49 protein-coding genes and 1 pseudogene (2 of these 50 running past the window's edge) are annotated in these 57,671 nt (G+C 70.5%); 30 read left to right on the top strand and 20 right to left on the bottom strand.

The genetic code is table 11. The features are described from left to right. The 4 genes in view from L2Z93_RS18650 to L2Z93_RS18635 are tightly spaced (at most 5 nt apart) and all read left to right on the top strand, a layout consistent with a single transcriptional unit that may run on beyond the window. Positions 1-1,183, top strand: partial view of a hydroxyacid-oxoacid transhydrogenase gene (locus L2Z93_RS18650; protein ID WP_090587793.1) — the 3' portion only. The gene continues 116 nt to the left of window position 1, outside the view; 1,183 of the gene's 1,299 nt are visible here — the last part of the coding sequence; the start codon falls outside the window, past its left edge; its stop codon occupies positions 1,181-1,183. A 5-nt stretch (positions 1,184-1,188) separates the two neighbouring features. Continuing rightward, positions 1,189-1,614 carry an acyl-CoA thioesterase gene (locus tag L2Z93_RS18645; protein ID WP_090587919.1) on the top strand — a complete coding sequence of 142 codons (426 nt, stop codon included), beginning with the start codon at positions 1,189-1,191 and terminating at the stop codon, positions 1,612-1,614. Beyond that, positions 1,611-2,960, top strand: coding sequence for an FAD-linked oxidoreductase, L-gulonolactone oxidase family (locus L2Z93_RS18640; RefSeq protein ID WP_090587795.1), 1,350 nt, complete (start codon positions 1,611-1,613; stop codon positions 2,958-2,960). The genes L2Z93_RS18645 and L2Z93_RS18640 overlap by 4 nt, the downstream gene beginning before the upstream one ends. Beyond that, positions 2,957-4,150 (top strand): amino acid deaminase/aldolase, encoded by a 1,194-nt coding sequence (locus tag L2Z93_RS18635; RefSeq protein WP_090587798.1) that lies wholly within the window; start codon positions 2,957-2,959, stop codon positions 4,148-4,150. Before L2Z93_RS18640 ends, L2Z93_RS18635 begins: the two co-directional genes overlap by 4 nt. A 1-nt stretch (position 4,151) precedes the next feature. Here L2Z93_RS18635 and L2Z93_RS18630 read toward each other — a convergent pair whose 3' ends face one another. Together L2Z93_RS18630 and L2Z93_RS18625 are read right to left on the bottom strand one after the other, a co-directional pair. Continuing rightward, the gene (locus L2Z93_RS18630; protein WP_090587801.1) at positions 4,152-5,099 is read right to left on the bottom strand and encodes a carbohydrate kinase family protein; all 948 of its coding nucleotides are present in this window, start codon (positions 5,097-5,099) and stop codon (positions 4,152-4,154) included. Continuing rightward, complete coding sequence (locus L2Z93_RS18625) at positions 5,099-6,487, bottom strand: sugar porter family MFS transporter (protein WP_090587804.1); 1,389 nt, start codon at positions 6,485-6,487, stop codon at positions 5,099-5,101. The genes L2Z93_RS18630 and L2Z93_RS18625 overlap by 1 nt, the downstream gene beginning before the upstream one ends. 138 nt (positions 6,488-6,625) lie before the next feature. Between L2Z93_RS18625 and L2Z93_RS18620 the strand changes: the two genes are divergently transcribed. Genes L2Z93_RS18620 through hrpA form a run of 3 tightly spaced genes read left to right on the top strand, consistent with a single transcriptional unit; the run spans position 6,626 to position 14,919 of the window. Further along, complete coding sequence (locus L2Z93_RS18620; protein WP_090587922.1) at positions 6,626-9,184, top strand: ABC transporter ATP-binding protein/permease; 2,559 nt, start codon at positions 6,626-6,628, stop codon at positions 9,182-9,184. Then, complete coding sequence (locus L2Z93_RS18615; protein ID WP_090587807.1) at positions 9,181-10,908, top strand: ABC transporter ATP-binding protein; 1,728 nt, start codon at positions 9,181-9,183, stop codon at positions 10,906-10,908. The genes L2Z93_RS18620 and L2Z93_RS18615 overlap by 4 nt, the downstream gene beginning before the upstream one ends. Before the next feature lie 18 nt (positions 10,909-10,926). Continuing rightward, positions 10,927-14,919 carry an ATP-dependent RNA helicase HrpA gene (gene hrpA / locus L2Z93_RS18610; protein WP_090587810.1) on the top strand — a complete coding sequence of 1,331 codons (3,993 nt, stop codon included), beginning with the start codon at positions 10,927-10,929 and terminating at the stop codon, positions 14,917-14,919. Here the strand turns inward: hrpA and lipE are convergent. Next, positions 14,909-16,147, bottom strand: a complete 1,239-nt coding sequence (gene lipE / locus L2Z93_RS18605; RefSeq protein ID WP_090587812.1) for a lipase LipE — start codon at positions 16,145-16,147, stop codon at positions 14,909-14,911. The two genes, hrpA and lipE, sit on opposite strands and share 11 nt — an antisense overlap. Before the next feature lie 135 nt (positions 16,148-16,282). On the opposite strand from lipE, the gene L2Z93_RS18600 reads away from it, so the two are divergent. Then, a complete protein-coding gene (locus L2Z93_RS18600; RefSeq protein ID WP_090587814.1) occupies positions 16,283-17,131 on the top strand; it encodes a rhomboid family intramembrane serine protease in 849 nt (282 codons plus the stop codon). Between the two features lie 222 nt (positions 17,132-17,353). Here L2Z93_RS18600 and L2Z93_RS18595 read toward each other — a convergent pair whose 3' ends face one another. After that, positions 17,354-18,112 carry a L,D-transpeptidase gene (locus L2Z93_RS18595; RefSeq protein WP_090587816.1) on the bottom strand — a complete coding sequence of 253 codons (759 nt, stop codon included), beginning with the start codon at positions 18,110-18,112 and terminating at the stop codon, positions 17,354-17,356. A 541-nt stretch (positions 18,113-18,653) separates the two neighbouring features. Between L2Z93_RS18595 and L2Z93_RS18590 the strand changes: the two genes are divergently transcribed. The 7 genes from L2Z93_RS18590 (at position 18,654) to L2Z93_RS18560 (ending at position 26,616) form a co-directional block, all read left to right on the top strand. Continuing rightward, positions 18,654-19,634, top strand: a complete 981-nt coding sequence (locus L2Z93_RS18590; RefSeq protein WP_090587819.1) for an esterase family protein — start codon at positions 18,654-18,656, stop codon at positions 19,632-19,634. Positions 19,635-19,703: 69 nt separating this feature from the next. Then, positions 19,704-20,828: an ABC transporter substrate-binding protein gene (locus tag L2Z93_RS18585; RefSeq protein WP_090587822.1), complete on the top strand. Its 1,125-nt coding sequence runs from the start codon at positions 19,704-19,706 to the stop codon at positions 20,826-20,828. Next, positions 20,821-21,639, top strand: a complete 819-nt coding sequence (locus L2Z93_RS18580) for an ABC transporter permease (protein WP_275984826.1) — start codon at positions 20,821-20,823, stop codon at positions 21,637-21,639. The genes L2Z93_RS18585 and L2Z93_RS18580 overlap by 8 nt, the downstream gene beginning before the upstream one ends. After that, a complete protein-coding gene (locus tag L2Z93_RS18575) occupies positions 21,636-22,418 on the top strand; it encodes an ABC transporter permease (RefSeq protein WP_090587824.1) in 783 nt (260 codons plus the stop codon). Before L2Z93_RS18580 ends, L2Z93_RS18575 begins: the two co-directional genes overlap by 4 nt. Continuing rightward, entirely contained in the window at positions 22,415-23,464 is a 1,050-nt protein-coding gene (locus tag L2Z93_RS18570) for an ABC transporter ATP-binding protein (RefSeq protein WP_090587827.1), read from the top strand. Before L2Z93_RS18575 ends, L2Z93_RS18570 begins: the two co-directional genes overlap by 4 nt. Positions 23,465-23,515: 51 nt before the next feature. Beyond that, positions 23,516-25,288, top strand: coding sequence for a maltose alpha-D-glucosyltransferase (gene treS, locus L2Z93_RS18565; protein ID WP_090587830.1), 1,773 nt, complete (start codon positions 23,516-23,518; stop codon positions 25,286-25,288). Continuing rightward, complete coding sequence (locus L2Z93_RS18560; RefSeq protein WP_090587832.1) at positions 25,285-26,616, top strand: maltokinase N-terminal cap-like domain-containing protein; 1,332 nt, start codon at positions 25,285-25,287, stop codon at positions 26,614-26,616. Before treS ends, L2Z93_RS18560 begins: the two co-directional genes overlap by 4 nt. 18 nt (positions 26,617-26,634) lie before the next feature. Here L2Z93_RS18560 and L2Z93_RS18555 read toward each other — a convergent pair whose 3' ends face one another. Continuing rightward, on the bottom strand, positions 26,635-27,168 hold the full coding sequence (locus tag L2Z93_RS18555; RefSeq protein ID WP_090587835.1) for a hypothetical protein: 534 nt from the start codon (positions 27,166-27,168) through the stop codon (positions 26,635-26,637). Between the two features lie 117 nt (positions 27,169-27,285). Here L2Z93_RS18555 and L2Z93_RS18550 point away from each other — a divergent pair, with 117 nt between their 5' ends. From L2Z93_RS18550 to L2Z93_RS18525, 6 genes are all read left to right on the top strand, one after another. Further along, the gene (locus L2Z93_RS18550; protein ID WP_193438865.1) at positions 27,286-27,498 is read left to right on the top strand and encodes a hypothetical protein; all 213 of its coding nucleotides are present in this window, start codon (positions 27,286-27,288) and stop codon (positions 27,496-27,498) included. Between the two features lie 120 nt (positions 27,499-27,618). Continuing rightward, the gene (gene recC, locus L2Z93_RS18545) at positions 27,619-30,948 is read left to right on the top strand and encodes an exodeoxyribonuclease V subunit gamma (protein WP_090587837.1); all 3,330 of its coding nucleotides are present in this window, start codon (positions 27,619-27,621) and stop codon (positions 30,946-30,948) included. Between the two features lie 4 nt (positions 30,949-30,952). Further along, a complete protein-coding gene (locus L2Z93_RS18540) occupies positions 30,953-34,267 on the top strand; it encodes a UvrD-helicase domain-containing protein (RefSeq protein ID WP_090587840.1) in 3,315 nt (1,104 codons plus the stop codon). Between the two features lie 23 nt (positions 34,268-34,290). Further along, a complete protein-coding gene (gene recD / locus L2Z93_RS18535; RefSeq protein WP_090587927.1) occupies positions 34,291-36,075 on the top strand; it encodes an exodeoxyribonuclease V subunit alpha in 1,785 nt (594 codons plus the stop codon). Between the two features lie 24 nt (positions 36,076-36,099). Next, the gene (locus L2Z93_RS18530) at positions 36,100-36,726 is read left to right on the top strand and encodes a TetR/AcrR family transcriptional regulator (RefSeq protein ID WP_090587843.1); all 627 of its coding nucleotides are present in this window, start codon (positions 36,100-36,102) and stop codon (positions 36,724-36,726) included. A gap of 11 nt (positions 36,727-36,737) precedes the next feature. Continuing rightward, complete coding sequence (locus L2Z93_RS18525) at positions 36,738-37,097, top strand: DoxX family protein (RefSeq protein WP_090587845.1); 360 nt, start codon at positions 36,738-36,740, stop codon at positions 37,095-37,097. 71 nt (positions 37,098-37,168) lie between these two features. Here L2Z93_RS18525 and L2Z93_RS18520 read toward each other — a convergent pair whose 3' ends face one another. Beyond that, positions 37,169-38,110: an esterase family protein gene (locus tag L2Z93_RS18520; RefSeq protein ID WP_090587930.1), complete on the bottom strand. Its 942-nt coding sequence runs from the start codon at positions 38,108-38,110 to the stop codon at positions 37,169-37,171. A gap of 275 nt (positions 38,111-38,385) precedes the next feature. Between L2Z93_RS18520 and L2Z93_RS18515 the strand changes: the two genes are divergently transcribed. Further along, on the top strand, positions 38,386-39,093 hold the full coding sequence (locus tag L2Z93_RS18515; protein ID WP_162561887.1) for a sensor domain-containing protein: 708 nt from the start codon (positions 38,386-38,388) through the stop codon (positions 39,091-39,093). 8 nt (positions 39,094-39,101) lie between these two features. Here L2Z93_RS18515 and L2Z93_RS18510 read toward each other — a convergent pair whose 3' ends face one another. Beyond that, positions 39,102-39,917, bottom strand: coding sequence for an ABC transporter permease (locus L2Z93_RS18510; RefSeq protein WP_193438864.1), 816 nt, complete (start codon positions 39,915-39,917; stop codon positions 39,102-39,104). Beyond that, entirely contained in the window at positions 39,907-40,734 is an 828-nt protein-coding gene (locus L2Z93_RS18505; RefSeq protein ID WP_090587853.1) for an ATP-binding cassette domain-containing protein, read from the bottom strand. The genes L2Z93_RS18510 and L2Z93_RS18505 overlap by 11 nt, the downstream gene beginning before the upstream one ends. A gap of 162 nt (positions 40,735-40,896) precedes the next feature. On the opposite strand from L2Z93_RS18505, the gene L2Z93_RS18500 reads away from it, so the two are divergent. From L2Z93_RS18500 to L2Z93_RS18480, 3 genes are all read left to right on the top strand, one after another. After that, complete coding sequence (locus tag L2Z93_RS18500; protein WP_090587856.1) at positions 40,897-41,352, top strand: MaoC family dehydratase; 456 nt, start codon at positions 40,897-40,899, stop codon at positions 41,350-41,352. A 54-nt stretch (positions 41,353-41,406) separates the two neighbouring features. Continuing rightward, positions 41,407-41,988 (top strand): DivIVA domain-containing protein, encoded by a 582-nt coding sequence (locus L2Z93_RS19330; RefSeq protein WP_272938672.1) that lies wholly within the window; start codon positions 41,407-41,409, stop codon positions 41,986-41,988. A 100-nt stretch (positions 41,989-42,088) separates the two neighbouring features. After that, entirely contained in the window at positions 42,089-42,385 is a 297-nt protein-coding gene (locus L2Z93_RS18480) for a hypothetical protein (protein ID WP_370745922.1), read from the top strand. On the opposite strand, the gene L2Z93_RS18475 is transcribed toward L2Z93_RS18480, so the two are convergent. From L2Z93_RS18475 to L2Z93_RS18465, 3 genes are all read right to left on the bottom strand, one after another. Further along, entirely contained in the window at positions 42,382-42,741 is a 360-nt protein-coding gene (locus tag L2Z93_RS18475; protein WP_090587862.1) for a hypothetical protein, read from the bottom strand. The two genes, L2Z93_RS18480 and L2Z93_RS18475, sit on opposite strands and share 4 nt — an antisense overlap. Before the next feature lie 68 nt (positions 42,742-42,809). Continuing rightward, the gene (glgX, locus tag L2Z93_RS18470; protein ID WP_090587865.1) at positions 42,810-44,966 is read right to left on the bottom strand and encodes a glycogen debranching protein GlgX; all 2,157 of its coding nucleotides are present in this window, start codon (positions 44,964-44,966) and stop codon (positions 42,810-42,812) included. Between the two features lie 42 nt (positions 44,967-45,008). Then, a complete protein-coding gene (locus L2Z93_RS18465; RefSeq protein WP_090587868.1) occupies positions 45,009-45,596 on the bottom strand; it encodes a TetR/AcrR family transcriptional regulator in 588 nt (195 codons plus the stop codon). A 94-nt stretch (positions 45,597-45,690) separates the two neighbouring features. Between L2Z93_RS18465 and L2Z93_RS18460 the strand changes: the two genes are divergently transcribed. Next, positions 45,691-47,034: a cytochrome P450 gene (locus tag L2Z93_RS18460; RefSeq protein WP_090587870.1), complete on the top strand. Its 1,344-nt coding sequence runs from the start codon at positions 45,691-45,693 to the stop codon at positions 47,032-47,034. Beyond that, entirely contained in the window at positions 47,031-47,486 is a 456-nt protein-coding gene (locus tag L2Z93_RS18455) for a PaaI family thioesterase (RefSeq protein ID WP_090587872.1), read from the top strand. The genes L2Z93_RS18460 and L2Z93_RS18455 overlap by 4 nt, the downstream gene beginning before the upstream one ends. Here the strand turns inward: L2Z93_RS18455 and msrA are convergent. Genes msrA through L2Z93_RS18440 form a run of 3 tightly spaced genes read right to left on the bottom strand, consistent with a single transcriptional unit; the run spans position 47,483 to position 48,849 of the window. Beyond that, entirely contained in the window at positions 47,483-47,986 is a 504-nt protein-coding gene (gene msrA / locus L2Z93_RS18450) for a peptide-methionine (S)-S-oxide reductase MsrA (RefSeq protein ID WP_090587874.1), read from the bottom strand. The two genes, L2Z93_RS18455 and msrA, sit on opposite strands and share 4 nt — an antisense overlap. Positions 47,987-47,997: 11 nt before the next feature. Further along, a complete protein-coding gene (locus L2Z93_RS18445) occupies positions 47,998-48,468 on the bottom strand; it encodes an SRPBCC family protein (protein WP_090587877.1) in 471 nt (156 codons plus the stop codon). 9 nt (positions 48,469-48,477) lie between these two features. Further along, on the bottom strand, positions 48,478-48,849 hold the full coding sequence (locus L2Z93_RS18440) for a nuclear transport factor 2 family protein (protein ID WP_234786063.1): 372 nt from the start codon (positions 48,847-48,849) through the stop codon (positions 48,478-48,480). 54 nt (positions 48,850-48,903) lie between these two features. On the opposite strand from L2Z93_RS18440, the gene L2Z93_RS18435 reads away from it, so the two are divergent. Continuing rightward, on the top strand, positions 48,904-49,344 hold the full coding sequence (locus L2Z93_RS18435) for a nitroreductase/quinone reductase family protein (protein WP_234786064.1): 441 nt from the start codon (positions 48,904-48,906) through the stop codon (positions 49,342-49,344). Positions 49,345-49,362: 18 nt separating this feature from the next. Next, positions 49,363-50,100, top strand: a complete 738-nt coding sequence (locus L2Z93_RS18430; RefSeq protein WP_090587939.1) for a glutamine amidotransferase — start codon at positions 49,363-49,365, stop codon at positions 50,098-50,100. On the opposite strand, the gene L2Z93_RS18425 is transcribed toward L2Z93_RS18430, so the two are convergent. Genes L2Z93_RS18425 through L2Z93_RS18410 form a run of 4 tightly spaced genes read right to left on the bottom strand, consistent with a single transcriptional unit; the run spans position 50,101 to position 54,250 of the window. Then, positions 50,101-50,361, bottom strand: a complete 261-nt coding sequence (locus L2Z93_RS18425) for an HPr family phosphocarrier protein (RefSeq protein WP_090587882.1) — start codon at positions 50,359-50,361, stop codon at positions 50,101-50,103. A 37-nt stretch (positions 50,362-50,398) separates the two neighbouring features. Beyond that, entirely contained in the window at positions 50,399-52,480 is a 2,082-nt protein-coding gene (locus L2Z93_RS18420; protein WP_090587885.1) for a PTS fructose transporter subunit IIABC, read from the bottom strand. 49 nt (positions 52,481-52,529) lie between these two features. Further along, positions 52,530-53,486 carry a 1-phosphofructokinase family hexose kinase gene (locus tag L2Z93_RS18415; RefSeq protein ID WP_090587887.1) on the bottom strand — a complete coding sequence of 319 codons (957 nt, stop codon included), beginning with the start codon at positions 53,484-53,486 and terminating at the stop codon, positions 52,530-52,532. Continuing rightward, complete coding sequence (locus tag L2Z93_RS18410; protein WP_090587890.1) at positions 53,483-54,250, bottom strand: DeoR/GlpR family DNA-binding transcription regulator; 768 nt, start codon at positions 54,248-54,250, stop codon at positions 53,483-53,485. Before L2Z93_RS18410 ends, L2Z93_RS18415 begins: the two co-directional genes overlap by 4 nt. A gap of 103 nt (positions 54,251-54,353) precedes the next feature. Here L2Z93_RS18410 and L2Z93_RS18405 point away from each other — a divergent pair, with 103 nt between their 5' ends. Continuing rightward, positions 54,354-56,033: a phosphoenolpyruvate--protein phosphotransferase gene (locus L2Z93_RS18405; RefSeq protein ID WP_090587892.1), complete on the top strand. Its 1,680-nt coding sequence runs from the start codon at positions 54,354-54,356 to the stop codon at positions 56,031-56,033. A gap of 1 nt (position 56,034) precedes the next feature. On the opposite strand, the pseudogene L2Z93_RS18400 reads toward L2Z93_RS18405, so the two are convergent. Further along, positions 56,035-57,017: pseudogene (locus tag L2Z93_RS18400) on the bottom strand (pirin family protein). A gap of 38 nt (positions 57,018-57,055) precedes the next feature. Continuing rightward, on the bottom strand, positions 57,056-57,671 hold the 3' portion of the coding sequence (locus tag L2Z93_RS18395; RefSeq protein ID WP_099541246.1) for an FUSC family protein. It continues 1,487 nt past the right edge of the window; the window shows 616 of its 2,103 coding nt (coding positions 1,488-2,103); its start codon lies off the right edge, out of view; it ends in the stop codon at positions 57,056-57,058.

Raw genomic sequence — 57,671 nt, 5'->3', positions numbered from 1 at the left:
GAACCGGGTGGCGCTGTTCACCGACCGGCGGGTGGCCGATCTGCCGTTGTTCGCCGCGGCCCGCGAGTCGCTGCTGGCCGCCGGGCTGGACGTCGTCGTCTACGACGACGTGCACGTCGAACCCACCGACGAGTCGTTCCGGGCCGCCATTGAGTTCGCCGGCCAGGCGCGCGCCGACGGGTACGTCTCGATCGGTGGCGGCTCGGTGATCGACACCGCCAAGGCCGCCAACCTCTACATCAGCCACCCGGCGGACTTCCTCGACTACGTCAACGCCCCGGTCGGGAACGGCAAGCCGGTGCCCGGGCCGCTGGCCCCGCACATTGCCTGCCCGACGACGTCGGGGACCGGCAGCGAGGTCACCGGCATCGCGGTGTTCGACCTGCTGTCGATGGCGGCCAAGACCGGGATTGCCTCCCCGGCGCTTCGCCCCACCGAGGCGCTGATCGACCCGGCCGCCACCGACACGCTGCCCGCGCAGGTGGTGGCCTGCAGCGGCCTGGACGTGCTGTCGCACGCGCTGGAGTCCTACACCGCCCGGCCGTATACGGCTCGCCCGGTCGCCTCGCCGCCGCACGCTCGCCCGATGAGCCAGGGCGCGAACCCGTGGAGCGACTTCGGCAGCCGGGAGGCGATGCGACTGCTCGGGCTGTACCTGCGGCGCGCGGTCGCCGACAGCGCCGACGCGGAGGCCCGCGAGCAGACCATGTGGGCGGCCACGCTGGCCGGGATCGCGTTCGGCAACGCCGGTGTGCACATTCCGCACGCGATGGCCTACGCGGTGGCCGGCCAGGTGCGCGACTTCGCGCCCGCGGGCTACCCGGAGGGGGAGCCGATGGTGCCGCACGGGATGGCGGTGATCGTCAACGCGCCGGCCGTTTTTCGCACCACCGCGGCCGTCGATCCGCAGCGCCACCTCGACGCCGCCCGGCTGCTGTCCGGGAACCCGGCACTGGACGCGGCGCCCGCGGAGGCCGGTGAGGCGCTGGCCGGCGAGCTGATCTCCGTCATCCGGGCGGTCGGCATGCCCAACGGGCTCGGCGAGCTCGGCTATGCCGAAAACGACTGCGCCGCACTGGTGGACGGCACCTGGCGGCAGCAACGTCTGCTGCAGAACGCCCCGACACCGGTGTCGCGGGAGGATCTGGCCGAATTGTTCTCCGCCGCACAGGGATATTGGTGACCGTGATGACGACGACTGCGGACTACCGCTACTTCCTGCCGATCACCACCCGGTGGATGGACAACGATGTCTACGGCCACGTCAACAATGTCACCTACTACAGCTACTTCGACACGGTCGCCAACCACTACCTGATCGCCGAGGGCGGGCTGGACATTCACGGTTCGCCGGTGATCGGACTGGTCGTCGAGTCCAAGTGTTCGTATCACGCGCCGGTGGCCTACCCGGACGAGTTGCGGGCCGGCCTGCGGGTGGACCGGCTGGGCAATCGATCGGTCACCTACGGCATCGCGATCTTCACCTCCGACGGTGAAACCGCCGCCGCCAGTGGATATTTCACACACGTCTTCGTCGACCGCGAAACCCGGCGGGCCACCCCCATCCCCGATCGGATGCGGGCGGCGCTGGAGCGTATCCGGGTGGGCGAATGACCGACGATTCACCTGCCTGGCGGAACTGGAGCGGCCGGCTCAGCGCCGAGGCGGCGCGGGTGGCGCGCCCGTCGAGCACCGACGAGGTCGCCGAGGCCATCACGAGCGCCGCCGCCGACGGACTGCGCGTCAAGGCGGCGGGGTCCGGCCACTCGTTCAGCGAGATCGCCTCACCGGCCGGGGCGGTGTCGCTGCGGCTGGACCGGATGGACCGGGTGCTCGAGGTGGACGCTGACACCGGACGGGTCAGGGTGCAGGGTGGTATCCCGCTGCACCAGCTCAATCCGGAACTGCAGCGCCACGGCCTGGCCATGGCGAACCTCGGCGATATCGACCGGCAGACCATCACCGGCGCCACCGCCACCGGAACCCATGGCACCGGCGCGCGGTTCGGCAGCCTGTCCACCCAGATCGCCGGCCTGACCATCGTGGCGGCCGACGGCACGGTGAAAAACTGCTCCGCGCAAGAGAACCCGGAGTTGTTCACCGCCGCCCGGGTGGGCCTGGGCGCGCTCGGCGTCGTCACCGAGGTCACCCTGCAATGCGTGCCGGCCTTCCCGCTGCACTCCCGCGAGGTTTCGCTCCCGCTGGAGCGGTTGCTCGACGAACTCGACGGGCTCGTCGCGAGCAACGACCACTTCGAGTTCTTCTGGTTCCCGCACACCCGCACCGCGATCACCCGGCGCTGGAACCAAATGCCAGCCGACACCGCGCTGCGCCCGGTGAGCGACCGCCGTAAGGCACTGGGCGAAGCGTTCGAAACCGTCGCCGGCAACGCGCTGTTCACGCTGGCCTCGGCGCTGCCGCAGTTGACCCCGACCATCACGCGGGGAGTCTCGCAGTTGTTCGCCGGGCCGGAACAGATCGACGTGTCGCACAAGGTGTTCGCGTCCCGGCGCGACATCCGCTTCAACGAGGGCGAGTACGGCGTGCCGCGCGACAACATCGTGGCGGTGCTGCGCGAGATCGTGGATTGGATCCGGACCTCCGACGAGAAGGTGACCTTCCCGCTGGAGGTCCGCTTCGTCGCGCCCGACGACATCCCATTGTCTCCGAGCTATCAGCGGCCCAGCGCCTACGTGGCTTTCCACCAATACCACCGGATGGGTTACCGACGGTTCTTCGACGGTATGGAGGACATCCTCGGCGCGGCGGCCGGGCGTCCGCACTGGGGCAAGATGCATCGCCTGGACGCCGCCGCGCTGCGGCCCCGCTACCCACGCTTCGACGAATTCGTCGCGCTGCGTGACCAACTCGACCCGACCGGCGTGTTCGCGAACGCCTACCTGGACCGGGTGATCGGCGTCGCCCCGCACGCCTCGCCGGTCGAGGAGAGACAGCGATGAGCACCGATGCCGCACGGTTCGACGCCTTCGAGCGCGCCACCGCCGGACTCGAACCCCCGCTGGGGGTGATCGACCTGGCCGCGCTGCGCGCCAACGCCGCCGATATGGTCCGCCGCGCCGGGGGCAAGCCGATCCGGTTGGCCAGCAAGTCGATTCGCGCCCGCGCCATCCTGCGTATGGTCCATGAGATGCCCGGGTTCGCCGGCGTGCTGGCCTTCACGCTCCCCGAAGCGCATTGGCTGGCAACCGAATTCGACGATGTGCTGGTCGCCTACCCGAGCACGGACCGCGACGCGCTACGCGCCCTGGCCCGCGACGAACAGGCCGCCGCGCGGATCACCGTGATGATCGACAGCGCCGAGCACCTCGACTTCATCACCGCGGCCGTCGGCGCCGGCGGACACCCGGTGCGGATCTGCCTGGACATCGACGCCTCGCTGCGGGTCGGCGCCCGGGTGCACCTGGGCATGCGCCGGTCCCCGCTGCACAGCGTCGTGCAGGTCCGGGCGCTGGCCCGGCGGACAGCCGACACCCCCGGGGTGCGGCTGGTCGGCCTGATGTCCTATGAGGGCCACATCGCCGGCGTCGGGGACGACGCGCCCGGATCTGTGTTGCGGCGCACCGCGATCCGGGCCATGCAACGCGTCTCCATCGCCGAACTGCGCCGCCGCCGCGACGCCATCGTCACCGCGGTCCGCGCCATCGCGCCGCTGGAGTTCGTCAACGGCGGTGGCACCGGCAGCCTGGAGACCACGGCCGCGGAGTCCGCGATCACCGAGCTGGGCGCCGGCTCCGGCCTGTATGCGCCGACGCTGTTCGACACCTACCGGTCCTTCCACCCGACACCGGCCGCCTACTTCGCGCTGGCGGTGGATCGCAGGCCGGCGCCGGACATCGCGACCGTGCTGGGCGGCGGCTGGATAGCTTCCGGGGTGCCGGGCCCGGACCGCGCCCCGAGGCCGGTGTGGCCGCCGGGGCTGGCGCTGATCGGGACCGAGGGCGCGGGGGAGGTGCAGACCCCGGTGCGGGGGGAGTCGGCGCGCGGACTGCGGCTCGGCGACCGGGTCTGGTTCCGGCACACCAAGGCCGGCGAACTGTGTGAGCGCCTCGACGCGCTGGCGCTGATCGACGGTGACGCCGTCGTCGACACCATCCCCACCTACCGCGGTGAGGGTAAGACCTTCGTCTAGCTCAGAGCAGCTGCGGGTCCGCCGCGTGCATGGCGTTGACCTCGTCGATCGTCGGCGCATAGGCGCCGTGATTGCTCACCGTGATCGCGCTGGTGATCACCGCGCGATGCAGCGCGGGCTGCACCGCCGACCAGCCCGCGGCGGCCAGGCGCCCCCGGGCTTCCAGGGATCCGAGCAGGCCGGCGTCGAGCAGCCCGGAGATCATCCCGGCCATGAACGAGTCCCCGGCGCCCACCGAATCGGCCACCTCGACCCGCAGCTGATCCAGGTGCAGCATGTCGCGGTTGGACTTCAGCAGCGCGTACGCGCCCCACGGCCCGCGGGTGATCACCACCATCGACGGCCCGGAGTTCACCCACCGCCGCATGATGTCCTCGACCGGGGTGCCCGGGTACAGCCACTCCAGGTCCTCGTCGCTGGCCTTCACCACATCGGAGGCGCTGATCATGTTCTCGATCCGGTCCACCACGGCCTCGGGTTGGCGCATCAGCGCCGGGCGCACGTTCGGGTCGTAGGACACGGTGCCGTAGTTGCGCATCCGGCGGGTCAACTCCAGCACCTCGGCGCCGCCAGGCTCTAGCGTCGCGGCGATGCTGCCGGTGTGCAGGTGGCCGAACTGCGTCAGGTCCGGTGGCTCCGGCACCGCCCAGGTCATCGCGAACTCGTAGGTGGCGTGCCCGACCTCATCGAGATGGGCGTAGGCCACCGGTGATTTCGGCGCCGACTCGGTGCCCGGGGTGAGCGTGACGCCGGCGCGGCGGGTCCAATCCGAGAGCATCCGGCCGTGGTCGTCATCGCCCCAGTACGCGCACAGGCTGGCCTTGCGGCCCAGCGCCGCCAACCCGACGGCGACATTGAGCAGGCTGCCGCCGACGTGCTCCACCGCCGAGTCGGGGCGGATGACGACATCGATCAACGCCTCGCCGAGGCTGAGCACCCGGTCGCTCATCAGCGCACTCCTCGCACCGGAAGGGGTTCGGCGAGGCCGAGTTTGGCCTCCATCTCCTCAAGCGGCACGCCCTTGGTTTCCGGCATGACCTTTAGCACCCAGATCAGCTGGCCGATCATGGCGATGAAGAAGATGCTGAACGCCACCCCGCCGCCGAGCGCGGTGATGATCGGCGGGAACGCGAACGAGGTGATCGCGGCGAACACCCAGTGCGTCAGGCTGCCGAGCGACTGGCCGCGGCCGCGGATCCGGTTCGGGAAGATCTCGGAGATGAACACCCAGATCACCGAGCCCTGACCGAAGGCGTGCGCGGCGATGAACAACATCAGACCGCCCAGCACCAGAATCGACGAGGTGGTGGTGAACTCGCCGCCCTTGGCGTCCTCGTAGTAGAACATCACCCCGGCCAGGAAGCCGAGCGAGAGCAGATAGCCCACCGAGCCGACGATCATGAGTTTTCGTCGGCCGATCTTGTCGATGACGGTCAGCGCGGCCATGGTTGCGACCAGGTTCATCAGACCCACGCCGATGCTCATCAAGAACGCCGAGCTGGTGCTCGCGCCGGCCTGCTCCATGACCCGCGGCGCGTAGTACAGGATCGCGTTGATGCCGGACATCTGGTTGAAGAACGCGATGGCGACAGCCAGCATGATGACCTTGCGGTGCTGGCGGGTGAAGAACGGCACCGAGGCCGCGTTCTGCGCCTCCGACAGTGACTCCCGGATCTCGGTCATCACCGCGTCGGACTCTTCCTGGCTGCGGCACAGCCGGCGGCTGGTTTCGGCGGCCTTCTCCCACTGGCCGTTGGCGGCGAGCCAGCGCGGAGTCTCCGGCACCGTCGGCAGCAGCAGCAGGAAGATCACCGACGGCACCAGCATCACGCCGAGCATCCAGCGCCAGGCGTGGTCGCTGTCGACCAGTTCGCGGATGACGGTGTTGGACGCGTAGGCGACCAGGATGCCGAGCACGATGTTGAACTGGACCAGGCCGACCAACCGGCCGCGATGCGCGGGCGGCGCCACCTCGGCGGTGTAGATCGGGGCGCAGACGCTGGACGCGCCGACGCCCAGGCCGCCGATGAACCGGAACAGCATCAGCATCTCGACGTTGACGGCGAAAGCCGTTCCCAGCGAGCAGATCACGTACAGAATGCCGATCGCGTACAGCATCTTCTTGCGGCCGTACTTGTCGGCGGGCCGCCCGGCGATCAGCGCGCCGATGATGGTGCCGATCAGCGCAGTCGTCACGGTGAAGCCGAGCATGGTGGCGCTCAGCCCGAAGACGTGCTGGATCTGTTTCTCGGCGCCGGATATCACCGCGGTGTCGAAGCCGAAGATGAGTCCGCCGATGGCGGCGACGATCGCACTGCGGACGACGAGGGCATTCATAGCAGTAGAAGGTAGGTTGCCCGAACGGGGCGTCGTGGCGGATTGGACAAGTCACCCGCGAGTGAACCCGCAGGGTGTGCGCGGCCGTCGAAAGCCAAGCAAGGCTAACCTCATCAATGACGGATGGGAGGATCGCCGATGGCACGCGGGCTACAGGGCGCTCTGCTGCGCGGATTCGGCGCCCGGGACCACATCGCGACGGTCACCGGGACCGAACTGCTGACACCGAATTTTCTGCGGATCCGGCTGACCAGCCCGACGGTTTTCAACGACCTCGACGCCCAGCCGACGGCCTGGCTGCGGTTCTGGTTCCCCGACCCGGACGGCTCCGACACCGAGTTTCAGCGCGCCTACACCCTCAGCGAAGCCGACCCGGAATCCGGCGACTTCGCCATCGACGTGGTGCTGCACGACCCGGCCGGACCGGCCTCGCTGTGGGCGCGTTCGGCCGGCCCCGGCGACCAGATCGCGGTGATGGCGATGGGCTCGGTCGGATTCCACGTCACCGAGGAACCGCCGGCCGGCTATCTGCTCGTCGGCGACGCGGCCTCCACCCCGGCGATCAACGGCATCATCGGCGCGGTGCCGTCGGATATCCCGATCGAGTGCTACCTGGAAACCCACCACGACGACGACCTGCTCATCCCGATCGCCGAGCACCCCCGGCTGCGGGTGCACCGCGTCCCCCGCGCGGACACCACCTCGTTGGCGACGGCCGTCGAATCCCGCGACTGGTCCAACTGGTACGCCTGGGTGGGCTGCGAGACGGGTTCGCTCAAGCATCTGCGCAACCGGCTGAGAGGCGAGTTCGGCTTCCCCAAATCCGAAATGCACGCGCAGGCCTACTGGATCTTCGGCTGCGGGATGGGCAGCTGGAGGGTGCCGGAGAGCACCGACGAACCGGAGCAGACGCCCGAGGTCGTCGCGGCGCCCCAGGCCCAGGGCAGCTGGCGCGCCCAGGGCGCCGGCCAGTTGCTGGCGCCGCTGCGCACCCCGCTGATCGTGTCCGGGGTGCTGCAGGCGCTGGTCACCCTGGCCCAGCTGGCGCCGTACGTGCTGCTGGTCGAACTGGCCCGGCTGCTGCTGGCCGGCGCGGAACCGGACCGGCTCAAGAGCCTCGGCCTGGCGGCCATTGTGCTGCTCGGCGTCGGAACGACGCTGGGCGCCGCGCTGACCCTGTGGCTGCATGTGATCGACGCCCGGTTCGCCCGCGACCTGCGCGGCCGGCTGTTGGACAAGATGTCCCGCCTGCCGCTGGGCTGGTTCATCGCCCGCGGCTCCGGCTCGGTCAAACAGCACGTCGCCGACGACCCGCTGGCGCTGCATTACCTGGTCACCCACGCGGTCCCCGACGCGGTGAACGCCGTCGTCGCGCCCGTCGCGGTCCTGGTCTACCTGTTCGTGGTGGATTGGCGGCTGGCGCTGGCGCTGCTGATCCCGGTGATCGGCTACATCCTGTTGATGCTGAGCATGGCGGCGTCCTCAGGCCCGAAGGTGCTGGCCTCGCAGCGCTGGGCGGAGCGGATGAGCGGCGAAGCGGCGGGCTATCTCGACGGCCAGCCGGTGGTCCGGATCTTCGGCGGCGCCGCGGCCTCCGGGTTCCGCCGCCGGCTCGACGAGTACCTGGAATTCCTGGTCGACTGGCAGCAGCCGTTCGTCGCCAAGAAGACGCTGATGGACCTGGTCACCCGGCCCTCGACGTTCCTGTGGCTGATCACCGCGCTGGGCACCTGGTTGATCGTCAGCGGCCGGATGGACCCGGTCGATCTGCTGCCGTTCCTGTTCCTGGGCGCCACCTTCGGCGCCCGGCTGCTCGGCATCGGCTACGGGATCAGCGGGATCAGCGGTGGCGTGCAAGCCGCCCGCCGGATCCAGAACACCCTCGATGAGACCGACCTGGCCACCCGGGAGAGCTCGGGCGCCGACGCCGCGGGCGGCCGGGACGTCGTGTTCGACAATGTCACCTTCGGCTACCGGCCCGGCGTCCCGGTCATCCGCGATGTGAACCTCACCCTGGCCCCCGGCACCGTCACCGCCCTGGTCGGGCCGTCCGGATCCGGCAAGTCCACCCTGGCCGCGTTGCTGGCCCGGTTCTACGACGTGCAGTCCGGCGCCATCCGAATCGGCGGCGTCGACATCGCCGAACTCGACGCCGACGAGCTGTACCGGCGCGTCGGGTTTGTGCTGCAGGACCCGCAGCTGGTGCGCGGCACCGTCGCCGAGAACATCGCGCTGGCCGACCCGCAGGCCGGCACCGAACGGATCATGCAGGCCGCCCGCGACGCCCAGATCCACGACCGGATCACGGCGCTGCCGGAGGGCTACGGCACCGTGCTCGGGCCGGACGCCGCGCTGTCCGGCGGCGAGAAGCAGCGGCTCACCATCGCCCGCGCCATCCTGGCCGACACCGACGTCCTGATCCTCGACGAGGCCACCGCCTTCGCCGACCCGGAATCCGAATACCAGGTGCAGCAGGCGCTGAACCGGCTCACCGCCGACCGCACCGTGCTCGTCATCGCGCACCGGTTGCACACCATCACCGGCGCGGACAACATCGTCGTCCTCGACGACGGGGCCATCGCCGAATCCGGGACGCACAGCGAACTGCTGGAGCGTGGCGGCAGGTACCGGGCGCTCTGGGACACCGGCGGTTTCGCCCACGCCGGCGCCGCGTCGTCGCAGGGAGAGACCCGATGATCCGCACCCTGTTCGCGCTGATGGACCCCGAAACCCGCCGGCGCTTCACCGGCTACCTCGCGTTGAGCGTGCTCTCGGTGCTGCTGCGCGCGGCGGCCACCGTGCTGCTGGTGCCGCTGGTGGCCGCGCTGTTCGGTGAGCATCCCGCCGACGCGCTGGTCTGGCTGGGCTGGCTGACCGCCGCGACGCTGGCCGGCTGGCTGATCGACGGCGTCTGCGCCCGGATCGGGTTCGCCATCGGCTTCGGCGTGCTCGACCACAGCCAGCGCGACCTGGCCGACCGGCTGCCCACCGTGGCGCTGCCCTGGTTCGACGCCGACAACACCGCCGCCACCCGCGCCGCGATCGCCTCCACCGGACCGGAGCTGGTCGGGCTGGTGGTGTACCTGCTGACCCCGCTGGTCGGGGCGATCCTGCTGCCGGCCGCCATCGCGGTGGCCCTGCTGACGGTGTCGGTCCCGGTGGCGCTCGCGGCGCTGGCCGGGGTGGCGCTGCTGCTGGCCGCCATGTGGGCGTCGACCCGGCTCAGCCGAAACGCCGACAAACTTGCCGAGCAGACCAACACCGAACTCACCGAGCGCATCATCGAATTCGCCCGCACCCAGCAGGCGCTGCGCGCCGCGCGCCGGGTCGGCGCCGAACGCAGCCTGGCCGGCGCCGCCCTGGACGCCCAGCACGGCGCCACGGTGCGGCTGCTGGCCATGCAGGTGCCCGGCCAGGTGCTGTTCAGCATCGCCACCCAGATCGCGCTGATCGGATTCGCCGGCATCGCCAGCGTGCTGACCGTGCGCGGCGTCATCAGCGCGCCGGAGGCCATCGCGCTGATCGTGGTGCTGGTCCGCTACCTGGAACCGTTCACCACGCTGAGCGAACTGTCCCCGGCCATCGAGACCTCGCGGGCCACCCTGGCCCGCATCCAGACGGTGCTGGACGCGCCGCGACTCACCGCGGGGACGGCCACGCTGCCCGACGGGATCGCCGCGCCGCGCATCGAGCTGCGCGACGTGTCGTTCGGTTACGGCGGCCCGGCGGTGATCGATCGGCTGAACCTCACCCTGGAACCCGGGACGACGACGGCGATCGTCGGCCCGTCCGGGTCCGGCAAGAGCACCATCCTGGCGCTGATCGCCGGCCTGTGCCAACCCGAATCCGGGCAGGTGCTGATCGACGGCGTCGACCTGGCCGAGATGGACCCGGACTCCCGGCGCGCGGCGATCAGCATGGTGTTCCAGCACTCCTACCTGTTCGACGGGACCATCGCCGAGAACGTCACCGTCGGCGCCCCGGCGGCGTCGGCCGACCAGGTGGCCGGCGCGCTGCGGCTGGCCCGCGTCGACGAGCTGACGGCCCGGCTGCCCGACGGCGTGGACAGCGCGGTCGGCGAGGCCGGGACCGGGCTCTCCGGCGGGGAGCGGCAGCGGGTCGGCATCGCCCGGGCGCTGCTCAAACCCGCGCCGGTGCTGCTGGTCGATGAGGCGACCAGCGCGCTCGACACCGAGAACGAGGCCGCCGTGGTCGCCGCGCTGACCGCCGACGAGCGCGACCGCACCCGGGTGATCGTCGCGCACCGGTTGGCCAGCATCAGCGGCGCGGACCGGGTGGTGTTCGTCGAAGGCGGCCGCATCGTCGAAGACGGCGGCGTGGAGGAATTGCGCACCGCCGGTGGACGATTCGCCCGGTTCTGGGATCAGCGCCGCGCAGCCGCGGACTGGCAGCTGCGTTAACCCGCTATCGTTGCGACGGTGTCCGAACCGTCGCCCGAACAGCTGCGTGACCTGCGGCGGCGTCTCGACGGCCTGACCCTGGCCGACGCCGCCCGGTTGCGCCGACGGCTGCGCGGCCTGCGCGATCCCAGCCCTGAGCAGCTGGCGAAACTCGGCGAGCAGATCGCCATCGGCGAAGCCCGGCTGGCCGCCCGCGCCGCGGCGGTCCCGGTCATCGAGTACCCGGACCTGCCGGTCAGCGCGTTCCGCGACGAGATCGCCGCCGCGGTGAAGGCCAACCAGGTGCTGGTGGTGGCCGGGGAGACCGGCTCCGGCAAGACCACCCAGCTGCCCAAGATCTGCCTGGACATCGGCCGCGGCGTGCGCGGCATGATCGGGCACACCCAACCGCGCCGGCTGGCCGCCCGCACCGTCGCCCAGCGCATCGCCGACGAACTGCACACCCCGCTCGGCGACGCGGTCGGCTACACCGTGCGCTTCACCGACCGGGCATCGGATGCCACCCTGGTCAAACTGATGACCGACGGCATCCTGCTCGCCGAGATCCAGCGCGACCGCCGGCTGACCCGCTACGACACGCTGATCCTCGACGAGGCGCACGAACGCAGCCTCAACATCGACTTCCTGATCGGCTACCTGCGCGAGCTGCTGCCGCGCCGGCCCGACCTGAAACTCATCATCACCTCGGCGACCATCGAGCCGGCGCGGTTCGCCGCGCACTTCGCCGGGCCGGACGGTCCGGCCCCGATCATCGAGGTGTCCGGCCGCACCTACCCGGTCGACATCCGGTACCGCCCACTGGAAGTGGCGGTCGGGCCGGAAACCGCCGACGCTGACGACGCCGATGACCCCGATCACGAGGTCGTCCGCACCGAGCTGCGCGACCAGACCGAGGCCATCATCGACGCGGTGGCCGAGCTCGAAGACGAACCGGCCGGCGACGTGCTGGTCTTCCTGTCCGGCGAACGCGAGATCCGTGACACCGCCGAGGCGCTGCGAACCGCGTTGGCGGACAGGACATTCCCGGTCGAGGTGCTTCCGCTGTACGCCCGGCTGCCCACCGCTGAGCAGCAGAAGGTGTTCGCGCCGCACAGCAATCGCCGGGTGGTGCTGGCCACCAACGTCGCCGAAACCTCGCTGACCGTCCCCGGCATCCGCTACGTGGTGGACCCGGGCGCCGCCCGGATCTCCCGATACAGCCGGCGCACCAAGGTGCAGCGGCTGCCGATCGAACCGATCTCGCAGGCCTCGGCCAACCAGCGGGCCGGCCGGGCCGGGCGCACCGCGCCGGGCGTGTGCATCCGGCTGTACGCGGAAGAGGACTTCGACACCCGGCCCGAACACACCGACCCGGAGATCCTGCGCACCAACCTGGCCGCGGTGATGCTGCAGATGGCGGCGCTGGGTCTCGGCGACATCGCCGAGTTCGGCTTCCTCGACCCACCGGATGCCCGCAGCATCCGCGACGGCGCCGCGCTGCTGTCCGAACTCGGAGCGCTCGATGACAACGGGAAGATCACCGAACTGGGCCGGCGACTGGCCCGGCTGCCGATCGACCCGCGGCTCGGCCGGATGATCCTGGCAGCCGACGAACTCGGTTGTGTCGCAGAGGTTCTGGTCATCGTCGCGGCGCTGGCAATACCCGACCCGCGGGAGCGGCCGGCGGACAAGGAGGAGGCCGCCCGCGCCAAGCACGCGCGGTTCGCCGACCCCGACTCGGACTTCATCGGCTTCCTGAACCTGTGGAACTACCTCGGCGATCAACGGGATCAGCGCTCCGGCAGCTCGTTTCGGCGGATGTGCCGAGAGGACTTCCTGCACTATCTGCGGATCCGGGAATGGCAGGACCTGGTCGGCCAACTGCGCAGCATCGCCCGCGACATCGGCATCCGCGCCGACGACGCCGCCACGCCGGACCCGCAGCGCATCCACGCCGCGCTGACCACCGGACTGCTGTCCCATATCGGGCTGCGCAACGACCGCGCCAACGACGCGAAGAAGGGCGCCCCCAGGGGCAGGGACCCGGAAACCAAGCGGCGCGGCGAAACCCGGGAGTACCTCGGGGCGCGCAACGCCAAGTTCGTGCTGGCGCCGGGCTCCGCGCTCACCAAACGCCCACCGCAATGGGTGGTGGTGGCCGAACTGGTCGAGACCGCCCGGCTGTACGGCCGGATCGCCGCGCGCGTCGACCCGACGTTGATCGAACGCGCCGCCGGCGACCTGGTCACCCGCACCCACAGCGAACCGCACTGGGACGCCAAACGCGGCGAGGTGATGGCCTTCGAGCGGGTGACGCTTTACGGGCTGCCGCTGGTCCCGCGGCGACGGGTGTCCTATGCCGGCGTGGACCCGGAATTGTGCCGGGAGCTATTCATTCGGCACGCGCTGACGCAGGGGGAGTGGCAGACCCGGCACCACTTCTTCGCCGACAACACCGCGCTGCGCGAAGACCTCGCCGAACTCGAGGACCGGGCACGGCGCCGCGACCTGCTCGCCGGCGACGACGAGGTGTACGCCTTCTACGACGCCCGGGTGCCCGCCGACGTGGTCTCGGCCTGGCATTTCGACGGCTGGTGGCGCAAGCAGCGCCACCGCACCCCGGACCTGCTGACCATGACCCGCGCCGACCTGCTGCGCGCCGAACCCGACACCGACCACCCGGACAATTGGAGCTCCGGGGACCTGCGGCTGCCGCTGAGCTACCGCTACGTTCCCGGCGACGCCGATGACGGCGTCACCGTGCACGTCCCGGTGCAGGTGCTGGCCCGCCTCGGCGGGGAGCAGTTCGCCTGGCAGGTCCCGGCGCTGCGACTGGAACTGATCACCGCGCTGCTCAAATCGCTGCCGAAAGACCTGCGCCGCAACTTCGTTCCCGCCCCGGACACTGCCCGCGCGGTGCTGGACACCCTGGACCCCGGCGACGGGTCGCTACTGGCGGCGCTCGCCGACGAGCTGCGACGGCGCTCCGGGGTCGTGGTCCCGGTGGACGCCTTCGACGCCGACAAGATCCCCGACCATCTGCGGCTCACCTTCGCGGTGCAGGGCGACGACGGCGCAGAGGTCGCCCGCGGCAAAGATCTCGCGGCGCTGCAGGAACAGCTGGCCGCCCCGGCGCGGCGCGCGGTCTCCGCCGCGCTGGCGCCCGGCCTGGCCCGCACCGGCCTCCGGGACTGGCCCGAGGACCTCGCGGAACTGCCCGCCGTCGTCGAGCAGGACAGCGGCGGGCACACGGTGCGCGGCTTCCCGGCGTTCGTCGACGCCGGCTCGGCGGTCGACATCCGGGTGTTCGCCACCCCGGGTGAACAGGCCGCCGCGATGCGGCCCGGCCTGCGCCGGCTGTTGCGCCTGACCGCCCCGTCACCGGCGAAAGCCGTTGAGCGGGGCCTGGATCCGGGCACCCGGCTGCTGCTGGGCAACAACCCGGACGGCTCGCTGGCGGCGCTGCTGGAGGACTGCGCCGACGCCGCCGTCGACGCGTTGGTCCCCACCGCGCCGCGCACCCGGGCCGAATTCGCCGCCGCCCGGACCCGGGTGGCATCCGGGCTCAGCGCGACCACGGCCGACATCGCCCGCCGCGTCAAGACGGTGCTGGCCGCCGCGCACACCTCCCGGGTGGGGCTGCCCGACAAACCCGGTCCGGCGCTGCGCGACGCCGTCGAGGACATCACCGCGCAACTCGACCAGCTGCTGCCGCCCGGCTTCGTGACCCGCGCCGGGGCGGCCCGGCTGGCTGACCTCACCCGCTATCTCACCGCGGTCGGCCGCCGGCTGGAGCGACTGCCGCAGGCGCCGGGCGCCGACCGCGAGCGGATGGACCGGGTGCACGCCGTCGAGGACGCCTACGACGAACTGCTGCAGTCGCTTTCGCCGCAGCGCGCCGCCGCCGCCGATGTCGCCGACATCGCGTTCCTGATCGAGGAACTGCGGGTGAGCCTGTGGGCGCAGCAGATTGGCACCTCCCGGCCGGTCAGCGAACAGCGGATCCGCAAGGCCATCGCGGCTATCCGCTGACCGGGATCTCCGCCGAAATCCGGTCCAACACAGCGGGGTAGCGCTTCGGCTCCGGGTTGGTCCCGGGTTTGCCGCTGCTCACGATCGCCGCCGACAGGCTGCGCGCCGGGTCCGCCCACACCGCGATGTCCACCAGCCCGGTGTGTCCGAACGCGCCCGCGGTGTCCCGGCCGAACGGCGCAAAGCGCTTGGCCCCCAACATGTAGCCGGTGCCCCAGCGCATCGGCTTGCCGCCGGTGGCGATGTCCGGGCGGAACCGGCGCACCGGCTCCACCGCCGCACGCAGAGTGTCCGGCCGCAGCACCTGCACCCCGTCGAGCTCCCCGCCTCGGCGCAGCAGCTCGGCGAACCGCGATAACTCGAACGCATTGGACACCGTCGACGACGACGGCACCACGCTGGTCAGAAACAGCGGCGTGTTGGTGTACGGGATCATCTCGTAGATGGTCCCGCCGATCGCCTTGCGGAACGCGGCCGCCATCAGCGGCGGCAGCGGCTTGCCGGTGGCGTGGCTCGGCGCGACCAACGCGACGTCGTCCGGCTCGACACCGTAATTCGACCAGCGGAAGCCCAGCGGGTCCAGGATCTCGGTGGCCAGGATCTCCCGGATCTCGCGGCCGGTCGCCGCCGAGACGATCTCCCGGATCAGCGGACCCCAGGTCAGACCGTGGTACATGTGCATCAGGCCGGGCCGGTACACCGGCCGCATCAGACCCAGCTGCTCGCGGGTGTAGGCGCTGTCGTTGACCCGCTCGACATCCGGGCGGGGGCCGAGGTGAATCGGCACGCCCGCGCTGTGGGTCATCACATGCCGGATAGTGGTGCGGTGCTTGCCATGGCTGGTGTAGCCGGGCAGGTAGTCGCACACCCGGTCGTCGAGGGAGAAATAGCCGCGCTCGACCAGCATGTGCACCACGGTCACCGAGATGGCTTTGGCGGCCGAGTACACGCAGAACGGCGTGTCCGGGGTGGCCAGGATCTTCTCCGCGTCCGGGGCGTCGTCGGGCGCGTTGCCCCAGCCGTGCCCGATCGAGCGGTTCAGGATCACCTCGCCGCGGTGCCGAAGACACACCTGAATGGCCGGGTGCATGCCGCCGGCGTACCAGTGCCGCACCGATTCCCAGATCCGGTCGGCCGCCGCCGGGCCCAGGCCAGACTGCTCCTCCGGGCCGACGGTGGTCACGGCGTCGAGGTCGGTGGGAACCCGGATGCGGCCGTCGGTACTCATTTGCTCGCTCCTCCGCAGGGCTCGTTCCTCGCCCCGCATCGTCGACTCGCGGTCGTCATGGGCCAACCCTACGACGACGCCCGCGCGGCCCGGATTCGGCCATCGGCGCTGGACGGGCGGCTATCTTGGACGGCGATGAGCACCCCTAACGGCCCGCAGCCGCCGGCCCCGCCCTGCTACCGGCATCCGAACCATCCCGCGCGGATCGGCTGCAACCGCTGCGGCCGGCCGATCTGCCCGGACTGCATGACCGCCGCCGCCGTCGGCCACCAGTGCCCGGACTGTGTGTCCGAGGGGCAACGGTCGGTGCGGCAGGTGCGCACGGCATTCGGCGGCCGGCCCACCGACGGCAAGCCGGTGCTCACCTACACCCTGATGGGCGCCTGCCTGCTGATGTACGTCGTGCAGCTGGTGGTCCCAGCCACCACCGAAGAGCTGGCCCTGTGGCCACCGGGGGTCGCGTTCTACGACCAGTGGTACCGGATGGTCACCTCGATGTTCCTGCACCACGGGGTGGTGCACCTGCTGTTCAACATGTACGCGCTGTTCATCGTCGGGCCGGCGCTGGAATCCTGGCTCGGCCGCACCCGCTACGGCATCCTGTACGGGCTCAGCGGCCTGGGCGGATCGGTGCTGGTCTACCTGTTGGCCTCGATGAACACCCTGACCGCGGGCGCGTCCGGCGCGATCTTCGGGCTGTTCGCCGCGACGTTCGTGGTGGGCAAGAAGCTCAAGCTCAACGTCGGCATGGTGGCCGGCCTGATCGTCGCCAACCTGGTGCTGACCTTCAGCTTCCCCGGCATCAGCTGGCAGGGCCACGTCGGCGGGCTCGTCACCGGCGCGCTGATCGCGCTGGGATACGCCTACGCCCGCCCGGCGAATCGGAACCTGGTGCAGTTCGGCGTGCCGATCGCGCTGTTCGCGGTGTTCGTCGCGCTGTGCTGGTGGCGGACCACCCAGCTGCTCGCGCTCTACGCCGCCTGATCGCCGAACTGCTCCCCGGCGGCACGTTTCCTTCTCGAGCGGCCAACCACGGTACGAGCGGCCAACTAGGAACACAACGGCCCAGGACCGCCCCCCGCGAGGCGGACGCCATGGAGCCCTCGTGCGTCAATTGGCCGTTCGCGGCGGCGCGCTAACCGGCCGCCCGCAAACCCGCCGCGCACGGCGGCGCGTCTCAAGGCCTGACCGCTTCCTCGCGCGCTATCAGGCCTTGACCTGCACCGGGTCGCCGATGCCGACCATGTTGTAGTACCAGGCGGCGTTGTCCGGGCTGAGGTTGATGCAGCCGTGGCTGACGTTGGCGTAGCCCTGCGAACCTGTCGACCACGGCGCGGAGTGCACGTACACCCCGCCCCAGGTGATCCGGACCGCGTAGTTGACGGTGAGCTTGTAGCCCTCCGGGTCGCTCAGCGGAATGCCGATGGTGCGGGAGTCCATCACCACCGGGTTCTCCTTGCCCAGCACGGTGAACGAACCCTGCGGGGTCGGGAACTTCGCCTTGCCCATCGACGCGGGCATCCGGCGCTGGGTGACGCCGTCGACGCTGACGGTGAAGGAGTACCCGGAGATGGAGGCGACGCCCAGCACCGCGGCGCCGGTGTTGAAGTTCAGCGGCACGTTGTCCACGGTCGCCGAAATCTGCGAGTGCGCCGGCCAGTACTCGTCGGGCACGAACTGCACGGTGTAGTCGTCGAGCCATTCGAAGTGGCCCGTCACGTCGGCGGGGGCGGTGATCTTGATGGAACGCTCGGCCGCGGCCCGCGAGGTCGCCGGGATCGGCTCGCCGTAGCTGACGATCACCGGATGCGCGACGCCGACGGTGGAGCCGGCGGGCGGCTGCACATCGACGACGGGGGCGCTGACCGCGGTGGTCACCGCCGCGACTCCGACCGCGGGTGCGGCCAGCGGCAGCAGCGTCAGCGTCGCCATCAGCACAAGAGCGGAACGCACTGCTCGGCGCATCAATCGGGTCCCTTCGACGTGGTTGTGCTGCCGATGGTAGTGACCCACCGGTTCTGCTCAGTATCGTCGCAGATCACCGGCGTCGCGTTACGAGCGTCGACGCGGGTGCGATCCGTGGGGCGCAAGTGAAGCCGCGGACAAAGGTCGGTAACAATCCGAACAGGGCAATTGGGCTCCGGGCCGGTGTGTTTTCGGGGGCGGGTGATCTAATCCACAACCGGGCGGGCGTCGGCCGGCCGAAAGCCGGGGCGATGTTGTATCGTATTGCTCCAGGTAGAGGTCCTACTGGCCGTCGAATCGGGCGGCCGGGACAGTGTCTGCCGACCGTCGTGTAACGGCCGGTCACCCGCAAAACGATGTCCCGTTCGGGACGGCTTCGGCTTTGTGCCGCGCGGCGAATCCCTGTTAGGGTCTTGCTCGCAAGGAGTGCGGTTGGTGCTTGCCACCACTTCGTTAATAAGAGTTTTGCCGCAATGGTTGCGGAAAACAGTGGAGTTGCGGTGACGGTGCCGCAAAGGACAGGAACGGCTGGAAAGCAAGGATGAATCTCGCTCAGAATCTCCGTGGAAAATGGGCCCGACGGGCCGCGGCGGCCACTGCTGCTGCCGCCATGCTGCCGGGCCTGGTCGGCCTGGTCGGTGAGACCGCAACCGCTGGCGCCTTCTCGCGCCCGGGCCTGCCGGTCGAGTACCTCGACGTCCCGTCGGCCGGAATGGGCCGCGATATCCGCGTCCAGTTCCAGAGCGGCGGCGAAGGCTCGCCCGTCATCTACATGCTCGACGGTCTGCGTGCCCAGGACGACTACAACGGCTGGGACATCAACACCGCCGCGTTCGAGTGGTACTACGAGTCCGGCCTGTCGATGGCCATGCCGGTCGGCGGCCAGTCCAGCTTCTACAGCGACTGGTACAAGCCGGCTTGCGGCAAGGCCGGTTGCCAGACCTACAAGTGGGAGACCTTCCTCACCCAGGAGCTTCCGGCTTGGCTGTCGGCCAACCGCGGTGTGAGCTCGGCCCGCAACGCCGCCATCGGTCTGTCGATGGCCGGTTCGTCGGCGCTGACCCTGTCGGTCTACCACCCGAACCAGTTCGTCTACGCGAGCTCGATGTCCGGCTTCCTGAACCCCTCCGAGGGCTGGTGGCCCTTCCTGATCAACATCTCGATGGGTGACGCCGGCGGCTACAAGGCCGACGACATGTGGGGCAGCACGGGCGACCCGAACAACGCCTGGAAGCGCAACGACCCGATGGAGCAGATCCCGACCCTGGTCGCCAACGGCACCCGGCTGTGGATCTACTGCGGCAACGGCCAGCCCAACGAGCTGGGCGGCGGCGACCTGCCGGCGACCTTCCTCGAGGGTCTGACCATCCGCACCAACGTCACCTTCCGCGACAACTACATCGCCGCGGGCGGCACCAACGGTGTGTTCAACTTCCCGGACAACGGCACCCACAACTGGGCCTACTGGGGTCGCGAACTGCAGGCCATGAAGCCTGACCTGCAGCGCGTGATGCTGGGCTGAAGTCCCTAGAACCGCAAATCGGGCCCCTCACCTTTGGGTGAGGGGCCCGATTGTGTTTGGCTATGGGCCATGACGACGACCCGTGGATGGATCGCCGCCGCGGCGCTCGCCCAGGTGGCGGTGCTCGCTCTGACAACGGTGACCGGCTGCGCCCCGCCGGAACGCGAGGTGAACACCTCGGCGGCCGCCACCGCCACCTCGGTGGCCGACTTCGGCGGGATGGACGGCCTGATCGCCGCGGCGCAGGCTGAGGGCGAGCTGAACGTCATCGCGCTGCCGCCGACCTGGGCCAACTACGGGACCATCCTGAAGACCTTCAGCGACACCTACGGCATCAAGGTCAACTCCGCGCTACCCGACGCCAACAGCCAGGAGGAGATCAACGCCGCCGTCCAGCAGCGCGGCAAGGACACCGCGCCGGACGTCTTCGACCTCGGCCAGGCCGTCACGCTGGCCAACGTCGACATGTTCGCCCCGTACAAGGTGATGGTGTTCGACGACATCCTGGATCGGCTCAAGCACCCCGAGGGCCGCTGGGTCGCCGATTACGGCGGCTTCATGTCCGTCGGCTACGACTCCGCGAAGGTCCCCGACGTGACCGCGGTGGCCGATCTGCTCAAACCCGAGTTCAAGGGCATGGTCGCGCTCAACGGCGACCCCACCCAGGCCGGCGCCGGATTCTCCGGGGTGCTGATGGCCGCCGTCGCCGAGGGCGGCTCGGCCGACGACATCTCCAAGGGCGTGGACTTCTTCCGCCGGCTCAACGCGGCGGGCAACTTCCTGCCCGTCGACCCCACCCCGGCCACCATCGAGGCCGGCCAGACACCCGTCGTCATCGACTGGAACTACCTCAACGGCGTGGAGACCGAGAAGATCCCCAGCTGGAAGGTGTTCGTGCCGCACGACGCGGCGGTCGCCGGCTACTACCACCAGGCCATCAATATCGACGCGCCGCACCCGGCGGCGGCCCGGCTCTGGCAGGAGTTCCTGTTCAGCGACCGCGGCCAGAACCTGCTCGCGCACAGCGGCGTCCGGCCGGTTCGGGCCGACGTGATGATGCTGGCCGGCACGCTGGACCAGAAGGCGTACCAGACCATGGTGACCATCGACGGTCCGATCACCATCCCGACCCAGGCGCAGACCGACGCCGCCGCGGCCTACCTGGCCGCCAACTGGTCCAAGGCCGTTGGCTGACATCCCCGCCCTGCGCCGAATCCGCGGCGCCGCCCCGCTGCTGCCGTTCCTGGGCTTCGTGGCGATCTTCCTGATCGTGCCGTCGGTGACGGTGCTGGTGGGCGCCTTCCTGGTGGACGGCTCGCTGTCCGGCGCCAATATCGCGGCACTGTTCGACGGCCCCGCGCTCGCGGCGCTGGGCCGCAGCCTGGCGCTGTCGGCCAGTTCGGCGGCCCTGGGCGCGATCTTCGGGGCGGTGCTGGCCGGGCTCATCGTCGGCGGCCGGGCCGACTCGGTGCTGCGCCGCACGGCGCTGGCGATGTGCGGGGTGCTGGCCCAATTCGGCGGCGTCGCGCTGGCGTTCGCGTTCATGGCGACCTTCGGGGTGCTCGGCCTGACCGGCGGCTGGCTCTACGGCCTGCCCGGGCTGATCCTGGTCTACACCTACTTTCAGATCCCGCTGATGGTGATCGTGTTCCTGCCCGCGCTGGAAGGACTGCGCCGACAGTGGCGGGAAGCCGCGGTCAGCCTGGGCGCGTCGCGCTGGCAGTACTGGCGCGAGGTCGGGGCCCCGCTGCTGTGGCCGATGTTCGCCGGATCGGCGCTGCTGCTGTTCGCCAACGCGTTCGCCGCCTACGCGACCGCGGCCGCCCTGGTCACCCAGGGCAGCCCGATCCTGCCGCTGCTCATCCGCTCGGCGCTGACCAGCGAGGTGATGCTCGGGCAGACCGGCCTGGCCTACGCGCTGGCATGCGAGATGATCGTGGTGGTGGCCGCGGTGATGGCCGGCTACGCCCGGCTGGTCCGCCGGACCTCGAGGTGGCTGACATGAGGCTGGGTCGCTGGGCGCTGATCGCGGCGTTCGCCGCGTTCTTCGCGTTCCCGCTGCTGGCGATGGCGGATTTCTCCACCCGCAGCCTGTGGCAGGACGGCCGCACCCTGGACGCCTGGGCCAACCTGGTCGCCGATCCGACGCTCTACGGCGCCATCGGGGTTTCCCTGGCGCTGGCGCTGTTGACCGTGGCGCTGCTGCTGGCGCTGCTGCTGCCGACGCTGATCTGGGTGCGGCTGCGCGCGCCGTGGGCCCGCGGCCTGGTGGAGTTCTGCTGCCTGCTGCCGCTGGTGGTGCCCGCGCTGGTGATCGTCGTCGGGCTGCGCAATGTCTACGGCTGGGTGACCTACCTGCTCGGCGACTCCGCGCTGACGCTGACCTTCGTCTACGTCGTCCTGGTGCTGCCGTTCGGCTACCGCGCGCTGGACACGGCGCTGTCGGCCACCCAACTACAGACGCTGGTGGAAGCCGCCCGCTCACTCGGGGCGACCTGGCCGACGGCGATCGCCCGGGTGGTGGCGCCCAATATCGCCTCCGGCATCCTGTCGGCCGCCTTCATCTCCACCGCGGTGGTGCTCGGCGAATACACCGTCGCCTCACTGCTGGGCTACCGCACCCTGCAGGTGGAGATCGTCGCGGTCAGCATGACCGACGGGACGACGTCGGTGGCGGCGTCGCTGGCGGTGCTGGTGTTCGGATTCCTGCTGCTGACCGGTCTGGCGCTGCTGACCCGGGGTCGCCGGATCGCCATTTCAACCCTGGGAGCGAGACGCCCGTGAATGCGCGCAAGAGTGTGTCGGTGGACCTGGTCGAACTGGGCCAGCACTACGGGCCGGTCCGGGCGCTGGACGGGCTCACGCTGCGAATCGAACCCGGTGAGCTGGTGGCGCTGCTGGGTCCGTCGGGCTGCGGGAAGACCACCGCGCTGCGCATCGTCGCCGGGTTGGACGAGCCCAGCGCCGGACGGGTGCTGATCGACGGCGTCGACATCACCGAGACGCCGGCCAACAAGCGCGACATGGGCATGGTGTTCCAGGCCTACAGCCTGTTCCCGCACCTCAGCGCCATCGACAATGTCGCCTTCGGGCTGAAGCTGCGCAAACTTCCCGGCGCGGAGCGCACCCGTCGCGCCGGGGAGATGCTCGAACTCGTCGGGCTGTCCGCGCACGCGGACAAGTTCGCCGACCAGCTCTCCGGCGGCGAGCAGCAAAGGGTGGCGCTGGCCCGGGCGCTGGCCATCGAACCGCAGGTGCTGCTGCTGGACGAGCCGCTGTCGGCGCTGGACGCCAAGGTGCGCTCTCAGCTGCGCGAACAGATCCGCCACATCCAGCTCGAATTGGGCATCACCACCGTTTTCGTCACCCACGACCAGGAAGAGGCGCTGGCCATGGCGGACCGGGTCGCGGTGATGAGCGGTGGCACGCTGGAACAGATCGACACTCCCGCCGAGCTGTACGCCCACCCGGCCACCCCGTTCGTCGCGGACTTCATCGGGTTGAGCAACTACGTGCCGGCGGTGGTGAGCGACGGCAAGGCCCGACTGCTGGGGGTGTCACTGCCCACCAAACCGGGCTCCATCACCTCCGGTTCGGGATTGGCGCTGGTCCGGCCCGAGGAGCTCGCGCTTCGGGTCGACGACGACGGGCCCGGCGTCATCGAGTCCAACGCGTTCCTCGGGCCGATTTCGCGGGTGCACGTGGTGCTGGTCGACGGCACCCTGCTGATCGTCGAGGTCGGCAGCGCCCGGGGCCGTGACTTCCCGCCCGGCGCCCGGGTGAAGGTCGGGGTGCGACCCGGCCCGGTGCTGGTGGCCGCGACCCGCTGACCGGCGGCGGTGGCGAACCGCGCCGATCCCGCCTAACGTGCGAAGTTGATCATGGAGACCTCAGATCCCGGCTTGCCCGACGGAAGCCACGTCAGCGACGGCCACGTCGAGCACCCCGACGCGGGCGATTATTCGCACGCCCGGACGTTGCCGGCCGACCGCACCTGGTTCAAGAAGGCCGTGTTCTACGAGGTGCTGGTCCGCGCGTTCTACGACTCCAACGCCGACGGCGTCGGCGACCTGCGCGGCCTGATCGACCGGATGGACTACCTGCACTGGTTGGGTGTCGACTGCCTGTGGCTGCCGCCGTTCTACGACTCGCCGCTGCGCGACGGCGGATACGACATCCGCGACTTCTACCGCGTGCTGCCGGAGTTCGGCACCGTCGAGGATTTCGTCGCGCTGCTCGACGCCGCGCACAGCCGTGGCATCCGGGTGATCACCGACCTGGTGATGAACCACACCTCCGACTCGCACCCGTGGTTCCAGGAATCCCGCCGCGACCCGGACGGACCGTACGGCGACTACTACGTGTGGAGCGACACCGCGGACCGTTACCGCGACGCGCGGATCATCTTCGTCGACACCGAGGAATCCAACTGGACCTTCGACCCGGTCCGCAAGCAGTTCTACTGGCACCGGTTCTTCTCCCATCAGCCGGACCTGAACTACGACAACCCGGCCGTCTGCGACGCCATGATCGATGTGCTGCGGTTCTGGCTGGACCTCGGCATCGACGGGTTCCGGCTGGACGCGGTGCCCTACCTTTTCGAGCGTGAGGGCACCAACTGCGAGAACCTGCCCGAGACACACGCTTTCCTGAAACGCTGCCGCAAGGTCGTCGACGACGAGTACCCGGGGCGGGTACTGCTGGCCGAGGCCAACCAGTGGCCGGCCGACGTGGTGGCGTATTTCGGCGACCCGGAAACCGGCGGCGACGAATGCCATATGGCGTTCCATTTCCCGTTGATGCCACGGATTTTCATGGCGGTGCGCCGCGAATCCCGATTCCCGATCTCGGAGATCCTGGCGCAGACGCCGGCGATCCCGGAACTCGCCCAGTGGGGCATCTTCCTGCGCAACCACGACGAGCTGACCCTGGAGATGGTCACCGACGAGGAACGCGACTACATGTACTCCGAGTACGCCAAAGACCCTCGGATGAAAGCGAATGTCGGGATCCGGCGACGACTGGCCCCGCTGCTGGAGAACGACCGCAACCAGATCGAACTGTTCACCGCGCTGCTGCTGTCACTGCCGGGATCCCCGGTGCTGTACTACGGCGACGAGATCGGGATGGGCGACATCATCTGGCTCGGCGACCGGGACGGGGTGCGTACCCCGATGCAGTGGACCCCGGACCGCAACGCCGGATTCTCCACCGCCACCCCGGGCCGGCTCTACCTACCGCCGAACCAGGACGCCGTGTACGGCTACCAGGCGGTGAGTGTCGAAGCGCAGCGGGACAATTCGGCGTCCCTGCTGAACTGGACCCGGACCATGCTGGCGGTGCGCCGCCGGCACGACGCCTTCGCCGTCGGTGAGTTCAGCGAACTCGGCGGATCCAACCCGTCGGTGCTGGCGTTTCTGCGTCACGTCGAAGGGGAGGACCTGGTGATGTGCGTGAACAACCTGTCCCGGTTCCCGCAGGCCATTGAATTGGATCTGCAGACCTGGGCCGGCTACACCCCGGTCGAGCTGACCGGGCGGGTGCACTTCCCCCCGATCGGGCAGCTGCCGTATCTGCTGACCCTGCCCGGACACGGCTTCTACTGGTTCCAGCTGCAGAACCTCGACTCGATGCGCAAGGAGCTGCCGACGTGAGTCTGCCCTTCGCGCAATGGCTTCCGCAGCGGCGCTGGTACGCCGGCCGGGGCCGGGAGCTGGTCCGGGCGGAGGCGGCGGTGGTGACACCGCTGGCCGACGGGCTGGATCTGATGCTGGTGGACGCCCAATACGCCGACGGCGGGGGCGAGCGCTACCAGGTGATCGTCTGCTGGGACCGCGAGCCGATCCCGGAGTACGCCGAGATCGCCACCATCGGCGAGGACGAGCGGGGCCGCACCGGCTACGACGCGTTGTACGACCAGGCGTCCTGCGCCACGCTGCTGGAGCTGTTCAGCACGGGCTTCGTCCGCGGCCGGGTCCAGTTCAGCCTCGAGCCGGGCGCGACGGTGGACCCGTCGGCGCCGGCCCGGGTGACCGGCGCCGAACAGTCCAACACCAGCGTGATCTACCACCAGCACGCGATCCTGAAGGTGTTCCGCCGGGTCAGCCCAGGGGTGAACCCCGACGTGGAGCTCAACCGGGTGCTGGGCCGGGCGAACAGTCCGAACGCCGCCCGGCTGCTGGGCGCCTACGACACCGAATGGGACGGGCAGCCGTGCCCGCTGGGCATGCTCACCGAGTTCGCCGCGAACTCCTCGGAGGGCTGGGCGATGGCCACCGCGAGCTCCCGCGATCTGTACGCCGAGGGCGACCTGTACGCCGAGGAGGTCGGCGGCGACTTCGCCGCGGAGTCGCATCGGCTGGGCCACGCGGTCGCCGCGGTGCACCAGATCCTGGCCCGCGAATTAGGCGGCGCCGCAGCGGAATTCCCTGCCGAACTGCTCTCCGAACGGATGCGCGCGGTGACCTCTCAGACGCCGGCGCTGGCGGAGTTCGCCGAGGCCGCGCAGCGGCGGATCGCCGCGTTGGCCGGCGCGCCGATCAGCGTGCAGCGAGTGCACGGCGATCTGCATCTGGGTCAGGTGCTGCGCACCCCGCGGGACTGGATCATCATCGATTTCGAGGGGGAGCCGGGGACCCCGCTGTCGGTGCGGCGGCAGCCGGATTCGGCGCTGCGCGATGTGGCGGGGATGCTGCGGTCCTACGAGTACGCGGCCTATCAGCCGATTCTCGGACAGGGCGGCGACCCGCGGGACAAGCAACTCGCCGCCCGCGCCCGGGAGTGGGTGATCCGGAACCGAGACGCGTTCTGCGCCGGCTACGCCGAGGTCGGCGAACTCGACCCGCGCGATCACGCCGAGGTGCTGGCCGGCTACGAACTGGACAAGGCCGTCTACGAATGCGGGTACGAGGCGCGGCACCGGCCGAACTGGCTGCCGATCCCGCTGCGGGCGGTGGCTCGGCTGACGCAGCGCGACGACTGACTCAGATCAGCGTTTGACTCAGATCAGCGTGCGGGTGCAGTAGGTCCGCGCCGGCGCGGGGTACGGCCAGACGTGATTGCCCGCGGTTTGCGGGCAGGCGGTGCGGTCGGCGATGTCGTCGTAGCGCCGGGTGATCTGGACCAGCACACCGTCGTCGGGCCGGGACTGCGAGGCGCAGTTGCTACGGGCCAGCACGCCGATCGGCAGGCTCAGTCGGTAGCAGTGCTCGGCCACCAGGTTCGGCACCAGGCACAGCGTGGCGGAGGTGCCGGGCGCCGAGGCCTGCTGGTAGACCGGGCTCGGGCAGTTCCCGTCGTCGGCGACGGCGCCCACGGTGTAGCTGGGGTCCTGGCCGCAGTGCGCTGGTTGCGCCTGCCCGGAGGCCGGCAGGGTCACGCAGCCGCCGACGGCGAAGGATTTCGTGCGGGCTTGCTGAAACGCCTCGCCGCGGGCGTGGTGCAGCAGGGCCACCGCGGCGACCAGCGCGAGCGCCGTCAGCGCCGAAAGCAGCGTGACGGCCAGGCGCGATCGGCGCCGGCGGTGGGGTCGCATCCCTTGAGACTGCCAGAGGAAACCACAGCTGTCACAACAACCCCATAACACACACGCGTGTAATTTGCTGGAACATCGGGTGACAGGCGTGTCGCAGCCTGACCGTAAACTCCTCCCATGGCGCTGCGGCTGCGACAGGTCCTGGAACCACAGGGGCCCGCCACCGCGCTGGTGCTGACCCCGGAGCAGGTCGAAGAACTCGGTGGAGGCGCCCGCGCCGCCGTCGTCGTGACGATCGGTGAACGATCCGCCCGCCGGGGGCGCGAAACGGCCGGAGACCCGCGCGCGCCGGATCGAGGCGATCATCGCCGGGCTGACGTGAGGGATTGAACCGGACCGCATTCTCTCATCAACCGGCATTCTTCAGCCAGTGCGGGCGCTGTGGATGATTCGGCCGGGCGGGCTTGTGGGGTTCTCGGCTTGTCGGGGCAGCCGGATAGATTTGCCGCGATGGCATTTCACTTGCACCGCGCCGAGCGCGCCGATCAGCTCGTCCAGGCGCTGGGCGAGCTGTTGGCGACCCCGCCCGACGACGTGTTCGCAACGGACCTCGTCCTGGTGCCCGCCCGCGGCGTCGAGCGCTGGCTGAGCCAGCGGCTCTCACACCTGCTGGGCGCGGGCGGCGACGCCGACGGGGTGTGCGCCGCGGTCGAGTTCCGGTCGCCGCGCTCGCTGCTCGCCGAACTCACCGGGGCGGCCGGCGCCGGATTGGTTGCGGGTGGTCCCGACCCGTGGGACCCCGACGCGATGACCTGGCCGCTGCTGGCCGTCATCGACGAATCCGTCGGCCAGGAGTGGTGCGCCGCACTGGCCGATCATCTCGGGGTTCGCGCCGACGGCGAGGAAGCCGAATTGCGCCGCGGTCGCCGTTACGCCGTCGCGCGCCGCATCGCCGGACTGTTCGCCGGCTACGCGAACCAGCGTCCCCAGCTGCTCACCGACTGGGCGGACGGCCGCGACACCGACGGCCTGGGCGCGGCGCTGGATCCGGACCTGAACTGGCAACCGCAGCTGTGGCGCCGCCTCATCACGCGCATCCCGGCCGACCCGCCCGACATCCGGTTGCGCGACACCGTCGCCCGGCTGCGATCCGGGCCCGCGGATCTGCCGGCCCGGCTGTCGCTGTTCGGCCACACCCGACTCGGCGCCGCCGACCTCAAACTGCTGGACGCCATGTCGGCCTATCACGACCTGCACCTCTGGGCGCCGCACCCGAGCCCCGCGATGTGGCAGGCGCTGACCGGCGCCGCGACGGGGCCGGTGCGCCGCCGGGCAGACGCCAGCCATCAGCACGTCGGCCACCCGCTGCTCGCGACGCTGGGCCGGGACCTGCGCGAGCTGCAGCGCGCCCTCCCGCCACAGATCGTCGATGAGCCGTTGCCGGGACCCGCCCGCCCGGACACCCTGCTGGGCTGGCTGCAATCCGACATCGCCGCCAATACCGTTGCGCCGCAAGGCCGAACGCACCGGGTCACCGACCGGTCGGTGCAGGCGCACAGCTGCCACGGCCCGGCGCGCCAGGTGGACGTCCTGCGCGAGGTGCTCCTCGGACTACTGGCCGACGACGACACCCTGGAGCCGCGGGACATTCTGGTGATGTGCCCGGACATCGAGCGCTACGCCCCGTTGATCATGGCCGGTTTCGGCTTGGGCGATCTGACCGGGCGCCGTGAGACGAACGCCGTCGCCGCGCACCCGGCGCACCGACTGCGTGTCCAGCTCGCCGACCGGTCACTGAGCCAGACCAATCCGCTGCTCGGCGTCGCCGAGCAACTGCTCGCCATGGCGGGCGGCCGGGCCACCGCCACCGAACTGCTCGACGTCGCGCAGGCTCCGCCGGTGCGGGCCCGGTTCGGCTTCACCGACGACGACCTGGAAACCCTCACCGCGTGGGTGCGGGAATCCGGAATCCGCTGGGGCGTCGACGCCGAGCACCGCATGCCCTACGGTCTGCAGAACGTCGTGCACAACACCTGGCGGTTCGGGCTGGACCGGATCCTGTCCGGGGTGGCCATGTCGCAGGACGCCGAGGCCTGGATCGGGACCGCCCTGCCGCTGGACGAGGTGGGCAGCAACCAGGTCGACCTGGCGGGCCGCTTCGCCGAGTTCGCCGATCGGCTCGCCGACACCCTGGACCGGTTGTCCGGGCCCCGCCCGCTGCGGCAGTGGTTGCAGACCGTGCACGACGGCGTCGACGCCCTGACCCGGGCGGTCGGCGACGACGCCTGGCAGCCCGCCCAACTCGACCGGGAGCTGGCCGAGGTGGCCGCCGCCAGCACCGGCCACGAGTCGGCGGTGTTGCGGCTCAACGACGTTCGCGCGCTGCTGCGCGATCACCTGGTCGGGCGGCCCACCCGCGCCAACTTCCGCACCGGCGCCATCACGGTGTGCACCATGACCCCGATGCGCTCGGCCCCGCACCGGGTGATCTGCCTGGTCGGCCTCGACGACGGGGTGTTCCCCCGGACCGGCGCCGTCGACGGCGACGACGTGCTCGCCCGCGACCCGGTGACCGGGGAACGCGACCGGCGCTCCGAGGACCGGCAACTGCTGCTCGACGCCATCGGGGCGGCCACCGAAACCCTGGTCATCACCTACACCGGCGCCGACGAGATCACCGGAGCGCAGCGCCCGCCCGCCGTCCCGATCGCCGAACTCCTCGACGTGCTCGACCGCACCACCACCGCGCCGGTGCGTGACCGCGTCCTCGTCGCGCACCCGCTGCTGCCGTTCGACGCCCGCAACGTGACACCGGGGCAGCTGGGCGCCCCCGGGCAACCGTTCAGCTTCGACCCCGCGGCGCTGGCCGGCGCCCGCGCCGCGGCCGTCGAACACCGCCCGCCCCCGCCGCGCTTCCTCAGCGGCGCCGTCCCGGCCCCGCCGCTGGGCGACGTCAGCCTCGATGAATTGCGGGACTTCTTCCGCGACCCGATCCGCGGTTTCTTCCGCGCCCTGGACTTCGCGCTGCCGTGGGAACGCGACGACGTCAGCGACGCGATGGCGGTGGAGATGGACTCGCTGGCGCAATGGTCGGTGGGCGCGCGGATGCTTGAGGACATGATGCGCGGCGCGGACCGAGCGGCGGTGCTGCAGGCCGAATGGCGCCGCGGCGCCCTGCCGCCGGGCAAACTCGGATGGCGCCGGGCCGGGCAGATCGCCGATCAGGCCGCGGCGCTGGCCGACGCCGCCCGCGAGCACCGCGACGGCGCCGCCCGGGCCGTCGATATCGACCTGGATCTGCCCGGGGGCCATCGGCTCACCGGCACCGTCGCGCTGTACGGCGACACCTACCTATCGGTCGGCTTCTCGAAAATGGGCCCAAAACAGTTGATCGCGGCCTGGATTCCGCTGTTGGCGCTCGCGGCGCAAGACCCGGCGACCCCGTTCGAGGCGCGCTGCGTGGCCAAGGGCTGGGGTCGCTACCCGGTGGACCAGGTGGTGCTGCGGCCGCCGCCGGATCCGGCCGCGGTGCTCGCCGACCTCGTCGCCGTCTACGACGTCGGACGCACCGAGCCGCTGCCGCTGCCGCTGAAGTCCTCCTACGCGTGGGCGCGCGCCGGGAACCGGACACCGGAGCAGCAGGCCCGTAAGTTCTGGGTCAGTGGCGACTACCCGGGCGAGGACGCCGACGTGTCGGTGCGCCGCGCCTGGGGCGACGACGGCTGGGCGGCGCTGACCGACCCGCCCCGACCCGGCGAACAATTCGGCGGCGCGGACACCCGGATCGGCAGTTACGCCGCGCGGGTGTGGGGTCCGCTGCTGGCGGCGCAGGGCAGGTGAGTTGATGGAGTCCTTTGATCTGCTGGCAGCACTGCCCGAACCCGCCAGCACCACGGTGCTGGAAGCCAGCGCGGGTACCGGGAAAACCTATGCGCTGGCCGGGCTGGTCACCCGCTACATCGTCGAGGGTCGGGCCACTCTCGACGAGATGCTGCTGATCACCTTCACCCGTGCCGCCACCCGCGAGTTGCGCGAACGGGTTCGCGGCAAGCTCGTCGACGCCGCGGAGGCGTTCGGTGATCCCGGCGCCGTCACCGACCCGTTGCTGCGGTTTCTCGTCGACGTCGACGACAACGAGCGTGCCGCACGCGCCAACCGACTGCGCGACGCGCTCGCCGGCTTCGACGACGCCAGCGTGCTCACCACCCACGGGTTCTGCCAGATCGTGCTGAAATCGCTTGGTGTGGCGGGTGATTCCGACGCCGGGGTCACCCTGGTGGAAAACCTGGACGATCTGGTCGCCGAAATCACCGACGATCTGTATCTCGCCGAATTCACCAACAGCCCCGAGACGCCGGCGCTGTCCCGTGACGAGGCCGGCCGGTTGGCGGTCGCGGTGGTGGAGAACCCGGACACCGAACTGCGCCCGGACGCCGCGGCGCCCGGATCGATGGCCGCGGTCCGCCGCGACTTCGCGGTCAAGGTGTTGGCAGAGCTGGAGATCCGGAAGCGACGCCGCGGCGTGCTGAGCTACGACGACCTGCTCACCCGCCTGGCCGCCGCGCTGGCAGACCCGGACGCGCCGGCCCGGGAGCGGATGCGGCAGCGTTGGCGGGTGGTTCTGGTCGACGAGTTCCAGGACACCGACCCGGTCCAGTGGCAGGTGCTGCGCCGAGCGTTCCACGGCCACGCCACCGTGATCCTGATCGGCGACCCCAAGCAGGCGATCTACGCGTTCCGCGGCGCCGATATCGACACCTACCTGCAGGCCTGCCGGGCGGCGTCCCGGCGCCAAACCTTGGACACCAACTGGCGCAGCGACGCCGACCTGGTCGGCGCGCTGCAGAGGCTGCTCGGCGGCGCGGCGCTGGGGAAACCGGACATCGTGGTGCACGAGGTCCAGGCACACCAACCCGGCAGCCGGCTCTCCGGGCCGGGCGTCAACACCCCCGTCCGGCTGCGGGTGGCGGGCCGAGAACAACTGGCGCTACGGCCGGACCAGACGCTCAGCATCGACCGGCTGCGCCGGCACATCGCCGCCGACCTGGCCGCGGACATCGCCCGGCGGCTCACCGACGGGACCCGGTTCAACGGGGAACCGCTGTGCGCCGGGGACATCGCGGTGATCGTCGAGCGGAACCCGGACGCGCTGCGCTGCCAGCAGGCACTACAGGAGGCCGGGATCCCGGCGGTCTACACCGGTGAGACCGATGTGTTCAAGACCGAAGCCGGCGCGGACTGGCTGACGCTGCTGGAGGCGTTCGATCAGCCGCACCGGCCCCGGATGGTGCGCGCGGCCGGGGCCACCCTGTTTTTCGGGCACACCGCCGAAACCCTGGCCGCCGGCGGCGCGGAACTGACCGACCGGATCGCCGACACACTGCGGGAGTGGGCCGCCCACGCCCGGGAGCGCGGCGTGGCGGCGGTGCTGGAAGCCGCCCAGCTGACCGGGATGAGCGAACGCCTGCTGGGCTGCTCTGGCGGAGAGCGCCGGATGACCGACCTGGCCCAGCTGACCCAGTTGCTCGGCGACGCGACCCACCGGGACGGGCTGTCGCTGCCCGGCCTGGCCGAATGGCTGCGCCGCCGCCGCGAGGAGAACACCGGCGCCGGGGAACGCCGGCGGCGCCTCGACAGCGACGCCCGGGCCGTGCAGGTGATGACCGTCTGGGCCAGCAAGGGCCTGCAGTTCCCGGTGGTTTATCTGCCGTACTCGTTCAACCGGTACGTCGGCGACGACGAGTACCCGCGCTATCACGAATCGGAACGGCGCTGTCTCTACATCGGCGGTGCGGGGGCCCAGCAGCGCGAGGCGCAGGCGGCGGCCGCCGCGGAAGCCGCCGGGGAGGCGTTGCGGGTCAATTATGTGGCGCTCACCCGGGCGCAATCCCAGGTGGTCGCCTGGTGGGCGCCGTCCAAGAACGAGCCGACCGGGGGACTGTCGCGGCTGCTGCGCGGACGGGACCCGGGCGCCGCCCAGGTTCCCGATGTGCTGGCCCCGATGGAATCCGACAGTGATATTCCGGCGCGCTTCCGGGGATGGCACGACGCGGGCGTGCTGACCCTGGAGGACTCGGAAATTTTTGCCACACCGAGGGTTCCGCGGACCGTCCCCGAGACCGAAATGGCGGTCCGGCGGTTCACCCGGGCGCTGGACGCCGGGTGGCGGCGCACCTCCTACAGCGGTCTGCTGCGCGCGGCCGAAGGGATCACCCCGGCCTCCGGGGTGGGCAGTGAACCGTCCGACACCGGCAAGGACGACGAGGGCGACGCCGCCGACGGACTGTATGTCGACGTCGGCCTCGACCTGGGCGTGGCGGCGGGTGTCCCGTCGCCGATGGCCGACCTGCCCGCGGGCGCCGCGATGGGATCGCTGGTGCACGCCGTGCTGGAGAACGCGGACCCGGCGGCGCCCGACTTGGCCGCCGAACTGGCCGACCATGCCGCGTCGCAGCTGATGTGGTGGCCCGCCGCGATCACCGCGCAGGAGTTGGCGACCGCGCTCGTGCCGATGCACGACACGCCACTCGGGCCGCTCGCCGACGGACTGACGCTGCGTCAGATCGGGCTGCGGGATCGATTGTGCGAGTTGGATTTCGAAATCCCGCTGGCCGGCGGGGACCGGGTCAGCGGCGCCACCCCGAACATCACGGTGGCCCAGATCGGAGGGCTGCTGGCCGCGCACCTGAGCGCCGACGACCCGATGGTGGGTTACCCCGAACGATTGCTGACCCCCGAACTGGGCGGCCAGCCGTTGCGCGGCTACCTGTCCGGATCCATCGACGCGGTGCTGCGTGTCCGAGGTGATCGGTATCTGATCGTCGACTACAAGACGAACAAGCTGGGGGAGCCGACCCGTCCGCTGAGCTCGGCCGACTACGGCCCCGCGCAGCTGGCCGACGCCATGATCCATTCGCACTACCCCCTGCAGGCGCTGCTGTATTCGGTGGTGCTGCACCGTTTCCTGCGCTGGCGGCAACCGGGATACGAACCCGAGAAACACCTGGGCGGCGTGCTGTACCTCTTCCTGCGGGGCATGTGCGGTCCGGACACCCCGACCGTCGACGGCGTCCCGGCCGGGGTGTTCAGCTGGCGGCCGCCGACGCGGCTGGTCGTCGAGATGTCCGAGCTGCTCGCCGCCGCGGAGGCACGATCATGACCACACCGGAACCCGCCGCCGCGATGGTGGACCCCTTCGACCGCGCGCTGGCCCGGCGCGCCGACGGCCTGCTGGCGGAGTTCAACCGCGCCGGAGTGCTCGATGCCGCGGATGTGCATGTCGCACAACGATTGTGCGCGCTGGCCGGGGAGTCCGACGAGGCGGTGGCGCTGGGCGCCGCGCTCGCGGTCCGCGCGGTGCGGGGCGGTTCGGTCTGCGTCGACCTGGCCGCCGTCGGCGCCGACGACCCCGCCGAACTGCCCTGGCCGGAGCTGCCCGGTTGGCGCGCGGCGATCACCGCCAGCCCGCTGGCCGGCGTCCCGGCCGACGGCGGCCCGGGCTGGGCGCCGGGCAAACCACCCGTGCTGCGCCTCGATGACTCCGGTCTGCTCTACCTGGACAGGTACTGGCGCGAGGAAGAGCAGGTCTGCCGAGATCTGTTGCAGCGCGCCGGAAACCGTCCGCCGCGCGGCGAGGACACCGCCGCACTCGAGGCGGGTTTGCAGCGGGTGTTCCGGCGGCCGGGCTCCGACGAGCAGCGCGATGCGGCGCGGATCGCGCTGACCCAGTCCACCACCGTGCTGACCGGGGGGCCGGGCACCGGGAAGACCACCACCGTCGCGGGTCTGCTGGCGCTGCTCGCCGAGGACGCCGAGCGGTCTGGCCGGCGCGCGCCGCGGATCGCGCTGGCCGCGCCGACCGGCAAGGCCTCGGCGCGGCTGCAGCAGGCCGTCGCCGTGGAAATGGCCCACCTCGATCCGGTCGACCGGGCCCGGCTGCCGGACCCGCAGGCCGTCACGCTGCACCGGCTGCTCGGCTTCCGGCCCGGCAGCGCCACCCGGTTCGCGCATCACCGCGGCAATCGGCTGCCGCACGACGTGGTGGTGGTCGACGAGACCTCGATGGTCTCGCTGACGATGATGGCTCGGCTGCTGGAGGCGGTGCGCCCGGAGGCCCGGCTGATCCTGGTCGGCGATCCCGACCAGCTGACGTCGGTGGAGGCCGGCGCGGTGCTGGCCGATCTGGTCGAGGGCCTGGGCGCGCGCCCGGACACTCGGATCGCGACGCTGTCCACCTCGCACCGCTTCGGCACCGAGATCGGCGCGCTGGCGACGGCGATCCGAGCCGGCGCCGACGCGGACGTGCTGGCGTTGCTGCGCGGGGCAGTGCCGGGCATCGAGTTCGTCGACACCGCGGAGCCGTCGGCGGCGCTGCGCGCGGTGCTGCTGCCGCACGCGATGGCCGTCCGGACCGCCGCGCTGAGCGCCGGCGCCCGGGATGGGAGCGCGCTGGCGGCGCTGGACCAGCACCGGCTGCTGTGCGCGCACCGGGAAGGCCCGTTCGGGGTGCGGCACTGGAACCGCCAGGTGGAACGCTGGCTCGGCGACGAGACCGGCGACAATCTCTGGGCCGAGTGGTACGCCGGCCGGCCGATCCTGGTGACCGCCAACGACTACGGGGTCGGGCTGTACAACGGTGACACCGGCGTCACCGTCGTCGAGGGCGGCCAGTTGCGGGCGGTCATCGAAACCGGTTCCGGGCAGGCGAGTTTCGCCACCAGCAGGCTCGCCGATGTGGAGACCATGCACGCCATGACGATCCACAAGAGTCAGGGCAGCCAGGCCGCCGAGGTCACCGTGCTGCTGCCTGGCCCGGACTCCCGGCTGCTGTCGCGAGAGCTGTTCTACACCGCAGTCACCCGAGCTAAGAGCAAGGTCCGGATCGTCGGGACCGAGGAAGGTGTCCGGGCCGCGCTGGCCCGACGGGTGGTGCGCGCGTCGGGATTGAGCGCGCGGTTGCGCGCCTGAACCCGTCGGCGTACCGTACTGAACATGTTCACTGAACAGGTTCAGCCAAAGTCGACGGGCCGGGCTGCGCAGCGGGAGCGGACCCGGGCGGGCGTGCTCGAGGCCGCCCAGCGGTTGTTCGCCGAACAAGGGTTCCGTGCGACCACCATCCGGCAGATCGCCACCGCGGCGGGGGTCAGCGTCGGCACCGTGATGGCCGTCGGCGATAAGGACGCGCTGCTGGTCGCGGTCTTCGATCGGCGGATCGGCGCCGTGCACGAGGCGCGCGCCGACGGGCGCGAGGCGCCGCCGTCCGGCACGCCCGCGGCGCGGATCGGCGCGTTGGTGCAGCCGTTCCTGGACATGTTCGGCGCCGATCCCGCGCTGGCGCGCGAGTACGGGGCCATCCTGGCCCGCGGCACGACCCGGGCGGAGGTTTTCACCGACCTCGCCGTCGCGTTGACCGCCGAGTTCGCCGCGGTGTTCCGCGACGCGGGCCTGGGCGCCGACGCCGAGTCCGCCGGCCGCGCGGCCTACCTCGCCTACCTCGGGCTGCTGATGGCCTCGCCGTCGCTGCGGACCGGGATGGGCAGCATCCGCGACCAACTCGAGGACGTCGTCGGCCTGCTGGCCGACCGCGACAGCAAAGACCCCCACCCGAAGTCGATCTGAAAGGCACAACCATGTTCGAGACACCCGATCCGGCCTGGCCGGTGATGGCGCTGGCCGCCGTGCTGGCCGTCGACGCGCTGCTGTCGGTGAAACCGGTGGAGTTCATCCGCGAATGTCTGGTCTGCGTCAACTTCCCGGTCGAATGGGGATGGGCGCTGGTGTGGATCAAGTTGGTGGCGGTGGCCGGTCTGCTGGTCGGCCTGAACGCCCCGGGCGTCGGGGTGGCCGCGACCGCCGGTGTGATCGCCTACTTCCTCGCCGCCGCCGCGGCGCATATCCGCGCCCGCGCGCTCGGCGTCACGTTCTGGGTCAATTGCCTGGGCATGCTCGCGTTCGCGGTGGGGGTGCTGTTGATCTCCTTCGTGCTCTGAGGGCAACGTGCGGCCTCAAAACGCTTCGGCCCCTGCCCGATTGGGCAGGGGCCGAAGTGTCGGAGGAGTGATCAGCTCGCGGCGGGTGCGCCGTTGAGCGTGGCCTGCATGTCGGGCACCATCTGCTGCAGCTGCTGGCCCCAGTAGTTCCAGCTGTGCGTGCCGTTGGCCGGGAAGTTGAACACCCCGTTGGTGCCACCGGAGGCCAGGTAGTTGTCCCGGAACGTCACATTGGTGCGCAGCGTCAAGCCCTCCAGGAACTGGGCCGCCAGCAGGTTGCCGCCGTCGGCGCCGGAATCCAGGTCCGACGGGGTGCCGGTGCCGCAGTACACCCACAGCCGGGTGTTGTTGGCGACGAGGCTGGCCATGTTCACCATCGGGTCGTTGCGCTTCCAGGCGGGGTCGGCCGACGGGCCCCACATGCTGGTCGCGTTGTAGCCGCCAGAGTCGTTCATCGCCAGCCCGATCAGCATCGGCCACCAGCCCTCGGACGGATTGAGGAAGCCCGACAGCGACGCGGCGTAGGTGTACTGCTCCGGATGCCAGATCGCGTACGTCATCGCGGCGCTACCGGCCATCGAGATGCCGACCACCGCGTTGCCGGTGGTGGACACGCCCTTGTTGGCCGCCAGCCAGGTCGGCAGCTCCTGGGTCATGAAGGTTTCCCACTTGTAGGTGTAGGCCTGGCCATTGCCCTTGGACGGCTCGTACCAGTCGGTGTAGAAGCTGGACTGGCCGCCGACCGGCATCACGGCGGACAGCCCGGAGCCGTCGAACCATTCGAACGCGGGGGTGTTGATGTCCCAGCCGTTGTAGTCGTCCTGCGCGCGGAGTCCGTCGAGCAGGTAGACGGCGTGCGGGCCGCCGGGCTGGAACTGGACGCGGATGTCGCGGGCCATCGACGGCGACGGCACGTCCAGGTACTCGACCGGCAGGCCGGGGCGCGAGAAGGCGCCGGCGGTGGGGGTCTCGCCGACGATCCCGGCCAGGGCCGGCAGCGCGGCGGCGGTCATGGCCACCGCGGCGGCGCGGCGCAGGTTGGCCTTCGCCCGCAACTTGTGTACGAACTTCACGACTGGTTCCTCCGTCACTGAGAATTACACGGATGTGTTTCTGGTGTGACGCAAGTGAATCATGGGGCGTACGTGACTCGGGTTGGGGAAACTCGGCGCGCCAATCGCGGTTGGCTAACGATTACGTCTCGGCGCCGAGGCCGGACCGTCACCGATGTGTGACCTCCCTCAACTGGCGTGCGGAGGCGGCCAGGATCGGCGTTAGGGTCGACGGTGTGAAGTCGCGAATCTTCGCCGCCGCGGCGGCCGGGCTGCTCGTGCTGACCGGGTGCACGACGACCGTCGGCGGCGTCGCGAAGCCCGCCGACAACGACGGACCGCTGAAGCCGAAACCGATGGCGACCTCCGCCGTCGCGAGCCTGCTGCTGAGCCCGTCCGAGGTGGCGTCGGCCGTCGGACTTTCCGCCACGCTGTACCAGCGCGGTGAGGCGACCGAGATGACCGATTCCACCGGACTGGACAACCGCGACTGCCGATCCTCCTGGGCCCCGCTCGAGGAGGGCACCTTCGGCGGGACCGGCTGGCTGCAGGCCTTCGGCCAGATCGTCAGCGACGCGCCGGACCGCGCCACCAAGGCGACCATGCAGTTCACCCAGGCGGCGGTCTCGTTCAAGGATTCCGACGCCGCCGACGCCATGCTGGCCGGCGCGGCCAAGAAGTGGAACTCCTGCTCGGACAAGACCATTCTGTACACCAGTTCCGACGGCAGGCAGGCCCGCTGGACCAACGGCTCGGTCACCGACGACGACGGCGTGCTGTCCATGACGCAGACCGTCGAGGGCGGGGGAGGCTGGGGTTGCTCCCGGATGCTCGGCGTGAAGAACAACATCGCGCTGGACCTGCTGTACTGCACCACCGGACCGGGCAGCGAAGCCAAGGAGCTCTACGACGAGCTGGCAGAATCCATCACGCTGACCTACTGACCCGACGCTCAGCGGGTCAACCGGCGCAGCAGCGCCGACGCGCTGGCGATGCCCAGCAGGGCCGCCAACACCAGCACCCCGATGTCGACCAGGTAGTTCGCCGGAGTGCCGAGCAGCAACCCGCGCAGCGCGTTGACCTGGTAGCTGAGCGGATTCACCGCGGACAGCCGCTGCAGCCACTCCGGCATGATGTCCACCGGGTACAGCGCGTTGGACGCGAAGAACAGCGGCATGGTGATGGCCTGGCCGATGCCCATCAGCCGGTCCCGGTTGCGGACCAAACCGGCCAGCGTCATCGACAGGCAGGTGAAGAACACCGTGCCCAGCACCACCACGGCCATCGCCGCGAGGATCCGCAGCGGGTTGACCGTCAGCGGGATCATCATCAGGTAGGCGATCGCCAGCACGCCGACGACCTGCGCGACCGACCGGATTCCGGCGGCGAACGACTTGCCGGTGACCAGCGCCGCCGGCGGCGCCGGCGTCACCATCAGCTTGGCCAGGATTCCGGCGTCGCGGTCCCAGACGATCTGGATCCCGTAGAAGATCGCGATGAACAGCGCCGACTGGGCCAGGATGCCCGGAGTCAGGAACGCCAGATAGGACACCTCGCCGGTGTCGATGACGCGCAGGTGCGAAAACGTTTGACCGAAGATCAGCAGCCACAGCGCCGGCTGGATCATCCGGGTCAGCAGCTCGCTGCGGTCGCGCCGCAGCTTCTGCAGCTCGACCAGCGAGAACGCCCCGATCTGGCCGCCGAGCGCGGCGATCCGCGCCCGGCCCCGCGGGGCGCGGATGACCGTCACGGTGTGCTCAACCGACACGACGCGCCGTCCGCCGTCCGGCGCGCACGCGGCTGAAGTCACCCTCGCCGCCGCCGTCGGCGAGATCCCCGCCGGCGTAGTGCCGGAACACATCCTCCAGCGACGTCTCCGCGCCGTTCGGGCGGCCCGGCAGGGAGGCCTTGAGCTCGGCGGGGGCGCCTTGCGCCTGCAGCTTCCCGTGGTGCAGCAGCGCCACCCGGTCACACAGCGCGTCGGCCTCCTCCATGTAGTGCGTGGTGAGCAGCACCGTCATCCCGAACTCGGCCTGCATGCTCTCCAATTGCGTCCACACGCCCTCGCGGGCGATCGGGTCCAGCCCGACGGTGGGCTCGTCGAGCAGCAGCAGCGCCGGACGGTTGACCAGTGCCTGGGCAAGTTCCAGTCGGCGCACCATGCCGCCGGAGTAGCTCTGGGCGGGACGATCGGCGACGTCGGTCAGCCCCATCGCCTCCAGCGCTGCGGACACCCGGTCGTCGCGCTCGCGGCGCGGCACCCCGTAGAGCCGGGCGAACCACGCGACGTTCTGCCGCCCGGTGAGCAGCGGCTCGATGGAAAGTTGTTGCGGCACATAGCCGATGTTGTAGCGAATGTCGGCGGCGTCGCGCGTGGCGTCCAAGCCCAGGATGGACAGTTCGCCGTGCTGAACCGGCGACAGCGTCGCCAGGGTTTTGATGAAGGTGGACTTTCCGGCGCCATTGGGCCCGAGCAACCCGAAGGTCTCCCCGACCTCCACCCGCAGGGTCAGATCGTCGACGGCGGTGAAATCGCCGTACCGGTGCGTCAATCCGCGGCAGTCGACGGCAGCAACGGATGGCATCGTCACAGCGTGCTCCCTCGGTTCGCGATCTGGACCGATTTTAGCCGGGGGCGCTGTGCGCGCCCTGTGCGGCGAGGCCCACCCGGGCCCGGGTGGCAACGCGATGTGTGATCATCGGCATAGCGCCGATTGCGCCGTCATCGACCGAAAGGCAACCACAGCATGCGGACGTTCGACTCGCTGGAAGATTTCGCCGCCGCCACGGGCGAGGAACTGGGCGTCAGCGACTGGTTCGACGTCACCCAGGAAGCGGTGAACCAATTCGCCGACGCCACCGGCGACCACCAGTGGATCCACGTCGACCCGGAGAGGGCGGCCGCCGGCCCGTTCGGCGGGACCATCGCGCACGGGTTCATGACGCTCTCGCTGCTGCCGGTGCTGATGCAGCAGATCTACACCGTGGATGGGGTCAAATTCGCGCTCAACTACGGCGTCAACAAGGTCCGCTTCCCGTCGCCGGTGAAGGTGGGCTCCCGGGTGCGCGCCACCAGCACCCTGGTCGACGTGCAGAACCTGGGCGGCGGGGCCCAGCAAGCCGTCCTCTCCACCATCGTCCAGGCCGAGGGCGCCGACAAGCCGGCCTGCGTGGCCGAATCGGTCATTCGCTACCTGGGCTGACCAACGAATATTGCCGTCCGGTCGTCCGGCCGAACGAAAATAGGATCCTCAGGTATGCAGGATTATCTGGAGCCGCTGACCGCCACGGCGGTGCGTGAGGTTCGATTCCGTCAGCCGAAGGTTGGGCGGCGTGGCTACGACATGGATGAGGTCGACGCCTTCCTGGACATCGCCGCCGCCCGTCTCGAAGGCCGTAACGCGCTGACGGTCGCCGACGTCGAAGCCGTGCGCTTCGGCCGCCCGCCGATCGGCAGACGCGGCTACCGCGAGGACGAGGTGGACGCCCTGCTGGAGCGCATCGTCTACACCGTCTCCATCATGCCCGCGGGCCGCCCGCCGGCCGAACCGGAGCCCGCTACGGCGCGCGCGGACGGAGTGCTGAGCGCGGACGATGTTCGGAAAGTGATGTTCGGCAAACCCACGTCGCGCTGGGCGAAGCGCTACCACGAGGATCAGGTTGACGACTTCCTCGACGTGGTGGTCGCCGCACTGGAGACCGGCGACGGGCTGACCGTGGCAGATGTTCGGGAGGTGCGGTTCGGCCGGCCCGGTCTGGGTCGGCTCGGGTACCCCGCCGAGGAGGTCGACGCGCTGATGGTCCGAATCGCGGACACTCTGGACGCGCGCCGGGGGTGATTGCGGCGACGATGGGGCGCCGCGAGTCGTCGGGCGCCGGGGTTGCTGGTATTTATGTTCTCAAGAGGCGGCCCGCCCGCAACGAGACAGTCAGAGAGGACTGCCCCCGATGGACATTGACGACGACGGCCCCGACCAGACCCTGAACCCGAGCGAGTCGCTGGACTCCGACGAGGTCCGCAACGACGACGGCGACATCGTCGTCGACCCGCCGGAGCGCTGGATCCCGGTCGAGGAGGACCAGACCCTCGACGAGCGGTTGGCCGCCGAGGAGCCCGATGTGCTGCCCCCGGGTGACCCCGAGGCCCGTCCCAGCCGCGCCCACCGCGGCCAGATCGACGGGACCCCCGAGGACGGTGAGTCCTTCTACTCCGTCATCGACGGGGACGAACGCTAGGTCGCGGTGAACCAGGCGGTGATCAGCGTCGCGCTGCCGAGCAGGCAGAGTGGCGTCATGATCGCGGCCGCCTTGGCGCGGTAACCGCGCGGGAAGGCGAACGGCGTTGTCATCGCGGCGACCAGGGCGCAGGGGAGTGCCAGCAGGGTGCCGAAAATCAAGGTGTAGCCGTGCGGGTCATCGCCCGGGTCGGTGCTGAACCGCGACCAGAGCACCAGCAGCCCGAAGAAACCCGCGATGCCCGCGGCGCCGAACCCGATCAGCCCGCAGAGCACCTGCACCACGATGCCCACCCCGCTCGAGGTTGGGCGTGGCGGCTGCTGCGGATACGGGTACGGGTACACGACTTCCAGCATCCCAGGTGATCCGCACGCGAGTCGGCGCCAAATCCTCCGGCACTCCCGACGCAGGCGGTCACGCGGGCTCAGCCTTCGGCCGGATCCTCGACGGCCTTCAGCACCACCAGGGAGCGGGCGGTCACCGGGGTCACCGAACCGGAAGCCGTCGGTTCGGCGCCGGACTCCGAGGTGAGCGCGGGCCGCGCGGTGTCGATGACGATCTGCCAGTGCGAGCCGAAATCGGCCGGCGGAAGCTGAAACTCGATGTCCTCGTAGTGCGCGTTGAAGCACAGGAAGAACGAGTCGTCGGTGATGCGGTTGCCGTGCGCGTCGGAGCCGGCGATGCCGAGTCCGTCCAGATAGACCGCGACGGACTTGCCGAATCCGGAATCCCAGTCCGCGTCGGTCATCTCCGCGCCCTCCGGGGTGAACCAGGAGATATCGGGCCGGTCGGTGTCCTCGGCGTGCCGCACCGGTCGGCCGGTGAAGAAGCGGCGCCGCCGGAACAGCGGGTGCGCGGCCCGCAATGCCGAGACCCGGCGCAGGAAGTCGGTCAGCTCGGTGTCCGCGGACTCCCAGTCGATCCAGGTGATCTCGTTGTCCTGGCAGTAACCGTTGTTGTTGCCGCCCTGCGTCCGGCCGAGCTCGTCGCCGTGGCTGAGCATCGGCACACCCTGGGACAGCAGCAGCGTGGTGAGGAAGTTGCGCTGTTGGCGCGCCCGCAACTCGTTGATCGCCGGATCGTCGGTCGGGCCCTCCGCGCCGCAGTTCCAGGACCGGTTGTGGCTTTCGCCGTCGTTGTTGCCCTCGCCGTTGGCCTCGTTGTGCTTCTCGTTGTAGGACACCAGGTCCGCCAGCGTGAAGCCGTCGTGGGCGGTGACGAAGTTGATCGACGCCACCGGCCGTCGTGCGGTCGCCTCGTACAGGTCGGGTGAGCCGGTCAGCCGGTAGGCGAACTCGCCGAGGGTGGCGTCCTCGCCGCGCCAGAAGTCCCGGACGGTGTCGCGGTACTTGCCGTTCCACTCGGTCCACTGCGGCGGGAAGTTGCCGACCTGGTACCCGCCCGGGCCGACGTCCCACGGCTCGGCGATCAGCTTGACCTGGCTGACGGTCGGGTCCTGCTGCACCAGTTCGAAGAACGTGCTCAGCCGGTCGACGTGGTAGAACTCCCGGGCCAGGGTGGAGGCCAGGTCGAAGCGGAACCCGTCGACGTGCATCTCGGTCACCCAGTAGCGCAGCGAGTCCATGATCAACTGCAGCGAGTGCGGGTGCCGGACGTTGAGGCTGTTGCCGGTGCCGGTGTAGTCCATGTAGTAGCGCTTGTCGTCGTCGACCAGCTGGTAGTACGCGGCGTTGTCGATGCCGCGCATCGACAACGTCGGCCCGAGGTGGTTGCCCTCGGCGGTGTGGTTGTAGACGACGTCCAGGATCACCTCGATGTCGGCGCTGTGCAGCTCGCGCACCATCGCCTTGAACTCCTGGACCTGGGCGCCGGGGGTGCTGGTCGAGGTGTAGATGTAATCCGGGGCGAAGAACCCGATCGTGTTGTAGCCCCAGTAGTTGGACAGGCCCCGCTCGATCAGCGTCGAATCGTTGGCGAAGTGGTGCACCGGCATCAGTTCGAGGGCGGTCACCCCCAGCGACTTCAGGTGTTCGATGATCGCCGGGTGCGCGATCGCGGCGTAGGTGCCGCGGATCTGCTCGGGGATGTCGGGGTGCGTCATGGTGAGGCCCTTGACGTGCGCCTCGTAGATCACCGAGTCGTTGTACTCGCGCTGCGGCGGGCGGTCCACGCCCCAGTCGAAGTAGGGGTTGATGACCACCGACTTCGGCATGCTGGCCGCCGAGTCATCGTCGTTGCGGCTGTCCGGGTCGCCGAAGTTGTAGCCGAACACCGACTGATCCCAGGCGAACCGGCCGTCGATGGCCTTGGCGTACGGGTCCAGCAACAGCTTGTTGGGATTGCAGCGGTGGCCGGCGGCCGGGTCGTACGGCCCGTGCACGCGGTAGCCGTAGCGCTGCCCGGCGGCGATCCGGGGCAGAAAGGCGTGCCAGACGAATCCGTCGACCTCCGGCAGGGTCACCCGGGTCTCGGTCAGCCCGCCCTTGCCGTCGTCGTCGAACAGGCACAGCTCGACCTTCTCGGCGACTTCGCTGAAAAGCGCGAAGTTGGTTCCCGAGCCGTCGTAGGTCGCCCCCAGTGGGTAGGCCTTGCCCGGCCACACTTCCGGCGGTTGTTCCATATTTGTTTCTCCTAGAGGGCCCGACCTGAACAACCTAGTCGGTCAGGGCTCCCGGAGCATAAGACCGACGCAGGCCGCCACCGCCGGACCGGTGATATCGGCGATGTCGCCGCCGTCCTCCAGGGTGTAGGCGGTGAGCTCGCGCAGGCCGCCGAGCAGGATGATCGCGGTGGCCGGCGTGACGGGGGAGATGCCGGCGCGGGCGAAGCCGGGGCTGGCTGTGATCTCCAACAACAACTCGGTGAAGCGGTCCATCCCGCGGCGTTGCACCGGGCGCGCCTGGTGCCCGAGGGCGGGAAATTCCCGGATCCAGGCCAACGTGATGGCCGGTCGGGCGTGGATCGCGTCGACGTAGGCGTCGATCGCCGAGGTGATCTGGTCGCGGTAGTCGGCGTCCGGGTCCACGGCGTCGCGGATCAGCCCGATCATCGTCACGTTGTCGGCGTCCAGCAGCTGCAGCAGGCAGTCGTCCTTGCTGGTGAAATGCGCGTAGAAGGTGCGCTTGGAGGTCTTGGCGGCCCGGACGATGTCGGCGACGGTGGTCTCGCGGTAGCCGCTGGCCTCGATGGAGGCGACCAGGCCGTCGAACAGTCGCGCCACTTCGGTCTGCGGCTGTTCGCGCTCGGTCACCCGGCCCCCTTGCCGTCGCTGGTACTGCAGGGTACCGTACCGTCACACGGGTGTGGTACGCATTGGTACCACACCGATCATCGGAGGCGCGCCCATGTCAGAGACCCTCGCCGACCCCGTCGTCGAGAAGAAGTCCGGCCAGTTGCCGCCCGCGCCGAGGCGATTGCCGAAGATCGTGCAGGGCCTGGGTTACGTGCTGCTGCGACGACGGGTGGTCAACCGGCTGGCCCGGCGGTTGGGCCCGGCGTTCACCCTCGACGTCCCGCTGTTCGGAGAGATGGTGGTGGTCGCCGATCCGGTGCTGGCCAAGCAGGTGTTCACCGCCAGCCCCGAGGATCTGGGCAATGTGCAGCCGAATCTGAGCCGGATGTTCGGACCCGGCTCGATCTTCGCGCTCGACGGCGCCGAGCACCGGGCCCGGCGCAAGCTGCTGACGCCACCGTTCCACGGCAAGGCCATGCACCGCTACGAAGCGATCGTGGAACAGGAGACCCGAGCCGAGATCGCGAAGTGGCCGCAGCGCACCGAGTTCCCGACGCTGGAACCGATGATGCGCATCACCCTCAACATCATCCTGCGCGCCATCTTCGGCGCCGACGGGGCCGAGCTCGAACGGCTGCGCCGCATCATCCCGCCCTGGGTCACGCTGGGCTCCCGGCTGGCGGTGCTGCCCGACCCGCCGCGCAAATGGGGCCCCTGGCGACGGTTGGCGAACTACCGCGCCGAATACGACGCCACCGTGGAGAAGCTGATCGAACTGGCGCTGGCCGATCCGGAGCTGGAGAACCGCACCGACGTGCTGTCGCTGATGCTGCGCAGCCGATACGACGACGGCACCGCGATGACCAACAGCGAGCTCGCCGACGAACTGCTGACCCTGCTGGCCGCCGGCCACGAGACCACCGCCTCCACGCTGGCGTGGGCCTTCGAACGGATCTCCCGGCATCCGGCCGTGCTGGCCCGGCTGGCCGCCGAAGCCGACACCGACGACAACGACTATCGCCAGGCCGTCATCACCGAGGTGCAGCGCAACCGGACGGTCATCGACTTCGCCGCCCGGCACGTCTACGCGCCGGAATTCGAACTGGGCCCGTGGCGCATTCCGCGCGGTTCCACGGTGTCCATCGCGATCGCGCAGATGCATTGGAACGAAGCGGATTTCGCCGAGCACGCCCTGTTCGACCCGGAGCGCTTCCTGGGGGTGCGGCCGAACATGTTCGCCTGGATCCCGTTCGGCGGCGGGGTGCGGCGCTGCATCGGCGCGGCGTTCGCGAACATGGAGATGGACGTCGTGCTGCGCACCGTGCTGCGCGAGTTCCGGATCGAGCCCACCACGGCGCCGGATGAGAAGGCGCACAACCGGGGGGTGGCGTTCGTGCCGCGAAAGGGAGGCCGGATCACCGTCGTGCGCCGGGCCGTGGCAGCATCGGGCGCATGAGCGAATCCCTCGTCGACCAGATGAACGCGGCGCTGTCGACCACCATCCCGATCGCCGCCAAGATGGGCGTCACCATCGTCGAGGCCGGCCGCGGGTACGCCGTTTCGTCGGTTCCGGCCGAGGGCAACGGCAATCACTTCGGCGTCATCTACGCCGGGGTCCAGTTCACCGTGGCCGAGGTGCTCGGCGGCATCATCGCGCTGTCGACCTTCGACACCGCCAAGTTCTTCCCGCTGGTGAAGAACCTCGACATCAGCTACCTGAAGATGGCGAACTCCGACCTGCGCGCCGAGGCGCGGCTGGACGACGAGACCATCGAGCGGATCGCCGCCGAGGCCGAGGCCAACGGCAAGTCCGATTTCACGCTGGAATCCGACATCGTCGACGCGGCTGGCGTCGTGGTGGCGCGGACCCGCGGGCTCTACCAGCTGCGCGCCTACCCGAAGTCCTAGCCGCTGACCCGGGGCAGCTTCCAGCCCGGGCGCGGGTAGTGGCAGGTGTACCCGCTGGGGTAGTGCTGCAGGTAATCCTGATGCTCGGGCTCGGCCTCCCAGAACGGGACCGCCGGAACCACCTCCGTCACCACCTTGCCCGGCCACAGGCCGGAGGCGTCGACGTCGGCGATGGTCTCGGATGCGACCCGGCGCTGCTCGTCATCGAGATAGAAGATCGCCGAGCGGTAGCTGGAGCCGACGTCATTGCCCTGCCGGTCCCGGGTGCTGGGGTCGTGGATCTGGAAGAAGAACTCCAACAGCGCGCGGTAGTCGGTGAGCTCGGGGTCGTAGACGATCTCGATCGCCTCGGCGTGGCCGGGATGATTGCGGTAGGTCGGGTGCTCATTGCTGCCACCGGTGTAGCCGACCCGGGTGCGCAGCACACCGGGCAGCGCGCGGATCAGCTCCTGCATCCCCCAGAAACAGCCACCGGCCAGGATCGCGGTCTGCTCGGCCATGCTTTCTCCCTTCAGGCGGCGTCGGCGCGGCGTTTGATCCGTTCCAGCGTCGCCTCGATATTGGTCTGGTTGACCGCGGCGCGGTCCTTCGCCCCGGTCAGCAGCCCGCCGACCGGGACCATCCAGCGCGGCCGCCGGTCCCAGGTGCTCTCGGTCAGCCGACAGCCGGCCTCGGTCGGCTCGATCTGATAGCTCCACCGGGCGATCGGGATGCCCGCGGCGCGCACGTCGAAGGCGAACTCACGGCCCAGCACCGCGCGGGTCACCGTGCACTTGGTGGCCCAGCGCCGCCAGCCATTACGGTTCTTGCCGACGAACACCGATCCCGGAACCACCGAATCGCCCTTCTGCCAGACCATCTCGGTGGTCTCCGCGGTGAGCGCGGACAGCGTGCGCAGGTCGGTGATCAGCGCGTACACCGCCTTGGGGTCGGCGGTGATGTCGACCGACGCCGACGCGGACGGGGTGGACGGGTTTGTCATGTGGCCAGTTTAGGACCAGGGCGATTCGCCGTACTCCCGCAGCGAGGTGATCAGACCGTCGTGGGTGTCGAAGATGAACACCACCGGGGTCAGCCGACGCGCGCCGTCCGGATCGACGGTCTCGGCCTCCGCCTCGATGACGGTGCTCTCGTTGTCGTTCACGCAGCGGGTCAGGTGGAACTCGAAATCGGTGCGGGCCATCGCCGCGTCCAGGATGCGATGAAACTCCGCGGCGCCGGATTCGCGGCCGGTGCGGTTGGACCAGTGCGTGAAATCGTCGGACAGCAGGCTGAACGCCTCGTCGAGGGCGCCGTCACCGCTGACGCACTGGATGAACATCCAGCCCAATTCGGCCTGGGGGTCGTCGAACGGCGTCGTCACGTCGCTCATCCTGTCCGGCTGCGGGTCCGTCGTCAACGACCTACGGTTGACGGTGTGGACACACCTGAGAAGAAGGGCCGCGCCAACCCGTTGGAGATCGGGCACCGTTTGCTGCTGACCCTGACCGGCGGCCGCTTCCCCAAAACCATCATGGGGATGAAGACCGTCGAACTGCACACCGTCGGGCGCAAATCCGGCCGCCGCTACGCGAACATGCTGACCACCCCGATCCACGACGAGAACCGCATCGTGCTCGTCGCGTCCAAGGGTGGCGACCCGAAGGACCCGGACTGGTACCGCAACGCCATCGCCACCCCGGAGATCACCATCACCGTCGACGGCGTGGACCGTCCGATGACCGCGCGCACCGCCACCGAGGCCGAGCGCGCGCAGCTCTGGCCGCAGGTGGTCAAGGCCTACCGCGGGTACGACAGCTACCAGAACAAGACCGATCGGGTCATTCCGCTGCTGATCTGCGAACCGCGCGCCCACTAACGGATAGATTTGGCGGTCATGCCCGGCCGCCTGCCGTTTCTGTTCCTGTCGATCCGCGCGGAGGACGCCGCCGCCGACGACGAGTACCGCTCGGTGCTGCGGTTCGCGCGCCTCACCCCCGACCGGGTGCGCCGGATCCGGCTGACCCACCAGCGTCTCGGTGACATCGACCTGGCCGACTGGTCGGGGGTCATCCTCGGCGGCGGCCCGTACAACGTGAGCGATCCGCAGGAATCCAAGACCGACACCCAGCGGTGGACCGAGGAGGACCTGCTGGCGCTGATCGGCCGGGTCGTCGAGGCCGATCACCCGTTCCTGGGCTGCTGCTACGGCATCGGGACGCTGGGCACAGTCGTCGGGGCGACGGTGGATCGCACCTACGGCGAACCGGTCGGCGGCCTGTCGGTGCGACTGACCGACGACGGCCGGGCCGACCCGCTGATGGTCGACCTGCCGGAGGAGTTCGACGCCTACGGCGGCCACAAGGAGGCCATCACCGAGCTGCCGCCGCACGCGGTGCCGCTGGCCACCTCGCCGGCGTGCCCGGTGCAGGCGTTCCGGGTCGGCGAGAACGTCTACGCCACCCAGTTCCATCCGGAACTCGACCTCGACGGGCTGTGCACCCGCATCGACGTCTACGCCGAGTACGGCTACTTCCCGCCGGAGGCCGCCGAGCAGCTCAAGGCCGCGGCGCGGCTGCGGGATGCCCAGCACGCGCCGAGCATCCTGCGCCGCTTCGCGGAGCGCTACGGGTAGCTACTCCGCGTCGAGGTCCTTGGCGACCAGCTCGGCGATCTGCTCCAGCACCGCCGGGTCGTCGGTGGCGACGGTCACCTCGGCGCCGTTGCCGGCGCCCAGAGTCATGATCATCAGGGCCGAGCCGGCGTCGATCGGTTCGCTGCCGTCGTAGGCCAGCGTCACCTCGGCGCCGGAGTTGCTGACGGCCTCGGCGATCAGCGCCGCGGGGCGGGCGTGCAGACCGACGGCGGATCCGACGATGACGTTCTTGCTGGGCATGTGCGCTCCTATCAGGGGTGGGGTTACTTCGGAAAACTCAGGCGGCGACCGGCGCCGCGGCGTCCTCGGCGGACTTCTTGCCGAGGAACTGTTTGGCGGCGATCACCGCGACGGCCCCGACGACGGTGCCGGCGGTCAGCGCGACGATGAACCAGGCCAGGTTGCCGATCGCGAAGAACACGAAGATGCCGCCGTGCGGGGCCTTCGAGGTCACGTCGAACGCCATGATCAGCGCGCCGGTCACCGCGCCGCCGGCCATCATCGACGGGATCACCCGCAGCGGATCGGCGGCGGCGAACGGGATGGCGCCCTCGGAGATGAACGACGCGCCCAACAGCCAGGCCGCCCGGCCGTTCTCCCGCTCCGGCTCGCTGAACAGCTTCGGCCGCACCGCGGTGGCCAGCGCCATCGCCAGTGGCGGCACCATGCCGGCGGCCATCACCGCGGCCATGATCCGCATGGAGGCGACATCGGTGGTGGACAACCCGGCGGCGGCGAACGCGTAGGCGGCCTTGTTGACCGGGCCGCCGAGGTCGAAGCACATCATCAGACCCAGGATCACCCCGAGGATCAGCACCGAGGAGCCGCTCATCCCGGACAGCCATTCGGTCAGCGCGTTGGTCAGCGCGGCCAGCGGCCGGCCCAGCAACAGGAACATGGTCAGCCCGACGACCAGGGAGGCGCCCAGCGGGATGATCACCACCGGCATCAGGCCGCGCAGCCAGCGCGGAACCTCGAGTCGGCCGATCGACTTGGCCACGAACCCGGCGATGACGCCGCCGACGATGCCGCCGATGAACCCGGCGCCGACGAACACCGCCACCGCGCCGGCGGTGAAGCCGGGGGCGATGCCGGGCCGGTCGGCCATCGCGAACGCGATGTAACCGGCCAGCGCGGGCACCAGGAACATGAAGGACAACTGGCCGACGGTGAACAGCACCGCGCCGATGTACTGCATCAGCCCGCCGGCGGGCAGGTCGGTCAGGGTGTTGGTGACGGCGATGTGCGCGCCCAGGCTGTTCATTCCGTAGGCCTGCGCGGACTGGCCGTCGGCGGCGTTGGCGATGTCGTAGCCGGCGAACAGGAAGCCGAGCGCGATCAGCAGACCGCCGCCGGCGACGAACGGGATCATGTAGCTCACGCCGGTGAGCAGGATCTGCCGGGTGCGGGTGCCCCAGCCGACGTCGGAGGAGCCCTGGGTCGCCGAACTCGACGCCGCGGCGGCCCCGCCGCCCTCCACCCGGGCCGCGTTCGGGTTGTCCGACGCGGCGACCGCCTCGGCGATCATGACGTCGGGTTCGTTGATGGCCCGCTTCACCCCGGACGCGATGACCGGCAGGCCGGCGAACCGGCCGCGGTCCTTCACCCCGACCTCGGTGGCGAATATGACGGCGTCGGCCGAGGCGATCACGTCCGGCGGGATCGGGGTGCTGCCCGAGGAGCCTTGGGTCTCCACCACGAAGTCGACCCCGGCGCGTTCGGCGGCGAGCTTGAGCGAGTCGGCGGCCATGTAGGTGTGCGCGATACCTGTCGGGCAGGCGGTGATCGCGACGATCCGCTTTGGTTTCACCGCGGCGGGCTTGGCCTCGGCGGGCGTGGCGATCTCGGCCTGCGCGGCCTGGGCGGTCTCGGCAGGCTTGGCGGCGGGCTTCGGCTTGGGGTGCACCGCGGAGTCGATCAGCGCCACCACGTCGTCGGCGGTGGCGGCCTCGCGCAGCGAGGTGACGAAGTCCGGGCGCACCAGCGACCGGGCCAGGCTGGACAGCAGTTTGAGGTGCTCGGCGCCGCCGGAGTCCGGGGCGGCGATCAGGAACACCAGATCGGCCGGGCCGTCGGGCGCCCCGAAGTCGACCTTGGGGTCCAGCCGGGCGAAGGTGATCGTCGGGACGTCGACGTACGGGGAGCGGCAGTGCGGGATCGCGATGCCGCCCGGCAGCCCGGTGGCCGACTTGGCCTCGCGCTCGGCTGCGGCGCCGGCCAGACCTTTCGGATCGTCGCAGCGTCCGGCCGCGGCCGCCTGGGCGGCGAGCCGGGCGATGACGGCTTCTTTGTCGGCGCCGGCGTCCACGCCGAGCAGCACCAGGTCCGGGGTGGTCACCGGCGGACTGGGTTGGGTCATGGCAGTCACTTTCGTCGGAATCGGTGGGCGGTGGGGGTTTTCGGCGAGATCAGATCGAGCGGACAGCGACCGCGGCGGCGTCGACGAGTTCGGGTCCGGGCAGCGCGGAGCCGGGCAGCGACGCGGCGGCGCTGCCGTATCCGACGGCCATTGCGATCCGGCCGGCCGCATCGGCCCCGGCGACGTCGGCGCGCAGGTAGCCGGCCAGCGACGAGTCGCCGGCGCCGACGGTGCTGCGCGGGGTGATCGGCGGCGGCGTCGCCAGCCACGCCCCGTCGGCGTCGACCAGCACCGCGCCCGCGGCGCCGAGGGTGGCCAGCACAGCGCGCACCCCGCGGTCGATCAGCCGGGCCGCCGCGGCCACCACCGGGGCCGGATCGCCCTGGGCGACGGCGTATTCCAACTGTTCGGCGGAGGCGCCGACCAGGCCGGCGAGTTCCTCGGAGTTGGGTTTGATCAGGTCCGGCGCGGCGACGCCGAACCCGGCGGCCAGCGCGTCCAGCGGGGCGTCGGAGGTGTCCACCGCGACTCGGCAGTCCAGTCCGGACAACAGCGCCACCACCTGCGCGTACCAATCCACCGGCATGCCCGGCGGCAGTGACCCGGACAGCACCACCCAGTCCGCGGCGGCCGCTCGAGCCGCCACCGCGTCGGTCAGCGCGGCCACGTCGGAGGCGTCGCGGTTGGCGCCCGGCTCGTTCAACTTGGTGGTGGTGCCGTCGTCCTCGGTGATCGTCAGGTTGGTGCGCACCGCACCGGGACCGGGCACGGCCGCGTGGTCCACCGCGGCGCCGGCCAGCAGCGCCAGGAACGGGTCGTCGGCGTCGGCGGGCAGCAGCGCCAGCGTCGGCACACCCGCCAGGCTCAACGCCCGGGCCACGTTCACGCCCTTGCCGCCGGGTTCGGCGGAGGTGGATCGCACCCGCTGCACCGCGCCGCGGACCAGCGGCGCCGCCAGCGTGATGGTGCGGTCGATACTCGGGTTCGGGGTGACGGTCAGGATCATGCGAGGACCACCTCAACTCCGGCCGCGGTCAGCGCCCGGGTCTGCGCGTCGCTGATCCCGGGATCGGTGATCAGCGTGTCGATCTCGGCGACGGGCGCGAACCCGACGAAGGACTCCTGGCCGAGTTTGGACGAGTCCGCCACGGCCACCACGTAATTGGCGGCGTGCACCATGGCGCGCTTGACGGCCGCCTCGTCGGCGTCCGGGGTGGACAGGCCGTGGTCGAGGGTGATGCCGTTGGCGCCCATGAAGGCGACGTCGACGCGCAGGTTGTCCAGCATGCGCAACGCGGCGTCGCCGACCGCGGCCTGGGTGAGCGCCCGGACCCGGCCGCCGAGCAGGTGGACGGTCAGTTCGGGGGAGCCGTTGAGCCGGGCCGCGATCGGAATGCTGTTGGTGACCACCGACAGCCGGCGGCCGGCGGGCAGGTGCGCGGCGACCTGCGCGGTGGTGGTGCCGGCGTCGAGCAGGACGGTGCCGCCCTCGGGCGGGAAGAAGTCGGCGGCCGCCGCGCCGATCGCGGACTTGGCCTCGGTGCGGGTGCTCTCGCGTTCGGCCACGCCCGGTTCCACCAACCGCAGCGCGCCGGCCGGGACGGCCCCGCCGTGCACCCGGCGCAGCACGCCGGCGCGGTCCAGGACCGCCAGATCGCGGCGCACCGTCTCGGTGGTGACGGCGTACACCTCGGCGAGTTCGGTCACCGAGGCTCGGCCGCGGGACAGCACCCGCGTGGCGATCGCCTGCTGACGTTCTTCCGGATACACGCTGCCTCTAATCGCGAGTGGCTTACTACCCGAACATGTGGGTAAGTGTTGTTTTACGCCTGAACCTGTTGATTAGTCAAGGATTTCTAGTAATCTGTCTCACATGACCACCTCTGCGCCGCCTGTGTCACTGTCCGGGGTTCCCGTCGTCGGAGGCGTGCGATACGCGCCCGTCATCCGGCCCGGCCGGGCGCCGGCGCTGGACCTGGCCGGCCTGCCCGAGGTCCCCGAAGACGCCCGCGCCGCCGAGGCGGTCCGGTTCGACGCGGCCGCCGCCGCGGTCGCCGACCGGCTGCGGGACCGGGCCGCGCACGCCACCGGAGTGGCCGCCGAGGTGCTGGCCGCCACCGCGCAGCTGGCGCAGGACAAGGCCTGGCTGGCGGCGGCGCGCAAACGCATCGCCGTCGGGGACCCGGCCGAGCGGGCCACCCACCAGGCCGTCGCCCAGTTCGCCGACCTGTTCACCAAGATGGGCGGCCTGATGGCCGAACGCGTCACCGACCTGCAGGACATCCGCGACCGGGTCACCGCCGAGCTGCGCGGTCTGCCCGAACCGGGCGTCCCGGTCCCCTCGACTCCGTCCATCCTGTGCGCCGAGGACCTGGCCCCCGCCGACACCGCCGGGCTGGACCCGGCGCTGGTCGTCGGCCTGGCCACCACGCTCGGCGGGCCGACCAGTCACACCGCGATCATCGCGCGCCAGCTGGGCATCCCGTGCGTGGTCGCCATCGCCGGGCTCGACGACATCGCCGCCGGTGCCCTGGTGCTGATCGACGGCACCCGCGGCACGCTGCTCGTCGACCCCGATCCGGCGCAGGCTGCGGCCGAAGTGGCCCGGGCCGACGAGGCCGCGGCGGCCACCGCCGGCTGGAGCGGGCCGGGCGTCACCGCCGACGGGCGCCGGGTCGAGGTGCTGGCCAATGTGCAGGACGGCGCCGCCGCCCGGCTGGCCGCCGAAACCCCGGCCGAGGGGGTCGGCCTGTTCCGCACCGAGCTGTGCTTCCTGAACCGGGAGACCGAGCCGTCGGTGCAGGAGCAGGCGCAGATCTACGGCGAGGTGCTGGCCGCGTTCCCCGGCCGCAAGGTGGTCATCCGGACGCTGGACGCCGGCTCGGACAAGCCGCTGAAGTTCGCCGGCCACCCCGACGAGGCGAATCCGGCGCTAGGCGTGCGGGGCATCCGCATCGCGTTCGGCAACCCGGGTCTGCTGGAGCGCCAGCTGGCCGGCATCGCCCAGGCCGCCCGCGACACCGGCTCCGCGCCCTGGGTGATGGCCCCGATGATCGCCACCCCCGCCGAGGCGCGGGATTTCGCCGAGCAGGCTCGCGCGCACGGTCTCAAGCCCGGGGTGATGATCGAGATCCCGGCCGCGGCGCTGCTGGCCGGCCGGGTGCTCGAACATGTGGACTTCCTGTCCATCGGCACCAACGACCTGGCCCAGTACACGATGGCCGCGGACCGGATGTCGGCCGAACTGGCCGCGCTCACCGACCCGTGGCAGCCCGGCGTGCTGACCCTGGTTGCCGCCACCGCGGCGGCCGGCGCCGCGGCGGGCAAGCCGGTCGGAGTGTGCGGTGAGGCCGCCGCCGATCCGCTGCTGGCCTGCGTGCTGACCGGGATGGGCGTCACCTCGCTGTCCTGCGCCTCGGCCGCCGTCCGCGCGGTCGGCGCCCGGCTGTCGACGGTGACCCTGGCGCAGTGCCGGGAAGCCGCCGACGCGGTGCTCGGGGTGGCCAGCGCGACCGAGGCGCGCGAGGCCGCCTCGGCCGTGCTGTTGGGGTAGCTCAGCGGTTCGCGGGGTTGGCTGACGCCGGGCGCAACCCGTCCGGCGGGATCTGGCCGAACCGCCCGGCGTTGTAGTCCTCCAGCGCCCGGGCGATCTCTTCCTTGGTGTTCATCACGAACGGTCCGTAATGCCACACCGGTTCGCGGATCGGTTGGCCGCCCAGCAGCAACACCTCCAGCGCGGGCCGGTTGCCGTCCTGCCCGGACTCGGCGGCGACGGTGATCCGGTCTCCGGCGCCGAGCACCGCGAGCTGTCCCTGCCGGATGGGGTGCGCGGCCGGGCCGACCGTTCCGCGCCCGGACAGCACGTAAACCAGCGCGTTGAACCCGGGCTCCCACGGTAGGCTCAGTTGCGCGCCGGGCTCGACGGTGGCGTGCGCCAGCGTGATCGGGGTGTGCGTCACCCCGGGCCGGCGTGGCCGTCGACCTCCCCGGCGATGATCCGCAGCAGCGCGCCGCCGTCGGCCGAGGACACCAGTCCCACCTGGGCGCCCTCGATGGCCTGGTAGCGGGGTGCGGCGAACTTGTCGGCGCGCGGCAGGTTCACCCACAGCTGGATGCCGTGGAACAGCCCGCCGCTGTCGACGAGTTCGACCGGCGGGGTCTCGATGTGCAGGATCCCCGCGCCCGCCGTCATCCACTGGGTGGCGCCGTCGCCGATCAGTCCGCCGCCACCGTGTGAGTCCTGGTGGGCGAACCGCCCGTCGATCATGTAGGTGACGGTTTCGAACCCGCGGTGCGGATGCCAGTCGGTGCCCCGCGGCTCTCCGGGGGCGTAGTCGACCTCGCCCATCTGGTCCATGTGGATGAACGGATCGAGGTCGACGGCGCGGACTCCGGCGAACGCGCGCACGACCGGGAAGCCCTCGCCTTCCATACCGCGTGGTCCGGTGCTGATCGAGCGGACCGGCCGCTCGGTGTCCGCGGCCGACGCCGCGGTGAGGCGGGGCAGGGTCAGGGTGTTTGCGGTGATAGCGGGCATGCCATAAGAACCCGGACCGCGGTCCGCTTATTCCGGGCTCAGATCTCGCCCAGTTCGCCGAGGTTCGCCGCGACGGTCACCAGCGGGAGCGCGTCGGAGATCGGCCGCCGGGTGTCGGCGGATTCGGCGCGCAGCGCGATCACGAACCGCTCGGCGAGGTCGATGCCGGTGTTGTAGCCGAGCATCCGGTCGCAGATGCAATTGGCATAGGCGTCGAGCACCGCCCGGGTGTTCGGGTAGGCGCCCGGGGTCGGTGGCTCGGGGATGTCGGCGATCAGATCGGCCGCCGAGCGCAGTTTGACCGCGCGGTTGGTCTCCCGGATCAGCGACGTGCGGGCCTCCGGGTCGCTGTTCTCCGACAGGTACTGGCGGATCCCGTCGTCCAGGGTCCGGCCGGCTGCCAGCGACTGGTAGCCGAGCGCGGCGACGGTGTCGGCCGGGGTGTTGTCGGTGATGCGGCCGACCGCGGCGCGCAGATAGTGCGCGCCGATATCCAGGCAGGCGACGATCGCCCGACCGACCGCGTTGCCCGAACCCCGCGGCCACAGCAGCAGCGAGACCGCGGCGCCGACCAGTCCGCCGACCAGAATGTCCTCGATGCGCAGCAGCCCGACCTGCCAGCCGGTCGGTTGGATCAGGTTGAACACGATCAAC

The organism is Mycolicibacterium brumae, from assembly GCF_025215495.1.
In the GTDB taxonomy this organism is placed as follows: domain Bacteria; phylum Actinomycetota; class Actinomycetes; order Mycobacteriales; family Mycobacteriaceae; genus Mycobacterium; species Mycobacterium brumae.
Note: the sequence above shows the minus strand (reverse complement) of the source record. Positions and strands in the feature narration are given on the sequence as shown.

Coding starts and splice junctions, on each gene's coding strand:
- L2Z93_RS18640 (WP_090587795.1), top strand. CDS start 1,611: ATGACCGACGATTCACCTGCCTGGCGGAACTGGAGCGGCCGGCTCAGC.
- L2Z93_RS18505 (WP_090587853.1), bottom strand. CDS start 40,734: ATGCCATCCGTTGCTGCCGTCGACTGCCGCGGATTGACGCACCGGTAC.
- L2Z93_RS18555 (WP_090587835.1), bottom strand. CDS start 27,168: ATGCGACCCCACCGCCGGCGCCGATCGCGCCTGGCCGTCACGCTGCTT.
- L2Z93_RS18445 (WP_090587877.1), bottom strand. CDS start 48,468: ATGACAAACCCGTCCACCCCGTCCGCGTCGGCGTCGGTCGACATCACC.
- L2Z93_RS18430 (WP_090587939.1), top strand. CDS start 49,363: ATGCCCGGCCGCCTGCCGTTTCTGTTCCTGTCGATCCGCGCGGAGGAC.
- L2Z93_RS18525 (WP_090587845.1), top strand. CDS start 36,738: ATGTTCGAGACACCCGATCCGGCCTGGCCGGTGATGGCGCTGGCCGCC.
- L2Z93_RS18415 (WP_090587887.1), bottom strand. CDS start 53,486: ATGATCCTGACCGTCACCCCGAACCCGAGTATCGACCGCACCATCACG.
- L2Z93_RS18635 (WP_090587798.1), top strand. CDS start 2,957: ATGAGCACCGATGCCGCACGGTTCGACGCCTTCGAGCGCGCCACCGCC.
- L2Z93_RS18575 (WP_090587824.1), top strand. CDS start 21,636: ATGAGGCTGGGTCGCTGGGCGCTGATCGCGGCGTTCGCCGCGTTCTTC.
- L2Z93_RS18500 (WP_090587856.1), top strand. CDS start 40,897: ATGCGGACGTTCGACTCGCTGGAAGATTTCGCCGCCGCCACGGGCGAG.
- lipE (WP_090587812.1), bottom strand. CDS start 16,147: ATGAGTACCGACGGCCGCATCCGGGTTCCCACCGACCTCGACGCCGTG.
- msrA (WP_090587874.1), bottom strand. CDS start 47,986: ATGGCCGAGCAGACCGCGATCCTGGCCGGTGGCTGTTTCTGGGGGATG.
- L2Z93_RS18615 (WP_090587807.1), top strand. CDS start 9,181: ATGATCCGCACCCTGTTCGCGCTGATGGACCCCGAAACCCGCCGGCGC.
- recC (WP_090587837.1), top strand. CDS start 27,619: ATGGCATTTCACTTGCACCGCGCCGAGCGCGCCGATCAGCTCGTCCAG.
- L2Z93_RS18475 (WP_090587862.1), bottom strand. CDS start 42,741: ATGCTGGAAGTCGTGTACCCGTACCCGTATCCGCAGCAGCCGCCACGC.
- recD (WP_090587927.1), top strand. CDS start 34,291: ATGGTGGACCCCTTCGACCGCGCGCTGGCCCGGCGCGCCGACGGCCTG.
- L2Z93_RS18600 (WP_090587814.1), top strand. CDS start 16,283: ATGAGCACCCCTAACGGCCCGCAGCCGCCGGCCCCGCCCTGCTACCGG.
- L2Z93_RS18420 (WP_090587885.1), bottom strand. CDS start 52,480: ATGACCCAACCCAGTCCGCCGGTGACCACCCCGGACCTGGTGCTGCTC.
- L2Z93_RS18645 (WP_090587919.1), top strand. CDS start 1,189: ATGACGACGACTGCGGACTACCGCTACTTCCTGCCGATCACCACCCGG.
- L2Z93_RS18520 (WP_090587930.1), bottom strand. CDS start 38,110: ATGACCGCCGCCGCGCTGCCGGCCCTGGCCGGGATCGTCGGCGAGACC.
- L2Z93_RS18540 (WP_090587840.1), top strand. CDS start 30,953: ATGGAGTCCTTTGATCTGCTGGCAGCACTGCCCGAACCCGCCAGCACC.
- L2Z93_RS18530 (WP_090587843.1), top strand. CDS start 36,100: ATGTTCACTGAACAGGTTCAGCCAAAGTCGACGGGCCGGGCTGCGCAG.
- L2Z93_RS18460 (WP_090587870.1), top strand. CDS start 45,691: ATGTCAGAGACCCTCGCCGACCCCGTCGTCGAGAAGAAGTCCGGCCAG.
- L2Z93_RS18595 (WP_090587816.1), bottom strand. CDS start 18,112: ATGCGCCGAGCAGTGCGTTCCGCTCTTGTGCTGATGGCGACGCTGACG.
- L2Z93_RS18425 (WP_090587882.1), bottom strand. CDS start 50,361: ATGCCCAGCAAGAACGTCATCGTCGGATCCGCCGTCGGTCTGCACGCC.
- L2Z93_RS19330 (WP_272938672.1), top strand. CDS start 41,407: ATGCAGGATTATCTGGAGCCGCTGACCGCCACGGCGGTGCGTGAGGTT.
- glgX (WP_090587865.1), bottom strand. CDS start 44,966: ATGGAACAACCGCCGGAAGTGTGGCCGGGCAAGGCCTACCCACTGGGG.
- L2Z93_RS18625 (WP_090587804.1), bottom strand. CDS start 6,487: ATGAATGCCCTCGTCGTCCGCAGTGCGATCGTCGCCGCCATCGGCGGA.
- L2Z93_RS18455 (WP_090587872.1), top strand. CDS start 47,031: ATGAGCGAATCCCTCGTCGACCAGATGAACGCGGCGCTGTCGACCACC.
- L2Z93_RS18630 (WP_090587801.1), bottom strand. CDS start 5,099: ATGAGCGACCGGGTGCTCAGCCTCGGCGAGGCGTTGATCGATGTCGTC.
- treS (WP_090587830.1), top strand. CDS start 23,516: ATGGAGACCTCAGATCCCGGCTTGCCCGACGGAAGCCACGTCAGCGAC.
- L2Z93_RS18405 (WP_090587892.1), top strand. CDS start 54,354: ATGACCACCTCTGCGCCGCCTGTGTCACTGTCCGGGGTTCCCGTCGTC.
- L2Z93_RS18585 (WP_090587822.1), top strand. CDS start 19,704: ATGACGACGACCCGTGGATGGATCGCCGCCGCGGCGCTCGCCCAGGTG.
- L2Z93_RS18550 (WP_193438865.1), top strand. CDS start 27,286: ATGGCGCTGCGGCTGCGACAGGTCCTGGAACCACAGGGGCCCGCCACC.
- L2Z93_RS18620 (WP_090587922.1), top strand. CDS start 6,626: ATGGCACGCGGGCTACAGGGCGCTCTGCTGCGCGGATTCGGCGCCCGG.
- L2Z93_RS18590 (WP_090587819.1), top strand. CDS start 18,654: ATGAATCTCGCTCAGAATCTCCGTGGAAAATGGGCCCGACGGGCCGCG.